The sequence below is a fragment of the Legionella sheltonii genome, assembly GCF_026191355.1.
Classification (GTDB): Bacteria; Pseudomonadota; Gammaproteobacteria; order Legionellales; family Legionellaceae; genus Legionella; species Legionella sheltonii.
Genome location: NZ_JAPHOQ010000002.1, coordinates 288,358 through 346,028, shown reverse-complemented (window position 1 = coordinate 346,028; position 57,671 = coordinate 288,358). Strand labels below are relative to the sequence as shown.

The following is a 57,671-nucleotide window of genomic DNA, read 5'->3' as shown; positions in this document are numbered from 1 at the left end:
GATCAGGTTCAACATTTAAGCGATATTTTTTACAAGCAAGCTGAAATCGAGTATTTAAAAGATTGGCATATTCTCCTTCACCTCGCATGCGGCTGCCAAACCGTGCATCATATTCTTTTCCTCCCCGCATTTGACGAATAAGGCTCATCACATGTTCGGCTCGTTGCGGAAAGTGTTGCGCAAGCCATTCTTTAAATAATTCCTTTACTTCATGAGGCAACCGGATCAACACATAATTGGCATGCTTGGCTCCAGAATCTGCTGCAGCGTGCAAGATTTTTTCCATTTCCATGTCATTGATCATCGGAATAATAGGTGCAACCAAAACACGAGTAGGTATCCCACTCTCAGTTAAGTGTTTTATGATTCTTAATCTTCCTGAGGGTGCGGTAGTTCTTGGCTCCATAATTCGCTTTAAATCGGTGGAAAGTGAGGTGATACTAATTGCAACTTTGGCCAGATTTTGTTTCCCCATATCGGACAGGATATCTAAATCACGTTCTATAAGTGCATTTTTAGTAATGATAATTACGGGGTGATGGTGGTTCGCCAATACTTTTAAAAGAGTTCGAGTAATTCCCAGTTTCGCTTCTGCGGGTTGATAAGGATCGGTATTTGCTCCTAAGACAATAGGCTTACACTTATAATTTGATTTATTAATTTCTTTTTCTAAAAGCTTTGCCGCATCTACCTTATAAAAAATTTTGGTTTCAAAATCGATTCCCGGCGACAAATTAACATAAGAATGGCTTGGTCTGGCATAACAATAAATACAACCATGCTCACAGCCTCGATAGGGATTAATGGACTGTTCAAAGCCTAGATCAGGAGATTCATTACGGCTGATTATTGATTTGGAATGTTCGGGCAATAATAATGTTTCTAGTGGAGGAAGACTGTCTTCTTCAATATCCCAACCATCAGCGAAAGACTCACGAGTTTCTGGCTCGAAGCGGCCATCTGGATTACTAAGAGCACCACGATTTTTAAGCGTCTGATTGGGTTTCATAAACAGTTATGAATAAATAAAAAACAGTTTAGTGTATCACAATCCTGAAAAAAATATTTGGCCTCTTATAGGTAATACTTATTCTCTGGGGCGATTGATTACGGATGCAGTCATTCTCGAAATACATGTTAGTTTTTGTTCTTCATTAAAAATCTTAACTTCCCAAACATGGGTGGAGCGTCCTATATGGATAGGGGAGGTGATGGCAGTAACAATGCCTTGTTTCACGGAGTGAATATGATTGGCATTAATTTCTAAACCGACACAAAAAAATTGACTTACATCAATTACTGCATTCGCTGCGGTGCTTGCTACTGTTTCCGATAAGGCGACATTAGCACCGCCGTGAAGAATGCCTATGGGTTGTCTGGTGCGCTCACTGACTGGCATAGTTGCTCTTAAAAAATTATCACCTATTTCAATGAATTGAATACCAAGAAATTCCGACATGGTATTTTTACCAAACTGATTTAGAGACTCGAGAGAAATTTTTTTAAACCATATAGCCATTTTTATCTCCTTTTTCTTAGAGCCTGCTTACCATGCTACTATTTTGGATCAATCTGGCGAACTGTAAGCAGAACTTAAATTAAGATAAACTTTATTTATTCAAAAACCAATAAGAAAATTAATATGAATCAAGCTTGTATGAAATGTTTTATCTCTGGAAAAGTTCAGGGAGTGTGGTATCGCGCTTCGGCTCAAAAAGAAGCTAAAAAGCTGGGTATTACCGGTTGGGCACGAAATCTTAATGATGGACGTGTAGAAGTTTTTGCTTGTGGTTCTGTTGAAAACCTTGAACTATTTTACGAATGGCTAAAGGAAGGGCCGCAACTTGCTGTTGTAGAAGAGTGTACTTATGAACAGCTTATTTGGGAAGAGTATGAGGGATTTGATACTTTTTAAGTGAATTTAAAGTAGTCTAGAATAGCGCAGCGCAATCAAGAATTTTTTACCGTCATCCTGAGCGTAGCGAGGGATCCCTCGGCCCTACATCCAGTAGATCCGTCACGACGCTCGGAATGAGGGGTAGGGCTAGTTTATAGACTGAGACTTGATAAAATGTTCTATAGATTGAATTAATCGAAAAACCTGGTCAGGGACAAATATTTCAAGTTGTGCAAAGACATGAATCATTCCCTTAAATTCTTCAAGTATTACAGAAACCCCCAAGTTTTCAATTTTTTTTGCAAACGCAAGTGCTTCATCAAATAAAGGATCATATTCTGCTGCTGCGATATAACAAGGTGGCAATAATTCTAAATGTTGGAAATACATTGGTGATGCTTGAATCCGATCACCTCCATTTCTAAAATAATTATCAAAATACCATTTAATTTTTTCTCGTGTGAGCAAAAAACCTTCTCCATTGCGCTGATATGAATCATAGTTCATAGAGAAATCAATAGAAGGATAGATTAACACTAATCCTTTAATCGAAGTATTGCCCTGCTTTTTCATTTGATGGCAGACCGATAGTGCTAAATTTCCTCCTGCACTATCACCTGCTAAGAAAACCTGTTCGGTATTTACTTGAAATGCTTTAAGTAATTCAGCCTTTCGCTCAAACACTGCAATACAATCCTGCAACCCAGCTGGATATGGGAATTCTGGGGCTAATCGATAACCCACAGAAAGGACTATAGTTTGGCTGCTAACCGCAATCCGACGGCAAAGAGCGTCATGGGTATCTATACTTCCTGAGAGATGTCCGCCTCCATGAAAATAAATCATTAAAGGTAATTTCTTTTGTGGGGCCGGATGATAAATTCGTGTTGGTATCACCCGATCAGCCAGTTGCAGCACTAGGTTACCGATCAAGGGTACAAATAATTTAGGTAGGGCAAAAGCTTCCGCTGTTTTTTCTGCGAGATCACGAACCTCTTCAGGCACAAAAACAGCGGGTTTGGTATTGCTCAAATTTAAAAAATTTTGCAGTGTTTGAGGTATATGGCTTTGCGACATGGATTGCCTCCTATTCCACGCAATGAGGTGTAGATATTTACTCTGAATCTCCAGATAATATCAACGAATTTTTTATCATCAAAACCTTCATTATTAATAGTCCTACAACAAGTAACCAAACAATACTTAGAATAATAATAAAACTTAATAAAGGATTTATCATTAAATAGCCCATTAAAATGACACTGAGTGTTGCAAAACACATGTTAACAAAACTCATCATGGCCGCAGCACTGGCTTTGTCCTTAAGTGCGTTAGATGCTACAAATGAACCTCCTGAAAAGAGAAAACTACTGAATAAATATAAACTGGAGGTAATCAGGAAAAACCATAACGTCGATTGACTCTCGAAATGCCACATCAACAATAAATTAAGTATCCCCAGGGCAACGCCAAGAAAACCAATCGAAATGAGCTGATTTGCTGAGAAACGAGACATTAACTGTTTGGAAAATATTCCGCCAAAGAGCATACCCACAATGTTGAGTATATTCCAATAGCCGTATTCTGCTGCTGATAGCTTCAATAACTCTTCTGCGATTTGAGGTCCTGCAGCAGAAAAGCAATAAGATATTGCAGAACAACAGCCCACTACTAATGAAAAAATCACCAGTTTTGCAGAAGATAGGGCAGCATAATAATCACGGATAATCGTTAAAACATGTATCGATTTAGGATGCATCAATGTTTCGCTAAATACACAGGTGCCCCAAAGCATTATTACACCATGCAAGAGTAAAATCCAAAAACATCCTTGCCAGTGAAGATATTCAGTAATTAATCCACCAACTACTACAGCGATCCCAATCCCCAGTGCAAAAGACAACACAGAGTAGGCCATAGCCGTTTTGCGTTGTGACTCAGGTAACCATTCATTAATTAACATGAAGGTACATGCAAGCCCACTGGCAGCACCTAAAGCGGTAATTAACCGTCCACTCACAAGCAACCAATAGCTGCCTTGTAGCAAAGCAAGCAAACAAATAACAATCCCGAATAGATTAATTACTAGCCCTGTGCGCAGTGCTTTTAAACGCCCAAATCGGTTAGCGAGCGGGCCATAGATTAATTGACCCACCACATAGCCAATCAAAAATGCGGAGACGATCCATTCAACGGATCCTGGCCCTAAAATATACTCGGCCTGGATTTTGGGCAAAGCAGGGGTGATAATCGCTGCCGAAACCGATGCAATTGAAATATAGTTGAGCAACCAAAATAGGTTAAATGATGATGTTTTTCCAAGAGCGCTCATGGCTGTCCTTAGAGTAAAAGGATTCATTGTATGAGCTTTTTTATCTTAGTCAATAATTCTTTTTTTCTTATTTAATTCGTGCAGTGGATAATTGCTAAATTTAAGTAGGGATGGGTCGCTTTATTCTATAGGTGCTTTGCGAAATGTTCTAATGGTTTTATGGGTCTTGTTATCAATAATTTCACCGCGAATGTCACCAAAATAGCCATTGACTTGAATGAGCATCCAAGCATAAAGCTGGTCGATATTAGTTCCAGTTTGGGTTGCGATTCTTTCTTCTTTGCAGTACACATTTGCGGTAAATTGCGTGTTCATTTAAGAATCCTTTGAGCCTAAACTTATATATATAAGTTTAGCGTTTTTTACTTATTTCACCACGTGATTGAGAGGTATTTTGAACTATAATTTATATAGGAGAATTGTTTTCAGGAGTTTGTTATGAATACCAATTTTCTAGCTGCTGTATTAGGTTGGTATTTGGTAATTGTGAGCCTGCTTTTACTGATAAGACGTGAAGTTGTAGTTACCGCAATGAGAGAGTTAATGGGGCAACGTGCTGTCATGTTAGTTGTTGGCATAATAACATTGATTATTGGTTTATTAATGGTTATTAGTCATAACGTGTGGTTAATGGGTTGGCCTGTTATTGTTACGATTTTTGCTTGGTTAATACTCATTGGCGGCTTATTTAGGCTCTATTGTCCAGATACTGTGTATAAAATTTGGAATAAAGTAATCGATAAATCGGGACTATTGATCACTACGGGAGTAATTTCATTAATCATCGGCCTATTTTTGTTGTATAAAGTTTATTTTCATTGATCGAAAAGCCATGTTTGGTGCATCTTGAGTGAAAATGCCTCTCAACCTGCGCTTTAATTCAACTTTTACCCAATTTTTTAAACAGCCCATGCTAGGGAAGCGTAATCCCAGTGTCTAACCTGGCTACAGATGCTAATTCCAAGGGCATTGAACAATTTATTTTGATTCCCTAATCAGCTCTTTGAATGTTACAGAGAGATTGGTATAAAAAAGTGTAGTCGTACTTTCAAATCCAGAGTCAGTACCTAAAATTAGCCATGCCTCACCTTTATTGCTGGTAATTACTGTATAGTTAGCTAGTCTGCTTTGCATTTCTTCATCAGGTAAATAAGGTAAGGTTTTTAGTCGGTAGATGGAATTTTCTGTGTCTGTGCCTACAGTACCAATGGTAATCATGTCTTTTCCATCAAATGCTTGATTTCCCTTGTCTAAATCCATTCTGTAATAATCAGAGCTATCTACATACCGTTTGGGTTCATCAGATACAGCACCAATTTTTACATAGACTGAATCACCAGGTGAGCCGCCCGTTCCTGTAGAACCCTCAGTGGCATTAGAAGCAAATTCCAAATTAAAACGCACATGGTACGTTGTATTAGGTTTTAAGCCTTTTACTTTTTTATAAGCATACATGAATAGATCATCGCTATGATTGTTACCCGATATTTTTAATCCATGCAGGGGAGTATTAATTTCATGGGGGAGTGTAACGCCATTTTTGAATTCAAGCTCAAAGAATTTTTCTTGGCCTTTAGGATAATCAGCAAAAGAAACCTTAAAATGTTCTTTTTTCGAAAAAGTAAACTTATAAGATTTTAGATCAGGCTTGCCTAAAGCAGGTGCCGAAACTGAAAACAGAGTGCATACTAAAAAAAAGCAGAACAAAATAGTGCACTTCAAGATATCATCCATCTGGTCGATAATGGCGCATTTTAAAATTAAACCGCCTGTAGAGCAATACAGCACTACCAAAAGCAGCTAATGACATGCCCCACCAGAGGCCGACGCCTCCCCATTGAAGAGGAATTGCAAATAAGTAACCGATAGGTAGAGCGATTCCCCAAAAACTGAACATGGAGATGACCAGAGTATAGCGTGTGTCTTTTAGAGCACGTAAAGCACCAAATAGTGAGATACGGGCTGATTCGAATATTTGAAAAATGGCACAAATTGCGAGAAGTTGGATGGCAAAATGAACAACGCCCTGATTGAGGGGATCGTGTGTATCAAAATCAATTCCAATAAGTAACTCAGGGAAAAACCAATAAATAAGCGCTGCAACAGACATAAAAATAACGGAAGCAAAAGTACCGGTATAACCTGCGTGCTTTGCAGAGCTTATATCACCTTCTCCCAGTAGATGTCCTATGCGAACAGTGATTGCTTGTGCTATAGAAAAAATGATAGATATCAAGATGCATAAGTATTGTAAGGTGATTTGATTCGCGGCCAACAATTGATTTCCAAGAGAACCTGCAATTAAAATCAAGACAAAGAAAAAGCCAATTTCCACACAATACATTATCCCTAGAGGAGCACCAATTTTCAGTAGTTCCATGCAGTAAAATGGTTTAAGGTAAGTAAAGAGAAGACGTGTATAGGGTTTATAATCTTTATTTATAAAAATAAACCCAGTGAAAAATAATGCAGTTATCAAGAAACCTATAGTTGATCCCCAGCCAGCACCAGCAACGCCTAAAGTGGGCAAACCAAATTTTCCAAAAATCAGTACAAAACTAAATAGGATGTTTAGGGAAACATTTAGGGTGCTAAAGAGTAATGCAAGTCGTGTCTTGCCAAGTCCTATAACAAACTCCATCAGTACCACAGTGATAAAATTAGGGAATAATCCCCAGGTCAATGCATGTAAATAAGATTCTGTCAGATTAACTAATGCTTGATTTTGTCGAAGATACAAGAGCAGCGGGGCAATATGCCAAAAAAAATAACATGCTGGAAGGGTCAGAATACATGCCAGCCAAAACCCATCTCGAAACACCAAAGAAATTCCATGTGTATTTTGCGCTCCATATTGACGAGCTACCAAGACATTAATGGAATTTAAGATACCCAAAATAATGACGTTAAATGTACCAAAAAGCCAGGCAACCAGTGAACCGGCAGCTAATGCGTCTTGGCTTACATGAGCTAAAAAAATAGTTACAAAAAAATAAATGGAAGATTGTAATAATCCAGTGAGAATTAGTGGAATAGCTAATCTGAGTAAGGGTTTAAAATTACTTCTAAATGATTTCACAACACACTCTCAATGGATACAGTTTCGCCTTCTTACTATAAAAAGACATAAAGACATATTAAATATGAAGCAGCTTAATTATAGCTCTAGTGAACTACCAGTACATCAAACTTTATTTTAATTATATTCAAACCCTATTAGGGCGTGTTGACAATTTATCCCCACCGGCTACGTGCCGCGACTTGTTCGCGGCATCCAGGAAATGGTCAAGTTAAAGATGAACTTAATTCATTGCTCTAATCTATTGATGAATAAGAGCAAACTCATAATATATCGATTTCAATATCAAGTATAAAACGAGTTTGCAATGGCTAGACTGATGCTCAGTGATGAGCTATGGTCTAAGCTAAAGGATATGATAGCGAGGAAATTCGAGATCAGATTAGGCAAAAATCATCTACTCCAATGATTCCTCGGAAGACGAACTCTAAAACTGGGAATGCTGATATTGATTGGGGTCTATACAAATATCGTCATCTAGTTGAAAACGTATTTGCGCGACTTAAACATTTTCGAGCTGTTTCCACAAGAGATGATAAATTGAAGAGAAATGATGCGTCAATGCTCGCAATGGCTTGTTCCTATATTTGGCTACCAATGTAATCAGTGAAATTTAGGTGATATCATCGCATTGAGTCCAACACTCTGATCAAAACAAGGAAGCAAAATGAAGTCATTTTATGTCTATATTATGGCAAGCAAGCGAAATGGTACACTATACGCTGGTTCAACATCAGATTTAATTAAACGAGTATGGGAACATAAAAACAGCCTGATTCCGGGATTTACAGCTAAGTACAATGTACATATATTGGTTTATTATGAGGTTCATGAAACCTATATAGAAGCTGCTCGACGTGAAAAGCGATTCAAAAATTGGCCCAGGCAGTGGAAGTTAAATTTGATTGAGAACCTAAATACAGAATGGCATGATCTTTATGAAGAAATTTGCCACTGATTAAGATCGGCTGGTTGCCGCGAACACGTCGCGGCACGTAGGCGGTGGGGATGAATTGTCAACACGCCCTATTTTTTGGGAGATATTCGTTAAAAGTATGAGCCGAACGGCACTTCGGCTCATATTGGCGCCGGTTAATTCATGTGAATTAAGGTTGATTTTAAACAGTGCTCATCATAGAAATTCTCCAAGTCTTGAAGGAGTATTTTTAATTCTTCTGTATCATAAATTCCTTCTTGGGCTTGTTCTGCAAGCTGTTCGTATGAATCTGTATAAATTTCAAAGAGACTTTCTGCATAAGCATCCTCTTGCTTTTGGTTTTTTTGAATTTCTACAATCAGATCGTCTACCTCAGTTTTCATGGTCTCATACTCCTCTTTGCTTCCTAGAACTTTCACTTTGGCTTCTGACTTATTTAGAGATTGATAGAGTAAATAAAGGACAATTAATCCAATGGGAATCATAACAATGCATGCCATATAGATTCCTGCATTATTGTTCTCATGACTCGGTACTGGACAAACAGCCGTATCTTGATTTTCTGCACAAGCAGCGAGAGCTTGAGGTTGTGCTGAAGGCAGTTGTTGGGATTTATGTGTTTCATAAAACACATTAGGTTGTTGATAATCATCAACTGCAGATATTTTTTTATTCCTATCAAAAAATGATGGGCATGATTTCGTTTGCGGAAAGGATCTTTTCTCGGGCTTCAGTTGAGGTAATAATTCCAACCTATCCGGTTTTTGAGGTGGTTCTAGACCTTTGAGTTGATACTGAAATGTGATCCAGCGATGCATCGAATCCATCAATGTATTTAATTCTTGAGCTTGTCCAGCAAGTGTTGCAAAATCAGAACCTTTTATTTTAGGCCCGTTTAAATGACCAATCACATGATTGACTTGTTGTTTGAGCGCTTGATTTGTTTTTGCAAGTTCCGCTGTTGTAGAGGGAAAATGAGCTAAAGTATCTTGATTCCCTATGAATGTATTTAATTTTTCTTGTTCCGATGTGAATAATTTTTTTACTAGAGATAAATTTTGTTCTTCTTGAATTGCTTTATGATAGGCATGTGTATTGGCACGGATTATTTCCTCAATGTGAACAGATGATTCATCAATAAAGTATTCAATTTGGCTCAGAAGGGAGGATAACTGTTCCTTAAACTGAAAAACTGTATACACTTCACCCGCTTGTCCCAATAAATCCATGGTTTGGGTAATAACTTTTTGAAACTGTTCCAGTTCATTAAGATCCGTCATCGCTTTGGCATAATGATCGAGTACTTCTTCTTGCATATTGATTAAGTGGAAATCTGGGCATTCTTTAAGTTGATTACCGGTTAATTGTAATACAGGCGTAGGATTTTCTACGATGGCAGTAGTGCTTTTACTGCACTCTTTTGCTGCTTGAGTTGGATAGGCTTTCAGATCACTGGGTTGATCAATTGCGAACCTATAAGGGTGGGGATTAACCTGATTCGTATTCAGAGCAAAATGTAATATTCTGTTGCGCTCAGTGGACAATTGTTCAATGGTTTTTGATAATTCACCAAGACGATCTCTTAATAGTTGCGATTCAATTCGATGGGTTAATTGAGGGTGAATTTCATCATCAATAGTGCTGCGGAAATTGGCTAAAAATAACCGATCAGAACCTGAAAAAGGCGAAATGTTTTTTTCTATAGTACGAACGTAACGAGTGACATGCTCCAATTGTTCCCTGGTTTGTTTGGCATTAGGGTTTTGACTAATTCCTTTCAGGATATGATTCAAATCCAGTAAGAAGAAATTAATGGGCTGATTTAAATGATCTGGTGGTAGTTCCTGATTTCTTAATAATAAATAATCTCCAGCTTTTTGCATTAATTCATACAAAGCTGGCCATTGGAGGCGTTGACTATCAATAGGCTGAACGTGAAAATCATCTCGTGTTAAGGCGTGACGCGTCTTATATGCATTAGAGTAAAACCAGGAACGCTCATACACATTAATCAAGGCTTGTGAATCATCAGCAAACCATGAACTTGGATTGCTCAAATAATCAGAATGGATCCCTGAATTAGCCCGCGTTTTAAGTATCCATTCTCTTTGGGCTAATTCTTCTTCAGTATAACAAGACTCTGAATGAATCCAAAAACGAGAACGATGATGCTGGGGTTGATATGAGGTATACTGCTCCTTCTTTTCCTTTGTCATACTTCTCACTCCTTGAGATAGAACAACTAGAGGTTATTGTGCGATTGGTAACTAAATAGAATATTTTTGATCCATTTTAATTTGATAACATGCTTTACATGAATATGCAACAGTAAGAGATCAATCAAGGGAACGGTGGTTTAACCTTCTCTTTTTTGTTAAATTATATTTTTTAACTTGAACGGGTTGCTTATGCCTTCTTTTGATATTGTCTCTGAAACCAACATGGTTGAATTACGTAATGCAGTTGATAATGCGGTACGCGAAATGGGTACTCGCTTTGATTTTCGAGGGGTAGAGTCAAGTATAGAACTTAAAGAGCTTACGGTGACATTACGCTCCGAATCAGACTTTCAAGTCAGGCAATTAGAGGATTTGTTCCGAAATCATTGCAGTAAACGTAATCTTGATGCCTCTGGTGTAGATATGGAAGAGGAGCCGGTGCATAGTGGAAAATTTTACTCCCTAAATATGACTTTTAAACAAGGAATAGATCAGCCAACAGCTAAGGATATCGTCAAACATATAAAAGATTCCAAGAGTAAGGTTCAAGCCTCTATTCAAGGGGATAAAATTCGTGTTACAGGTAAAAAACGTGATGATTTACAAGAAGTAATTGCGCTTTTAAAAAAATCAGATATTAAATTGCCATTGCAGTATGAGAATTTTCGGGATTAGTCCTCTTAGCAAAAATTTTACCTAATACCCTCATCCTCCCTTCGGGTACCTTCTCCCTGATGGGAGAAGGGAATCGTAGCTATTAAAAGTTAAGTAATCCCCTGTCCCATTAGTAGGAGAGGCTAGGGTGATGGTGTTTTTAATTCACAATTTCATCAATTTTGGCGGAAATCCTTGCTGTTAAATAAGGATCTTTTTGGGCAAGACCACGAGCAACTTTCAGTTGAGCGACCGCCGCTCTTTTTTGCCCTTCAAGAAGTAAACATTGGGCTTGTGTAAAATAAGCATAACTTTTTTGATGCGATTGCGCTTGTGCTCGGGCTAATTCACGGCATAAAAGAAGATCTTGTCTGTACTTTCTACTTCCTTTAAGCAGGATACTTGTTGCTTTTTCATTTTGATTCGCAGCCAATAAACCCTGAGCATAAGCCATCAAGGCTGCATAATTATCTGGGTAATTTTTTTGTATTTCTTCCAGTCGAGAGAGGGCTGCTTTGTGCTGGGATAATCCTGTTTCAGTCTGTGCCATAGCAATTTGAAAATAAAGATTATTATTTTGTACTAACAAAGGACTTAAAATCGCAGCGGCCTTTGCATAATTATTTGTATTAATTAAGCTAAGGGCATGGCCATATTGGCAGGCATAGGCAGGAGTTTTTTTGTTGCATTGATGTTCATAATAATCAAGTAATGTTTTTGGTTCACGGGTTACTGAAGTACGAATTAATTCTTTGACTAAAGGATAATCAGACGAGTCTGCAAATTGTTTGTGTGAAAATTGTGCAGTACGGTTTTCTGCTTCAGCTATCCTGTCTCCGTCTAGAGGATGGGTACGCAGAATAGCAGGGACATTCGCAGTATAATAATATCGTGAATTTTCCTGCATTTTTTTAAAAAAAGCAGCCATACTATGAGGATTATATCCTGCTTTAATCAGCATATCGATGCCAATTCTATCTGCTTCTTTTTCTTTAGAGCGCGTAAAGTTGATGTTATCTTGAGAAAATCCTGATAAAGATCCCATCATTCCAGCCATGCCAACTGTTGGATTGATAATCCCTAAAGCAGCCGATGCCAGTAACGAAGCGAGCATGGGAATACGCATTTGTTTTTGATGCTCGATAGCTCTGTACAGGTGATGCAAACGCACGTGTGCGATTTCATGGGCCATTACCCCCGCAAGTTCACTTTCACTATCAGTAGTTAAAATGAGTTGAGAATTGATACCTATATGCCCACCAGGACCTGCGAAGGCATTGATTTCATTTGATTTTACTATAAAGAAATCAGGTGATTTAATATGTCCCGCACGCGCAAGATTTTTTCCAATACGATTAACGTATTGGCTGGCTAGTGGATTTCGCTCCACACTTTCTGATTGATTGATCTGCTGAACGAATTCTTTCTCTAATTGTTCCAGTTCACTTGTTGAGTATGGAGACAGTCCCTCAGCGAAAGCAGGCTGGACAAGAAGACTTGCTAACAGAATCCAACAGATGTTTTTCTTAATTTTCAATTTAATCATTAGGCTACTCAAAAATTGAATAATTTGTTATCATTCACGCATCGTAACTACTCATCTCCTCTCGTTATCCCGTGGTTTGACCTTGGGAAAACGGCTATTAGATACATGAGCGGTTACCATGCATCTTTAGAAAGGTACTAAAACAATGCACAAAAAGTTTTTGCTCGCAACGCTTGAACAGGCCCGTCTTGGTCAAGGCCATTGCGCCCCCAATCCTTGTGTTGGCGCTGTTGCTGTGCAAAATGGAACTATTATAGCACAAGCATGTCATAGAGGTGCAGGGACACCTCATGCAGAACAATTATTGTTATCACAGATTCCTCCTAAAATGCCAGGGGTCAGTCTATATATTTCTCTCGAGCCTTGTAATCATTGGGGAAGAACGCCGCCTTGTGTCGATGCGATTATTCAGTATGGAGTAGAAGAGGTTGTTTTTGCCTATTTGGATCCTAACCCAGTTGTCGCAAAAAATAATTCCACAGAAAAATTACGTGCTCATGGAATAAAAGTGACGCACTATCCTGTAGATGAGATTACTGAATTTTATAAAAGTTACTCCTATTGGACTTTGACGCAAAAGCCAAGAGTAACAGTGAAAATAGCACAAACATTAAATGGTAAAATCGGTCGCGCAGTAGGAGAGCGGGTTATTTTGTCTAATACTTTGTGCGGGGAGTTCACACATCAAATGCGCGCCGCGGCTGATGTGATCCTTACAACTGCTCGAACAGTGCAACTGGATAATCCTAAGATGAATGTGCGTATAGGCCAGGAAGAGCAGGCAAAACCAGTTGCAATTATCGACAGGCAGTTAAGCCTTGATAAAAACGCACAAATTTTTTCAACAGCTGCTCATTGTTATGTATATCATAGCAATGATCGAGAAGTTTCTTATCCCAATAGTACTTTGCATTTTATTCCTCCCAAGGATGGATCTATGAATTTAAGTGCTATAATCAGCCACCTAGGAGAGTTGGGATTTCATGATGTTTGGGTAGAGGCAGGAGGGGCTCTTTTTACCGCACTCCATCAAGAAGGATTAGTTCATCGAACTTATTTATATATAGTTCCAAGTATTTTGGAGCACAAGGCAGTTTCAGCATACCAGCAGAGTGGGATTTTTAACCGAGCGCATACAATTTCTTGGCATGCTATGGGCGACAATATGATAGCATGTCTGGATTGGCAGGAAGATAAAATGAACACTGGATCAAATGAGGTCGCGTTATGAAGTATTCATTAGCTACAATAGAACATGCAGTGGAAACACTCAAAGCCGGTAAAATGGTTATTTTAATGGATGATGAGGATAGGGAAAATGAAGGAGATCTGGTCGTTGCGGCAGAATATGCAACTCCAGACGCAATTAATTTCATGTCTCGTCATGGTTGTGGGTTGATCTGCTTGTCTATGGCTGATGAACTGATTGATAAATTACAATTACCTATGATGGCGCAGAATAATAAATCGCCTTATGGTACCGCATTTACGGTATCCATAGAGGCAGCAGAAGGCGTATCAACGGGTATTTCTGCTAAAGATAGGGCTCACACTATTAAAGTCGCCATTAGTCCGGAAAGCGGGCCAATGGATGTTATTTCTCCTGGGCATGTTTTTCCTTTACGAGCTAAGAAAAAAGGCGTATTGGAACGAGCTGGACAAACAGAGGGCAGTGTTGATTTGGCCAAGCTTGCTGGCTTAACTCCTGCAGCAGTGATTTGTGAAATTATCAATGAAGATGGTACCATGAGCCGACGCGATGAATTGGTTTTGTTTTCTCAAAAACATAATATCCCTCTGGTTACAATTAAAGATTTAATAGAATACCGAATCCGTCATGAAGCGTTAATCGAAGCGGCTGCTTCAACTCGTATTCCTTTGCAAAACAAAGGTGATTTTAATATGACTGTGTTTGCAAATGAACTTGATTGTGCGGAGCATTTTGCTTTGGTGAAGCCACCTGTATTTGCCAATCGTGTGCCTTTAGTGCGTATTCATTCTGAATGCATTACTGGCGATATTTTTGGTTCTTGTAAGTGTGATTGTGGCAAACAATTAGAACAGTCTCTATCTCAGATTGCAGATGAGGGAGGTGTTTTAATCTATTTACGCCAGGAAGGGCGAGGAATTGGTTTAGCAAATAAACTAAAAGCTTATGCCTTGCAGGAGCAAGGTTTGGATACCGTTGATGCCAATCATCAACTGGGTCTTCCTGTTGACAGTAGGGATTATGCTGTTGCCTATCAAATGCTGAAATATTTTGGTATTGACGCAATAAGGTTATTGACGAATAACCCATCAAAAATTGCCGCTGTCGAACGTTATGGAATAAAGGTTATGGAAAGAGTGCCTTTAGAAATAGAACCTACTAAGGAAAGTCACAGATATTTAAAAACTAAAAAAGAGAAAATGGGACATTTATTGGCAATAAGTTAGGTCCTGATTGATTTGTAGCTTGGGTTAGGCTAAGCCTTAATCCGCCCTACATACACCAATTTTTTTCTCTATGAACAGTACTTAATTAGCAGGATACAAAGGTCAATTATGACAAATTTTATTTTTATTACAGGTGGTGTGGTCTCTTCTTTAGGAAAAGGTATTGCAGCGGCGTCTCTCGCTGCTGTTCTTGAGGCACGTGGTCTTAAAGTAACATTGATTAAACTTGATCCTTATATTAATGTGGATCCAGGAACTATGAGCCCATTCCAGCACGGTGAAGTTTTTGTAACCAATGATGGTGCAGAAACCGATCTGGATTTAGGTCATTATGAACGTTTTGTAAATACAACTATGACAAAACGTAATAATTTTACCTCTGGAAAAATTTATGAAACCGTCATTAAAAAAGAAAGAAAGGGCGATTATTTAGGGGGTACCGTTCAGGTTATTCCTCATATAACAAATGAGATCAAGCGATGCATCAAATTAGGTGCTGACGGGTTTGATGTGGCAATGGTTGAAATTGGTGGGACCGTTGGTGATATTGAATCATTACCTTTTCTCGAGGCCATTCGTCAAATGCGTATTGAATTAGGGTCGCAAAGAACCTTATTTATCCATCTGACACTAGTGCCCTATATTGCTACTTCAGGCGAAACGAAAACAAAACCAACGCAGCATTCAGTAAAGGAATTGCGTTCTATAGGTATCCAACCTGATATTTTGATTTGTCGTTCAGAAAAAGCGTTACCTATGTCGGACCGAGCTAAAATTGCATTGTTCACTAATGTGGAGAAAGAAGGAGTTATTTCTCTTGAGGATGCGCCAAGTATTTATCAAATTCCAAGAATATTACATGAGCACGGACTTGATGACATCGTTGTGAAGAAATTGGGGCTTGATGCCAAACCTGCTGATTTAAGCGAATGGGACCGCGTTGTGGCGATGAAAGCCACACAAACCATGACTGTAAAAATTGCCATGGTTGGTAAGTATATTGAATTGAATGATGCGTATAAATCAATTAATGAGGCGTTGTTGCATGCTGGGCTTCATACTCAGACTAAAGTGGATATCGTCTATTTAGATGCTGAATTGATCGAAAAGCATGGTTCTTCAATTTTGGAAGGTATTGACGCTATTCTTGTTCCTGGGGGATTTGGGGAACGTGGTGTGGAAGGTAAAATTAAAGCAATCCAATATGCTCGAGAGCACAAAGTTCCTTTCTTGGGAATTTGTTTGGGAATGCAAACCGCAGTGATTGAATTTGCCAGAAATGTTGTTGGCTTAAAAGAAGCAAACTCCACCGAATTTAATAAAAATACTGCATATCCTGTGCTTGGATTAATCAGTGAGTGGATGGATGTAGATGGTTCAAAACAACTTCGTGATGAACATGCTGACTTAGGTGGTACGATGCGTTTGGGAGCCCAATTATGTCAATTGGAAGAAGGTACCTTAGCGCGTAAGGTCTATGGAAAACCACAAATAATCGAGCGTCATCGCCATCGCTATGAAGTAAATAATAAATATGTGGAAAGTCTCGTTAATCATGGATTAATTATCTCTGGACGCTCAGCAGATAATTCTTTAGTCGAAATGGTGGAGTTATCAGACCATCCTTGGTTTTTAGCCTGTCAATTTCATCCAGAATTTACATCAACTCCGAGAGCAAGCCATCCGCTTTTTAAACAGTTTGTACTTGCTGCTCGCGAGAAACATCAAGGAAAAAATTAAAAATGAAATTATGTGGATTTGAAGTAGGTTTAGATAAGCCTTTATTTTTAATTGCTGGACCTTGTGTCATTGAGAGTGAAGAGTTAGCGCTGGAAACAGCTGGATATTTAAAAGAAATATGCAGCCAATTACAGATTCCTTTTATCTATAAGTCTTCATTTGATAAGGCAAACCGTTCTTCTATATCCAGTTATAGAGGGCCTGGTTTTGAAAAGGGATTGTCGATTTTGGAAAAGGTAAAAACGCAGGTAGGTGTTCCTGTGTTAACTGATGTTCATGAAGATACGCCATTATTGGAAGTGTCTAGTGTTGTTGACGTATTACAAACCCCAGCGTTTTTATGCAGACAAACCAATTTTATTCAAAAAGTAGCATCAATGAATAAGCCCGTGAATATCAAAAAAGGACAGTTTTTAGCTCCCTGGGAAATGAAGCATGTGATTGCTAAAGCGCAAGCATGTGGTAATGAACAGATTATGGCGTGTGAGCGCGGTGTGAGTTTTGGATATAATAATCTGGTTTCAGATATGCGTTCATTAGCGATTATGCGCGAAACAGGATGTCCTGTTGTTTATGATGCAACACATTCTGTGCAGCTACCTGGAGGAAATAATGGCGTTTCTGGCGGACAACGTGAGTTTGTTCCTGTGCTTGCGCGTGCTGCAGTAGCTGCAGGTATATCAGGGTTGTTTATGGAAACTCATCCTGATCCAGATAAGGCCTTGAGCGATGGTCCTAACAGTTGGCCTTTAGCTAAAATGAAGTCTTTGCTTGAGTCATTAAAAGCGTTGGATGCGATATATAAAAATATGGGTGAAATTGAATAATCAATTTCACTCTCAACTTTATAAGTACGCTTGAACTATAATTACCTTAGATAATTTTTTTTGAGAGTATTATGGTTAAGTCTAAGTGGCATGCAATCAAATCAAAAGCGACAAAAGAAACAGAAGCAGAGAACGAACTCAAAAATCAAACTGATTCAGTCGATAAGCCAGTGGAATTAGAGACCCTTCTGAACACTCGCGTTGGTGCAACCGATCTCCCTGAAGAACTAGATGCCCAAAAAAATAATCTAGGTCCAAAGGATACCGCATTGGAAGTTGAAGATTTAGAGCCTTCCTCCCCGAAAGCAGGTCAAAAATAATTAGAGACTGTTTTTAGTCGGTTGAAATTTTTTATAAAGTCTTTACTTGAATATATCGGATAGGCTGAACGATTTGCTTGTATCTATCGCTGGAAAACTCGATACAACGCTCTCACAACGATTTCAGAATATTTCTTAAGCATTTATTGGCAACTAAAAGTTTAGGGACTGGATTAGACTTAGTCGTAATCCAGAATTAGTCTATATAAACGCTCGTTTTACTTTATGCTAATACGGATCTACGTATAAAAGTTGAAGTGGATCTACTTGAGGGTGCGCACTATTCTAACTTCCAGACGCGAGTCACGGCGTCATTTTATTTATTAGTGTCTTTGAGATATCTAAATGGTTCGCGTATTCCGCTTCTTCTGCGGCCGTCAGTCCATTCATATCTCTAATTTCTAGTTTGACCGTTGGTTTTTTAATCAAGGTATCCACCATATTGCTATATCCTTTAGCGGCAGCCATTATTAGAGGAGTGAATCCTGTGCCTTCTGTCGTTACATTTGGATTAACGCCTGGGATCTCCAATAAATATTTTACTAAGCTATGGTGACCACCAGCCGCAGCTGCTGTTAGTGCTGTATCACCAAAACGATCGCGTTGATTTAATAGTGCGCCACGTTCATCTTCTTTGATGTTTTTAAGAATCGCCTTAACGCCCCATTTATGTCCTTTCCTGCAGCATTCGACTATTTCTGATAACATTTCTTCAGGAGTACCTAGACTCGTTTTATTTATCGCAGGCTTCATTGTTTTATCTCCTTGAGTTAGCCATATTGAACTATGGAAAGATAACTTAATTTTACCAGAGAGTTCAATATACTAACACTCATTAATGGTTACATTATAGTCCCAGCTTATCCATTGCTTTTCCTCTTAAGTCCTTTGGTCCTTCCGGTATATTTGCTTTAAATTCCTCAATCAAATCATAAAATTCCATGATCTTAAAATCAGCTACACTAGGTTTATTTCTATAATGGACTTCCTGGTCTTCCGAGTACACATCCAACTGATGTGGAGGATATTCTCTTTGCGCATGTTCCGATAAGGCGAGTAACTGAAACAGTACATCATTAAGCTTATTAATCAATGCCGGGTCTGTGCCGTCAGGTAACCCATGAAGTGAATCGACAATTTGCTTCATCAGTTCAATATCTTTTTTGGTGTCTTTAAGAAGATTTTTGATCTTTTCCTTGTGTTTCTCTTGTGAACGTAATTTGGGATGTTTTCTATCAAGGGCATCTATTTCATGCTTCAGTTTATTAGGTAGATCAACGACACATTTTAAGCCACCATTCATCACATCAAGAATATATTTCTGACGACCAGGTGTTATAGGCCTGTGCAACTCGCGTCCCTTGCCCTTCCACATCCCTACATTTCTTAGGTGTGATATCCGTTCTGTTTTGGATAATTCTTGGACTCTCTGCGCCGATTCACTTTGCACTGCTAAACCCACCGTTTGGGTTTTTAGTAATAGAAGTTGCTGTTTCGGATTATCAAGCAGATTGCGGAGTTCATCATCTGTACGTTGCGCTAATGCAGCACTTCCTCGCTCAGGGTTATGAAGCTTGCTGTGAATAATACGACGTCGTTCAGCGACATCTCCTAGTATGCATATTTTTGCGCTTTCTTTCTCTGCTTTAACGCCACATACTGCTGATCCCACACCGCATGCCAATGCTAATACGCCTAAAGTTATTCCTACTGAAAGCCCTGTTGCAGTTGTGCCTGTTTGTCCTAATTCAATTGTTTGAGGTGATTCGGGATTAAGTACATAGGGGCTAAATGTGGTGGTACTTATTGCGTAGATTCCTAACGCAGGTCCGGCTGTAACATTCATGAAATAATCTGCCCCCTCAAGTGCTTTTTCTAAGTGCGGCCTCTCCATGATTTTGGGTGGTTTCAGATGATGAAATGAAGATGATGAACTTTGTAGCGCCTCACTTCTTAGATATTTAAGCGTTGCAGCGCCTGCATTATATACCTTTTTTTCTTGCTTACTTTGATTCCCTGAAGCGGTAATTTCTTCACTTTCTACTGTTATTTTTAATCCTTTGTTTTTTATATCTGCAGATATCCCAGTTTTTAGTGCTTCGACCAGGTCCTTTTGTAAGGGTAAATTGTGTTTTGACACCAACTCATCATAAGTTTCTATTGTGTGTGCTAACGCAGCATGAACATCGGTGAGCATCTCAACTCGTATCTCTTGTTCTATATTTGTACAAATGGTAATCTGATGCGCGAGTGAAATTAAGCATTCAGCATTAGACGCTAACCCTGCGGCTGCTTTATGCATTAAATCTTTGTTGTTACCCACGGGTATATGCCCCGATGGCATTCCCTCGATTGGCGCCAGATTTGCCATAGCGCGAGCCGTTCCTATCTGAGCAGTACACATGATAGTAAATTGCGATGATATGAGTAATGCGGTATAGGGATCGAATGGGGGGGCTGGAGTAAGGCCAGCAGCGACTTGCAAGGCCGCATCTGCCGCATTCTCACGAATCATATCCTCCAACATAAGGAAATAAGCACCTCTGGTCTCTGCAAATTTGCTTTGTAGCATTAAGTCTATTGTATCTTTATCGTTTTTTTCGATTTTTTTGCCAGATTTTACGTATTTTCGATGCATTCTTTTATAGTCAGCTTCTCGAGGCCCTCCAAACAGCCAAGCAAAATTATCTTGCGATTTCAGCTGTGCTACCCCTTTATTCATTGGCGTAGAGTCATCTAGACTAGGGTACTCCGTGATTGCCCCCAAAACCCTATCCACTCTTGCTTGAAGTTTTGCTTTAGCGATCTCATAACCTCTGTAAGCTCTTATTCCCCCATAGATTCCACCTGCTATGCCTCCTATGATTCCTGCTGTGATGGTTCCCCACACAGGAACTACACTGCCTCCCGATCCAGCAATGATCATTCCTAAACCTGCTCCAGCTAAAGAAAGTCCTACTCCAGCAAGTGCTTCTTTAGCTAGGCCAAGTTTTCTTGCCTTTTCTGCTGCTGTTGTGGCTTGCATTGCTTGAATTACATGTGCTTGTACGATTTTAAGTTGCTTTTCTACCTCTGTTTCCATGATTGGATCGTACAACGAATTACCATTTTTATCTTTTTTGTGCTTCCACTCTTCTCGTTCTTGCTCCAATACCTCAAGTTTTTTATTGTATGCTTCAATGAATTCATCAGCTTTTTTCTTGTGATCAGGATCCTTAAAATAAGCGCTGAATTTTTGTTTGATCGTTTTATCTATTTTATGCTCTTTAAGTTTTGCTACAATTTGGTCATATTCTTGCATGTGTTTCACCCAACTGGATGATTTGGTGTCTAATACATGACCTGATTTTAGATTTTTACCTGCTAATATAAGTTTTTGCTCCGCGGCCTTAAACGCATCAGGCTCGAGTATATGCTTCCATTCGAGAGTTCTTTTTAATTCACCTAATTCGAATATTGCTTCATTGTATCTTTTAACGAGAGACTGTAGATTATTTCCTTGCTGTGTAGTATGACCTACTTCATCAAGCATTCTATCTAAATATTCTTTGCTGATTGGTTGCGGTGCCATAGAATGTTCCTCATAATTAATCTTGCTCAACACTGAAAAATAAAGGGCTATGTGTTTTGGTTTGCATAAGTTTATTATATCATCTAAATGAGTAACAATTAATCTGATAGATTTATAATTGGTTTAATTGAGAGTAATTTAAATATTTAGATAACTATTAATTGATAACGAATGATGCAGGCAAAAATTTATAAAGAGCTTTAGGGTAGGGGCGTGCGGGAAATATGGAGCGACTATTTTGGGGATTTACTTGATTTAATTAGCCCAAATAAATGGTAGCAATCTAGTGATCTGATCCATGATGAGTTTTTTGATTATTTGAGTAAAGAATAGCTTATAAATAGGGTTTAAAAAGAAAGTAATAATAGAGCATGTTATTTGAATAGGGCGGAGCTTATATGGACGGAGCCTAAAAATTAACTCATCTTTGGTCTTCGAGAGAATCAAGTTCTTTCGATAAACTAAAACCTCTCCCAATTGCAGGAGAGGTCAAAAAAGATTAGCTGATATCACTCATAGTTGATACTGCATGATAACCTGCATCAACATGAACTACTTCGCCTGTAATCCCAGAGGCCAAGGTAGAGCATAAAAATGCAGCGGTATTTCCAACTTCCTCGATAGTAACGTTTCTATGGAGAGGAGTAATGTTTGCATAAGCACTTTGTATTTTACGAAAATCTTTAATGCCTGCTGCAGCAAGTGTTTTGATAGGGCCTGCAGAGATGGCATTAATACGGATACCCTTTTGTCCCAAACTCGCAGCTAAATAGCGTACAGAAGCCTCAAGACTTGCTTTAGCGACACCCATAACATTATAGTTAGGCACTGCCTTTTCGGCGCCATAGTATGATAGTGTTAAAAGAGAACCTTCAGTTCCTTCCATCATGGGTAAGGCCGCTTGTGCCAGACCAATTAGACTGTATGCACTGATATCATGAGCAATTCTAAAACCTTCGCGAGTACAAGACTCTACGAAGTCGCCACTAATTTGATCTGCTGGGGCATAAGCAACTGAATGAATTAAGATATCCAGGTGATCCCATTGTTTGCGGAGATTGGAAAAAAGAGCTTGAATTTCGTCGTCGTGAGCTACATCGCAAGGAAAGGTTAGTGTGGAATTGAATTCAGCTGCCATTGACTCGACGCGTTCTTTTAGACGTTCATTTTGATAAGTAAATGCTAATTCAGCTCCTTGCTCATGAAATGCTTTGGCAATGCCGTAAGCAATAGATCTATTGCTTGCAAGACCAATAATGAGTGCTTTTTTACCCGCTAAAAATCCCACTATTTTCTCCTCAATTAATTAGTGTGTGATGCTAACAATTCACGCATTTTAGCTTGAATCATTTCAATAGCAATCCTGTTCTCTCCTCCACGAGGAACAATGATGTCAGCGTAGCGACTGGATGGTTCAATAAACTGTAAATACATGGGACGTACGGTTGTTTCGTATTGATGTACTACCGATTCAAACGTCCGATGTCGTTCAACCACATCTCTTTTTAAACGGCGGGTTAAACATACGTCTAGAGGAGTAGACATAAAAATTCGAATATCCATTATTTCTCGTAACTCTTTATCACTGAAGAGTAAAATGCCTTCTAGGATAATAATGGCATGCTGACCAATAGTTCTGGTTTCAGACAAGCGCATGTGCTTTGAGTGGGAGTAAATTGGTATTTCAACTGGTCTACCTTCCCTTAATTGCTTTAAATGCTCACAAAGCAAAGCATGATCAAAAGAATCAGGGTGGTCATAGTTTATTCTTTCTCTTTCAGTGAAAGGCAAATGACCATTATCTTTGTAGTAGGCATCTTCAGAAATAACTACTACCTGTTCTGAGCCAAGCTCATTAACAATAGTATTTGCTAAGAGACTTTTACCTGATGCAGAAGGACCTGAAATCCCAATAATTATGGCTTGTTTATTCATAATAATATCACTAGAAATTTCGCAAATACTAAAGGTTTTTTGTGTCAAATTCAATCTTTTATTAGGGTTTGCTTGTTAAACAGCCTGGTTTTTGAGGACATAAAACAATTTACTCTAAAATATAGTTTAGCTGATTTTCTATGAGTTCTCAGGTGAAAAGTAACGGAGATGCCGCCTCGCGGCATCCACAATGGCTTTAATGAAAAGCAGATACTATTTCTTGCAAAGGCTGACCAACAGCTGCAGATGGATTTTTTATCATGAGCACAGCGGATAAAGTAGGGGCAATGTCCGTTGTATAAGTCGGCCGGAAAATACGTTGGGTTTTAAAATAGGGGTGGACAAAGAGTAAAGGAACATAACTATCATATTGCCAAGGGCTACCATGACTTACTCGCTCCTTACTTTTTGCTCCATTGGATTGATTTGGAGGCTGAATGAGGTAAATATCTCCAGAGCGGTCCGGATAATACATTTTGTTTACTTTAGCGCTAAGCCAATCTTGTTCAATACCAGTAATGGGTAATGCAAATGCTTTGAATATCCCAGGCCTTAATGTTAAAGCCTGTGCAAGAGAGTGTTTCACCTCGTTCAGTTTCAACTGATGTTGATTGATTATTTTATGATCAAGATAGATATAAGGAGGTACGATAGAAATCAGTGTTTGTTCTGGAAGCTTATATTGTTTTTTTAATACAGCGCGAATGTATTGCTCCATTTTAGGGACATTAATAGGATCAATTTCATTGAAATGATGCGCTTTGAGATAGGTTGGTCCATCATTTACACCATGATCTGCGGTTAGCACAATAAGGGTGTTATTTAGTCCTACTTGTTTTTCAATGGTAGCAAAAAGATGGGCCAGGGTTTTATCTAGTTCCAATAAATTGTCTTCTGATTCGAGACTATTAGGACCAAATTGATGACCAATCGCATCAACAGCAGAAAAACTAATCGCTAAATAATCAGTTTTTCCATTAGATTGACCCAATCGTTCTTCAATTAAAAGATGCTCAGCGAAATTTGCAGTGAGCTGATCCGCCTTTGGAGTCCGAGATAGTGCTTTAAAATATTCAGGCTTGGGGGAGTGCGTTACATGGTGAGGAAAGGTTTGACCAAAAAGTTCATCTTCGTGATGGAAGACTGGTGAGTTGGCATTTTGATATTCAGCCTTGGAGCGAGCAAGAGTCCAATCGTAGTCTTTCGGATGGTATTTTTTGTTCCAATCTTTAACCCATTGAGGATATTGAGAATAGTAATAAGTACTGCTAATAAACCCCCCATTTGTCGTATCAAACCAAAATGCTTTGCCAGCATGCCCTGCAAGGGTGATTGCTGAACGATCTTTTAAGGACACTCCAAAGACACGTCCTTTTTGCGAGAGTATTATTTCATCGCTTAAAGTCGAGGCATATAGATTTTTAGGAGAACGTCCTGGAGTGACCATATGTGTATGAGGTGTTCTTAATATATTGGCTTGTAAGTCTTCCATGCAATAAACCATTTGTTGTGATTTTCGGTCATACCATTCATTATTGATGACACCATGCAAGGCTGGAAAGCTTCCTGTTGCAACTGTTGCGTGTCCAGCACACGTTGTTGTGTTGGCATGGGGATGATGCGTATTGTGATAATCAATGGCATGACTTAATAAATAACTAAATCCACCGTTACCAAATTGTTGTTGGTGCTGATAAATTAAATCGCCACGTAATTGATCGATTACCAGTTGAACGACTAATTTGGGTTGACTCATTTGCGCATAGCTATTAAGACAATTTACAACAAGAAAAACAAAGCCGATGTATTTTTTCATAACTCATCCTGACGAGGGCAAAAAGAGCTAAATTAATCAACGGTGCTTAAAAAAGCAATCCAAAAAAAAAGTTCTAGTTCTTCTTCAACTTATTAAATCGTTTTTAGCAGACTGAGTTCAAGAATCTTTTTTTGAAACAAAGTAAAAAAATTATGATATCTTATTGACTTTTAATGATAAAAATTAATTAAGTAGTAAAAACAAAATGCATGACTGGCATTATTAATTAGTTTAAACTGCTCACGTTGAAGTAAATTTTACTAATCCCGATTCATGGAGTTTAAGGAGAGCAGAAATGGGTTTTAAGTATGTGGAATATGATTTATTATCTAAATACATCAGGGAGAGTATTGCAACTGAAGTAAAAAGACATAAATTGGATGAAAAAAATTTGCCTCAGGCGTTAAGATCTCTTTCTGTTAGCCATCCTGAACGAGCAATTCAATGTAAGTACTTACTTAAAGTTCTAGCATGTCTTGATAAATCCACTAGTCATGATAAGACACTTGTTCTATATGCCGCTGCGTTCTATATTCGTGATCAAATTTTTGCCAGTTATCAAGGCACTGTAACTTCGTTTTTTTTGTCTCCCGAGAACAGCACTTTATATAATCAATTAACAACCTCCCTTAATCTTGATCGAGAGAACTTCCCTGACTCCAAAAATTTACTTGAAATGTATGAGGCTTTAAGCAGCTTTATGCATGCACATGTATATGTTGATGGAGATTCGAGTAACGGTTATTTGGACAAAAGCAAACAGCTATTCTCAAGCCAAAAAATTAAGAATTATAAGGTAGAAACAGTACTAAAAGATTTGGTTAAAAAAATAGCAGGCCTTAAATTGGAACAGATTGAGAAAGCCAAAGAACAAGATCTAAAAGCCTCTGAATTGGGCCAGATTGATAAGCCTAAAGAATCACAGTTAAAAGAATCTGATAAAAAAATCAGGCAAAACCAGGGATTTTTTACACCGAGTGAGGTTACTCTTCCTGTATCTGATGCTGCTGCTGCGAGTAAAGAGTATTTTGAAGAGGCTAGGGAACCGGTATCAGTGCAATGTAACTAGCTCATCTTCCTGTACCTGTTTTATAACCAAATTTTTGCCTAAGTCCGCGGTCTAGTGTTTTAGCGCTGCTCTCCTGGATACCGCGGATGTCCCCCCGAACAAATCGGGGTGGCAGGTCGAAAATTTAGGGACAAAAGCTAATACAGAATTATAATTGCGGTTCCGAGATTTTTTTCTGTTGCTCAATAGGATAACCTGAGACTGCCCAGTCAATAATACCACCATCTACAGAATAAACTTCTTGGTACCCCAAATCCATTAATACTTGGGCCGCGAATAAGGATCTTACTCCACCTTTGCAGTGCAAATAGATAGGATGATTTTTATTTGGGATTTTCGCAGCAATACATGATGCAATGGTATCTTTAGGGATGTGCCATGCTCCAGTTATATGAAACTCTTGCCACTCGTCTAATTCTCGAACATCAATTAAACAAAGATTGGGATTAGTTTCCATCATTTTTTTTAGTTGATGTACATCAATAGTTTTGATCTTAGGGTTGGTCATAACGAACCTCTCTTATTGTTGGTCGTGTAAATGTGGAATGATGCAGCAACCAATAAATTGTTGCTGTGAAAACACCACCTATCAAGGTGGCAAATGCCCAGGTCGCTGCAGAAACTAAAACAGTTTTTTGCCCTGTTTGATTCATATTCCCTGCATCATGGGCTACTGCACCAGCAAAAATCAAATGCAAAATGCCATTGATGAGCATCATGATAAATAAAAAAGTTTGTATCTGTGTGGAAAATTGTTGTACTAGCTCATTGATCATGAATCAGTTCCTTATGTTTTGTTAATCAATAGCACTCTTGCATAACCTGCATCACAATCTACACATGATGCAAGAGTTTAATGTTTGTTAACTTTTGAGTCTAACAACCCATTTTTTCGCAGTATCTCCCGCTATAAAGGATTGGGTCAGACATAAAGATCTAACGTACAATATAATAACAGAAAATGAATAAGATCTTTTATTTCTGTGTTAACCCCGGTAACATCGTCGAAAATATAAAAAGAGAAGAAAAAGCATGAATGTTCATGAAATCCCTGTTCCTCATTTGACCACAGCACATTCTGGACCATTGTTTCATGTGGAAAAAATTGTATTAAATCAAATAGCGGCGATTGAATCTTGGTTTAGGCATCAATGGAAAGACACTCCACCGCCTTTAACCTCATCTGTTGATTTACGACATGCAGGATTTAAACTAGCACCTGTTGATACTAATCTGTTTCCGGCAGGGTTTAATAATCTAAATCCAGAATTTCTGCCCTTGTGTGTTCAGGCTGCGCAGTCTGTGCTCATCGATTATGTTCCCGATTGCACTAGAATCTTACTTATTCCAGAGAGTCATACACGTAATAAGTTCTATTTAAAAAGTCTCAATATATTGCGAACTATTTTTGTAAAAGCTGGTTTTGTGGTACGTATAGGCAGTTTGGATCCTGAGATTAAAGAGCCTACAGAAGTTTTTCTTGAAAGTGGCGAAAGCCTCTTATTAGAGCCTATAGAACGTCAAGGAGACCGTGTGGGGTTGACTAATTTCAACCCATGTTTTCTCATGCTCAATAATGATCTGTCCCAAGGAATTCCTGAGATTTTGCAAGGAATAAAACAAAAAATAAGGCCCACAGCACAATTAGGTTGGTTTTCACGATTAAAATCGAGCCATTTTAATTTTTACGAAGAGGTTGCTAGAGACTTCGCTGAATTTGTAGGGATGGATTCCTGGTTAATTAATCCTTATTTTAGTGCTCTTGAAGGTTTGGATTTTATGGCACAGGAGGGGATAGATAGTTTAGCAATCGAAGTGGATAAAATTCTCACTTTGATGAGTGATAAATACGCAACATATGGGATAAAAGAGAAACCTTTTGTTGTGATTAAAGCAGATAATGGTACCTATGGCATGAGCGTCATGATGGTGCATGAAGCAGAAGAGGTGCGCCAATTAAATAGAAAACAACGTACTCGAATGTCGACCAGCAAAGGCGGTCGTAAAGTAGACAGAGTTATTATCCAAGAAGGGGTGTATACCTTTGAAACCATGCCCAATGGTTCTGTTGCTGAACCTGTTGTCTACATGATTGGCCAGTTTGTTGTTGGTGGATTTTACAGAGTACATAAAGAGCGTGGGATCGATGAAAACCTAAACGCACCAGGAATGCATTTTGAACCCCTAGCTTTTGCTCAAGCGTGTAATATGCCTTGTGATGACTTAACTGAGGTGGATGAGTCTAATCGTTTTTATGTTTATGGAGTAATTGCACGATTGGCCGCACTTGCTGCAGCCAGGGAAATAGCGGCTATTGGGGGTGAGTAATGAAGCTTGGCGTGCTACTGGATCCTCTAAATCAGCTAAAACCTTATAAAGATACAACTCTTGCTATGATCAAGAAAGCGCGAGAGATGGGTTGGTCCTGTGTTGTATTTACACAGGAAGATTTATTTTGCAAGGAAGGGCGTGCTTTTGCACAAGTGTATGATTTAAGTATCGGAGATGTACTCAGCAAGGATTGGGCTACGATCAAAGTATTAGATGAAATGCCTTTGAGCGAGCTTGATATCATTCTGATGCGCAAAGATCCTCCTTTTAACATAGAGTACATCTACACCACATACATCTTGGAACTCGCAGAACGTGAAGGTGTTCTTGTTGCAAACAAACCACAAAGTTTACGTGACGCGAACGAGAAGTTTTTTACCTTAAATTTTCCTCAGTGCTGCCCAACGACACTGGTATCGCGAAATATGAAACGATTGAAAGCTTTTTGGGAGGAGCACAAACAAGTTATTTTCAAACCCTTGGAAGGGATGGGAGGGAACTCTGTATTCCATGTCGATGAACAAGGGAAAAATTTGGCGGTTATTTTAGAAGTCTTAACTAAAAATCAAACTCAAACCATTATCGCCCAACGTTACATTCATGAAATAAAAAGCTTAGGTGATAAACGCATTTTATTAATTAATGGTGAACCTGTTCCTTATGCATTGGCACGAATTCCTGCGGAAGGTGATTTGCGAGGTAATTTGGCTGCAGGCGCTCGTGGTGAGGTAGTACCTATTACCCCAAGGGATAGATGGATTTGCGAGCAAATAGGATCCACTCTTAGGGCCAAAGGTTTATATTTTGTTGGCATTGATGTGATTGGTGATTATTTAACGGAAATTAATGTTACTAGCCCAACTTGCTTGCGTGAAATAGAAGCTGAAACAAAACTCGATATTGCTGGTGATTTCCTAAAGTGCCTGCAGAAAATATGCCGTGCTTAGATCGGATACACAACTTACCGATAAGCCTATAGCACAGCACCGGTCATCCCAAGGGAGCTCCGCACATTAGCTCGGTGCTCTGATTGGCATCCTTCGCTATGCTCGCGATGCGGGCAAAAAATTTCGAACCTTTACTTATGAACCCCGGGTTATGCTGCCGCTTCACCCAGGCTACATATTATTCATCGACGTAGTCACTGCCAACTCCAGCAGCCGCATCTTGATCTGCTTTTTTATCATCAACATACAGCGTGCCGGTATCTAGATGAGCACCTGCAATGAGATGATTACGGTATTGGAGGTATGCATCCCTCATGAAGGCATATTTATCCAATGCTTCATCCATTATACGATCGGTATCTAACAGTTGAGAGCGTAAATCGATATAGCGCAGTGCTAATAAACTATAGACTACCGTATCATCATGAATGTAAACATAGGGACTGTACAAGGCAAACTGGAATAACCATCCAGCACCATCTCTAAGAGTACTTGGACCCAGTAAAGGAATGACTAGGTAGGGCGAATTCTTATCTCCCCATTTAGCTAAGGTAAGACCTAAATCATTTGAATGGGGGGGTAAACCAAAAGTTTTCGCCACATCAAATAAACCACCCACACCCAAAGAGGAGTTGATAATAAAGCGCCATGAGTCTCTGATTGCCCATTTTCCTTCAGCTTGGAGAAGATCATTACCTACAGTAGGAATAAGATCCAGGTTGTTGTAAAAATTATTGACACTTTTACGTACTGGTGCAGGTAACACTGCTCGATATACTTTGGCTGGAGGTTTTAAAAATACATTGTCAAATACTGTATTAAACTTATATACCTTTCGGTTAAAAGGTTCGAAAGGATCAGCGGGGTTAGTCCCCTTACAGGCACAACCAGTTAAAACGAGGCTACCGGTCAAACTGATAACTAGTGAATTTAAGCGCATGATTTTTTTTATTATTCAACTTATTGGAAGATGTTACACGAGTTTGATGTTCTTGCAAACAATCTATAGTGACTCCGACTAACGCTGATATTTTATTTATAATTAGAGCGTATCCCGTCATCCCGAGGAAGGAATCTCCATGTGTGGCACAAGATCCTGACTACGCTGGGGATCTCGCGATTCTTCCGGGCGAATTATATAAAAATCCTGGTGATCAGAACTTTAACAAAAAAGTAACAGGGCCATCATTGCATAAATGAACCTGCATGTCGGCACCAAAACATCCGCTTTGTGTATGAGGGTATAATTGAGAGGCTCGAGTCAATAGGTTATCAAACAGTTGTCGGCCAAGCTCAGGAGATGCTGCATTAGAAAAACTTGGGCGCAATCCTTTTTGAGTTTCAGCCATTAAAGTGAATTGTGGCACTAATAATAAACCACCTTGAACTTCTTTAAGACTTAAATTCATCTTACCCTGGCTGTCACTAAAAATACGGTAGTTGATGCATTTATCTAACATTTTATTAATATTATGCTCCGAATCTTCAGGTTCAAAACCACATAGAATCAAAAGACCATGGTCGATTTTGCCGACAGTTTCTCCCTCTATATCGACTCGGGCGTGTGTCACTCTTTGAATTACAATCAACATGCATCAAGCCCTTGTTTGGAAATTTCTTTACTTGCATAAATCAAGGCATCAATTATACCTGATTCTCTATCGGAATGTCCTGCATCACGAACTATTCTTAAATTGGATGCTGGTATGGCCTGATGAAGTTCGAAGGCACCAGCCAATGGAGAAATTAAATCAAAACGGCCGTGTACGATATACGTTGGAATATGTCTTATTTTATGAACATTCGCTATGACCTGATTTTCTTCAATGAAAAAATGATTGTTGATGTAATGGGACTCCAATGTTGCAAGAGCAAGGGCGAAATGCGGATCGCTAAATTGATCAATAACATATAAATGAGGTTGCAAACTGCTGCAACGTGCTTCCCATAAGGCCCAAGCTTTTGCAGCACTCATACGTGCCAGTTCGTTGGGGCCTTGCAAACAGTTGGCATAATACTTGGGAATTTGCTCCAGCATGTTTTCAGGAACGCTACTAATAAATTCTTCCCAATAATCAGGATAAACCAGGTTCGCTCCATGTTTATAAAACCAATCAAAATCTTGTTGCCTTCCTAAAAAAATTTGATGAAGTTGCAACGCTTTAATTTGTTGAGGGAATTTTTGCGCATAAAGCAAAGCCAGCAAAGAACCCCATCCTCCACCAGACAATACAAATTCGGATAAGCCTAAGAAATCGCGGATGGCATCGATGTCATCCAGTAATAAACTGGTTGTATTTTCACGAACTTCCAAATGTGGTGTAGAGCGTCCACAGCCGCGTTGATCAAAAATTATGATTCGATAATGCTGGGGATCAAAAAAGCGTCTCAGATAACCATCACCAGAGGAAGCACCAGGGCCTGGATGCAATACGACAACAGGCAATCCTTCAGGATTTCCTGTTTCTTCAATGTAAAGAGTGTGTAGTGCACTAACTTTTAATTCATGTTGCGCATAAGGTTTAATTGATGGATAGAGTGAGTGCATTATAGTCCTTTAGGAAGTTTGTTTTACCTTATTGCCTTATTTTGCGCTGTGGCGCGCTTGAAAGCAATAAGTATTCACTTTAACCTGGAAAAACAGATTACAACAGCCTCTACTATCAATAAGTTCAGCGATAATCGTTATAACTACGTCCCGCAGACAAGCTGCGGGGCGTAGGCAGGAACTTAATGGCAGTGACCACAACCACAACTGCTTTTTCTAGGTTTACCTATAAAACAAGTTTATACTTAAAGTTAGTATAGCTTCTATTTTCTTTCGCTTGCGAGATAGTAGGATCTCTTAATAGAATACACCATATTTTTTCCTGGGATTTATTTATGACTCTTGCTGCAATTCTTAAAGGACTGAATGAGCGACAACGCGAAGCAGTTGCCTCCCCACTTGGTAATACGCTGGTCCTTGCTGGAGCAGGAAGTGGCAAAACGAAAGTTTTAGTTAGTCGTATTGCCTGGCTTATTGAAGAAGAGCATATCTCGCCTCATGGAATTTTGGCGGTAACTTTTACCAATAAAGCTGCGGGCGAAATGAAAGCGAGGTTAAATAGTATCTTGAGTACTCCAGTACTGGGGCTATGGGTAGGAACTTTTCATGGGTTGTGCCATCGTTTACTTCGTCGACACTATAAAGAGGCAAATTTACCTGAATTATTTCATATTCTTGATTCCGAAGATCAAGCGCGGGTTATAAAGCGAGTTATTGCCTCATTGAACCTTGCTCCCGAACAATGGCCAGTGAAACAGGCCCAATCTTTTATCAATGGGCGCAAAGATGAAGGAATACGACCTCAACACGTACATACTTTGCCTTACGGCCCTGGTAAAACCTTGCTCAATATTTATAGTGCCTACGAACAAGCATGTCAGACTGCAGGAGTGATTGATTTTGCAGAATTATTATTGCGGACTCATGAGCTATTACGCGATAACCCCGAGATTCTTAATCATTACCGTCAACGTTTTCAAGCCATATTAGTAGATGAATTTCAAGATACGAATACGATTCAGTATGCATGGATACGTCTTCTCGCAGGCGAGCATACGGCTGTTATGGCAGTGGGTGATGATGATCAATCCATTTATGGTTGGCGTGGAGCTAAAGTTGAAAATATTCAGCAATTTTCTCAGGACTTTAAAAATACACAAATTATCCGTTTGGAGCAGAACTATCGTTCCACAGCAACCATACTTAACGCCGCAAATGCACTCATTACGCACAATAATTCGAGGATGGGGAAAGACTTGTGGACGGATGGGGCAACTGGAGAAAAAATTCTAGTTTACGGAGCATTTAATGAGCTTGAAGAAGCGCGCTTTGTCTGCGAACGAATTATGATGGAAATCAATCAGGGGGGAAGTGCTGATGAAATTGCTATTTTATATCGTTCCAATGCCCAATCCAGGGTTTTAGAGGAGGCATTGTTGCGTGCAGGGATTGCCTATCGTATTTATGGTGGGGTGCGTTTCTTTGATCGAGCAGAGGTCAAAGATGTTTTAGCTTATTTACGCTTATTGGTTAACCCTCACGATGATAGCGCTTTTGATCGCGTTGTGAATTTCCCAACCCGAGGTATTGGTGAAAAGACGCTTGATGATTTGCGTCAGTATGCAAAAGCAGAACAATGCTCTTTATGGCATGCGGCTAAAGCCTTATTACAATCGGGTGAGATGGCTCAGCGTGCGGGTTCTGCATTGTCGAAATTTATCGAATTAATTGAACAATTGCACCAAAATACCCAATCAATGGAGTTGGATGAGCAGTTATCTGTAGTGATTCAGCTGAGTGGATTGTATGCTCATTTCAGCAAAATCAAAGGGGATAAATCAGAGTCCCGTCTTGATAACATCCAAGAATTAATCAATGCAGCAAAACAATTTCGCTATGAACAAGAGGACGATGAGGAAATTCCTTTAATCAATGCATTCTTAGCACATGCTTCTTTGGAGGCTGGAGAAATGCAGGCGGAAGAACATGAGCGTTATGTTCATTTAATGACCCTACATGCTGCTAAGGGTCTTGAATTCCCTATAGTATTTTTAGTCGGAATGGAAGAAGGGGTGTTCCCAGGAAAACAGTCTTTGGAAGAACCTGGACGTTTAGAAGAAGAACGCCGTTTATGTTATGTGGGTATGACGCGTGCTATGCGAAAATTGGTTTTGTCTTATGCTGAAATAAGACGGCAATATGGGCGAGAGGAGTATCATCGGTCTTCACGTTTTTTAAGGGAGCTGCCTCAAGAATTACTTAATGAAGTTCGTGTCAAAGCGAAATTTCAATCTCCTGTTATTTCTCGAAATAAACCCACAGTGATGCAAGAAGCAGAAACCTCGGGATTGTCTTTGGGACAAAGTGTAACCCATGCTAAGTTTGGCCAGGGTGTGGTCTTGGCAGTTGAGGGAAGTGGTGCGCATACCCGCGTCCAAGTAAAATTTAGAGAGCATGGAGTTAAATGGTTAGTTTTAGCCTATGCAAATTTGGCAGTCGAGATGTAAGGCCTCGTTGTCACGTCATCTCTAGCGCAGCGAGGGATCTCCATGCGGTAGCACAATGCTATTCAATGGGAGATTCCTTGCTGCACTCGGGATGACAATTGGAGTAGTACTTAATAGGGTTCCGATGTAGGACTAATAATCAATGCCCCTGTAATATCTCCTGCCAGGAAACGAAAGGCATTATAATCAGATGAGACACTGCCAAAGGAAAGAGTAAATGGATAATCAACAACTTCTGTTGTTGGTGTTAGTCGCCAAGTTGAATTGACTTGTGCATAACTGCGGATACGGAAGGAACTGTCTGGATTTAAAGGAGCGACTTTACCCGCAGTATTACTGCTACCAATAGCAGTTTGAAAACCCACCACCACAAATTGATTTTGCTGATTTAGTAAGACATTAAGATATCCATCCGTACCACCATTTCCCTGAATCTGTGTAACAGGAATTAAAAAGTTGGTTTCACCGGGATTAGTTGGTGTTGCATCATCTGGAATAAACAATACAGGTACTCCATTAAGTAACGGCCAACTATTTAGGTAAGCAGTTTTAGGAAAACTAATATTCCAATCGGTTCCCACTTGTGTTGCCTCAATTCCCTGGTATTGAATACTGGAGTAACAAGGGTTGGTGGGTAGAGGGTTATTATTTAAATCGAGCAAATTGGTACAACCGTCATTACCTACTGCGGCATAAAGTTCATTATAATCATTGCTCAACGTCGCAGTATAATTTGTTCCATCAAATGTCAAATTCGAGAGCATTGCTGTTAATGAGCTTAGATTATTTTGGTAGAACGTATAATAATTACCTACCAAATTAACGTAAGCTTGTGAGAAAAAATAATTCCCATTGATAGCGGTTACTTGGGGATATTGAGTTTCATATTGCGCTAAAATTGATGGAAAATAAACAGTTAATCCAAAAGAGTCGGCGCGATCGAAACTATTTTTATAATATAAAACGGCATTACTCACTGCGGTAATTAATGCTTGTGACGCAGCACTAAGGTTAATATCAGCAGGAAATTGATTACTGACTCGTTGCGCAAACTCAGTGAGATCAACTAAATCAGTACTACGGTTATCCCAAACAGAAGTAGAATAATCAGCAGCTTTAAAACGGCTTTTTGCAATTAATTTCCAGTCCGGAGTATTCGTTGCATAAGGGCTAAGAGCAGTAGCAAAATTCGTCATTGCTGTATTTAAATTAGGTAATTGACTCGCATTCATTAATGACAAAGTAGTTGCCTCTCCCTCATTTTGCTGCGTATAACCATCAATAATAATTGGCCCAATCTCATTTCCAGTGGCATCCGGATGCGCATTTAAATAGGCTAGAAAAGTATCATATTGCCATCCCTTGCCTGGTTCTAAGTCTTCTGAGGCAATAAAATAATTCATATTGTTGGCAAAACCAGATGCTGTTTCGGCACTAGCCATCAGGCAAGCATCAAACCCAATGATTTCAAAACGAGTACCTGTTTTGGTTGTTACATTATTAATGACGGACGCCAAGTCATTGATGGCTATTGCTCGCGGAACATTATTTTCATCCCCGCCAAAGCCTCCGTTGGGCCCACCGCCATGGTTCCAAAAAATAGTGATGTATCGATGGGCTGGGTAATTGGTCACACCCCATTCTAAAAAGTCTTGGATAGTATTAGGCGCAGCCATTGGCACGCTGCCTAAGTCCGCTAATTCCATTAGAGAACCAGGATATACAATTTGTCGTTTTACCGTTAAATAACCAGGAGAATTTGCTCCTCCTGTTTGCAAAACAATATTCATATTTTCAGTGGAACCAACTTTCTTCATTTGATCAATGTTGAATGTTGCCAGCTGATATTTGCTCTGTAAATCTGACCCAATTATGTAAACAAAAACCGTATACTTGGCTTTATTTACATTTAGTTTTATTGGGCTGGTCAACGGACTACGGCCGCCATAATTGATGCTTAGTTGACGATTTAAATTGGCGGTAGCATTCTGAATCGTAACGCTAATTTCACAACTACCATTAGGGGGTAAATTATTTCCACAGGTTGTAGTCCATTGAGTGACAGCGGTGGGTTGATCATCTCCTTTATTGATTACCTGAATACTGCGAATCGGTAAACTGCGTCGCACTACATTATTATGAATCACATAATTTAATACTTGTTGTTGACCAATCGCAATATTATGGATGGTGGGTAGAGAAGTAAATGAAACAGGCAGTTCAGCCCAACTTGCAGCAGAATAAAATAAGAATAGACTTAGAGAACTATAAATTCGCATCATGCACCTTTATATGAAATTAAGTTAAATTAAATAATGGATACCCACCAGCAAGGCATGGGAGTCAATGGAAAAAGTGGGTGGGCTTATAGTGACAGGTTGTTTGTTTAAATGACCATGATTGCTTGCAGCGATATGTCCATAATTGGTATAAAGATAACTCAATGAATAAGACAGACGCTCTGTATAATGATAATTGATACCCGTGCCAACATCAGCAACAAAATGTGAGGAATTCTTTGGGTATAAAGATAAACCGCCACCAAGGTCTTCTTCATTAGGACAATCGTGATAACGTAAACGTGACCATCCCTCGCCAATTCCTCCTTTTAAGTACAACGAGACCTGCTTATAAGTAATGACATCTACTGACAACTGGGCTAAAAGTCGTGTATTTTCAAAATAGAGTTGATAACGGTAATTATCGAGGTTGCTCTGTTCAAATTGATAGACATCCCCCTCGAGAATGTTGTCTGAAAATCCACTGTAACGAATGGCTAATCCAATTGCAAAGGCATTAAACCAGACGGAATCATTAACCAAAAAGGGTCGCTTATAATAAACCTCTAAACCTAATTCACCGGTAGTGTTTGCATGTCCTTGGCTCAAATTATCCGTTTCTATATCAGTAGGACTGATTGTTGTCTTAGGAAGATTAAACCAGCTCGGTCCTGCTTCAATTATCCATTCAATGCCTGGTTTTGAATGACTTGCGCTTGTACACACGATAAGGCATGCCAGAATTGTTTTTTTAGGAAATGAATACGTCCTTTTCATGTTCGTCCCTGGAGCTCGATAAATAAAAAGCAACACTGTATTTCATTTTTTTGATAATTAAAACTTTTTTATCATTTCAGACTCTTATCTTTAATCTTATTTTTTGAACTGTTGCTAAAAGAAATGCTGGATGAATCCCAAGTTAAACTAGAGTATAATTTCTTGGCTAAGCTACTAAATCCAGGTTACTGTAAGGCCATTATGAATCAGGTCGTTTCTATTGATACAAAAATTAAATGCGATAATACTCTAACTATTGAATTTTCTTGAAGCGGATGCTAGGGTGCCGGTTGGAAAGTTGTTGGTATTATGTTAACTATTAAATAAGGGGAACTGTGTGAAATTTACAAATTTATTGACAGTAGGAGCGCTGACAGCATCTTTAGTATCACCTGCAATTATGGCAGCAGATACCAATAATACAACTCCTATGTCTGATGCACAAAAAAAAGAAATTGAAAAAGTGGTGCATGACTATTTAGTAGCTAATCCAGAAGTTCTTTTGGAAGCTTCGCAAGCGCTGCAACAAAAACAACAACAAAATATGCAGCAGCAAGCACAATCTGCAATTAAAGAAAATACTGATCAATTGTTTTTAGGTAAAACGACCATTGTAGGTAATCCAAAAGGTAATGTGACTATTGTTGAATTCTTTGATTACCAATGCATCCATTGCAAAAAAATGTCACCTATTATTGACAGCTTAATTAAGAAAGACAGTGATCTACGCGTTGTTTATAAAGAGTTCCCAATTTTTGGTAAGAGCTCCGAGTTGGCTTCCAGAGCTGCTTTAGCTGCTGGTATGCAAGGTAAATATCAAGAAATGCATAACGCATTGATTGGTATTGACAAGCGCTTAAATGATCAAATTGTTATGGCTACTGCAAAGTCTTTAGGTTTGGATATGAAGAAATTAAAGACTGATATGCAAAGCAAAGAAGTGACTGCTATTTTAGATGCAAACCGTGAATTAGCAGAAAAATTACACTTGATGGGAACACCTGCATTTATAATTGCCTCAACACCAAATGGACAATTTAAAACAGGTTCTGAACCTTCATTTATACCTGGTGCTGCGAGTGAAGAGTCACTGCAAGAGTTAATTAAGAAAGCAGCAGGTAATTCATAATTAATTGTAGGTAGCTACTGAAGTAGGGGCTGTTTACATTTTACTAGATTGAGCTAAAATGGTCCATTTTAGACCATAGAAATGCCTCCCTTCATCCCGAGCACCGCGAGGGATCTCCGATTGTAACATTGTGCTACAGTCTGGAGGCCTCTCGCTAGGCTCCGATGAAGGGGCGTTGTGTGAGTATCGGATGGCATAAATCAAGCCATTGTGGCACAAGATAGAATTTTAAAAAGACCCTAGCCTGGGTTTTGCATACCAATTTCCCAGGTTCCAATTCGCTCCACCCAGTTTACATTGAGATTTTCATGACAAAACCATCTACATTTCAGGATATTATTCTCACTTTGCAGCAATATTGGGCTGCGCAAGGATGTGTCATTTTACAACCCTTTGATATGGAAGTTGGCGCGGGTACTTTTCATCCGGCTACTTTCTTACGAGCAATAGGCCCTGAGCCTTGGTCGGCAGCTTATGTACAGCCTTCTCGGAGACCCACTGATGGCCGTTATGGAGACAATCCAAACCGGGTACAACATTATTATCAATTTCAGGTGGTCCTTAAGCCATCACCTTTAGACATACAGGATAAATATTTAGACTCATTACGTGCTCTAGGTGTGGATCCTTTGACTGATGACATTCGTTTTGTTGAGGACAACTGGGAATCACCAACTTTAGGTGCTTGGGGCCTAGGTTGGGAGGTTTGGCAAAATGGAATGGAAGTATCCCAATTTACTTATTTTCAACAAGCAGGCGGTCTGGCGTGTAAGCCTGTAACCGGTGAGTTGACTTACGGTTTAGAACGTTTGGCGATGTATATCTTAGGCGTAGATAATCTATTCGATCTTCCCTGGAGTAATACAGCAAATGGCATAATAACTTACGGTAATGTATTTCATCAAAATGAAGTAGAGATGTCCGCCTATAACTTTGAGCATGCCAATGTGGACGAATTATTTCAACAATTTGATTATTATGAGGCTGAGGCACAAAAGTTAATTGCGTTACAATTACCACTTCCCGCTTATGAAATGGTAATTAAAGCATCCCATTCGTTTAATTTACTTGATGCACGCAAAGCGATTTCCGTTACTGAACGTCAACGCTATATTTTACGCGTAAGACATTTATCAAGAGCTGTAGCGCAAGCATATTATCAAGCGCGTGAGGCTTTGGGCTTTCCTATGCTTAACCAAAAGGTGTGTGATGGTCAATGATTTTATTTTTGAATTAGGTTGTGAAGAGTTACCTTCTGGTTCGGTTTGGCCTTTAGCTGATGAGTTTGCGAATCAGTTATTAGCTGCATTGGATAAAGCCCAATTAGAGTATGGCGAGGTAAAACGTTTTGCCACACCGAGACGTATCGCAATCGCAATTTTTGATTTGCAAGAAGAACAAAAAAGCCAAAGCGTTACTCGCCGAGGACCGGCATTCAATGCGGCTTATGACAAGGATGGAAAACCTACAGCAGCCTTACTTGGTTTTGCGAAGTCTTGTGGTGTGGACGTAGACAAACTTTCTCGAATCGAAACGGATAAAGGGGATTGGATTGTTTATGAAACCTTAAGCCAGGGTAATAAAACCAAAGATTTATTACCTGTTTTAGTAGGTCAATCTTTAGCTGCTTTGCCGATTGCTAAACCCATGCGCTGGGGAACCGGGGATGAAGAATTCGCCCGACCTGTTCATTGGGCAGTGATGCTTTATGGCGATACAGTAATCGAACATTCTATTTTGGGCATTAAGAGTGATCGCAACAGTAGGGGGCACCGCTTTCACCACCCGCAACCCATTGTAATTAATTCAGCACAAAGCTATGAATCACAGATGAGAGAAGCCTTTGTTATTGCTGATTTTGCAATCAGAAAACAAATGATTAGAAAACAGGTAGAGGAATTGGCTGCATCTGTTCAAGCGACAGCGATCATGCCAGAGGATTTACTTGAAGAGGTGGCTTCAATTGTTGAATGGCCCCAAGCTTTGATGGCTAATTTTGAAAAAGAGTTCCTCGAAGTTCCTGCCGAATCATTAATTGCTTCGATGCAATCGCATCAAAAATGTTTTGCACTTAAAGATAAAGAGGGGAAGTTACTGCCTCATTTTATTACCGTGTCTAATATTGCCAGCTCCAATCCAAAACAAGTTATTTTAGGAAACGAAAAAGTGATGCGTGCTCGCTTAAGTGATGCCGCGTTCTTTTTTAGACAAGATAAAAAACTGCCTTTAAGTCAGCATATTGCAGGTACAGAGCAGGTTGTTTTCCAAGCAAAATTGGGGAGCTTACGGGACAAAGCGTTACGAATTGAAGCTCTGATGACCTATTTAAGTTCGGCTTTACACTTAAATATCAATCAAGCGCAACGTGCCGCACAACTGAGTAAATGTGATTTGTTGACCGGAATGGTTGGTGAGTTTCCCGAGTTGCAGGGGTTAATGGGATATTATTACGCTCTGAATGATGGTGAAGATCAGTTTGTTGCACATGCTTTAAATGAACAATACATGCCTCGTTTCGCTGCAGATAACTTGCCTGAATCTGATTTGGGTCTCGCTTTATCTTTAGCAGATCGAATCGATACTTTAGTTGGTATTTTTGCCATAGGCCAAAGACCTTCAGGGGTAAAAGATCCATTCAAATTGCGTCGTCATGCTTTGGCTGTTGTCCGTTTATTGATTGCAACACCAGCACAGCTCAATTTAAGTACATTAATTGAGCAAGCGATTGTTCATTACGGAAAACGTTTATCCGTTGAACCCAATTTACTGGATGAATTGAAATCTTTTATCCTGGAACGGTTGCAATCCTATTACCAAAGTCAAGGCTTAAGTGTTGATTTGGTCCATGCAGTACGCGCTCGTCAGGATGATTGGTTGTACGATTTGGATAAACGTCTGGCTGCTTTACAGTTATTTGTCAAATTGCCCGAAGCCGCTTCTCTTTCTGCTGCATGCAAACGGGTGAATAATTTACTTTCGCAAGCAGGAAGACAAACATTGTCGCCTGTAGACGAACTCCTTCTTGAGGAGGGGCCCGAAAAGTTTTTATATATTCACATCAATCAAGTGGCACGCGCGGTAGAACCTTTATACCGTTCTGCTGACTACAGTCCATTGCTGAAATTGCTTGCCAGTCTTAAGGAACCGGTCGATCTGTTTTTTGATAAAGTAATGGTCATGGTTGAGGATCAAACAATAAAAGCCAACCGTTTAGCACTTTTGGCATGTTTACAGGATTTATTGCAAGGAGTTGCTGATATTTCATTACTGCAGATTGGATGATATAAGTAGCCTCGATTATTTAGTCGTGCATTGTAGCCGGATTACGCTGCGTTAATCCGGCTACAATGCACTCAGAGCTAAAGTTCTGTAATTCTTACAGGTTATCTATATGATTAATATCTCAGCGGTAGGTTATGAGCACGAAGGTCTGCACAATAAAGCAAAAGCTCTTGCAGAACAATTGAATTTTTATTTAGAGAAAGATGCCAATCTTTGTCTCTATGTCAGTGAAACAGGGCTTTCATTGAAAATGCCAGGTTTCTCTCCAATTTTTGCTGAATTCAGTGCTGCTTTTTGGAGTAAAAGAAAATCTGAGGGAAAAAAACAAGGATTAGTACGCGCCTGTAAACCCACTGCAGGGCTTAAAATTATTGATGCAACTGCGGGTTGGGGGCGTGACTCTGCTATTTTAGCCAGTTTTGGTGCAGAAGTATTGATGCTCGAACGTCATCCGGTTATGGCTTCCCTAGTATTGGATGGATTGTTGCGCCGGAGTGATGAAGATCAACAACAGTTGAATTTGAAATTTCTTGACGAAGATGCTTATTCGTACTTAAGCTCATTAGATGAGCAAAACTATCCTGATGTTATTTACATTGATCCTATGCATCCTGAACGTAATAAATCAGCATTAGTAAAAAAAGAAATGCAGGCACTACAACAATTAATTGGCCCAGATGAAGATGCGCAGAGACTTATTCAATTGGCGCTACAACGCACGAAACAAAAGGTGGTTGTAAAATGGCCACAAAAAACAAAACCTTTATTACCTGCACATGCTGCTGTAGAAGGAAAAACGGTGCGGTTTGATATTTATTTTGCTAATTTAGGATGATCAATAGTCAGTTACTTGCAAACAGGAATGTGATCCATCCATCCTGACCGCAAACAGTCAAACTACGCTGAGCGGTGCCATCAAGTAAAAATTTCCTTTATTTCCGCCTCGCCATCCTTCGCTAAGTACGGATGGCGGGAAGAGGACAAGGTGAGCGTACTGATAGCTTAAAGAAACCTCACTCCTACCATTCTCCTCCAAGTGGGGGAGGGGAATTACGGTAGGCAGAGGTATCTGTTACACTACTAACCGAAGTCAGAAAGTTCTTCGCGCAGGCGTTTTTCTTCAAACAAATCTTCTATGCGTCGTCTTCGTTCCAATTTTGTTGATGGGCTTGTTTCTGGGGTCAAGACGGTATCGACGCCAAACTCTTCCATTTCGTTTACATCTTCATCAAATTCACGAGTATTCATAGCTATCTCCTTAGCCTAACCCGTAGTCAATCTAATAAAATAACAGAAATTATGTTTGAGGAGTAGTGGAATTTTTTGAACATTAATTAGGAAGATGACAAAAACTAAATACCTGGTTTTTAAAACAAGTAAAACCAGGTTGTTTTCTATCTACGAGCTGAGAGTCGTTTTTACATTTTGTTCCAGTTGTTCTTCTTCAACGCTATCAATAGCAGCTTTTCTAGCTTCAGCTCGAGCTTCATTTCTACCTTTATCAATTTCGCCACGATATTGCTTAGCAACTTCTGTTGAAGGTTGTTTTGGAGGCTCTTCTGCGATAGATTTAAGTCTTTCACGGCGTTGAGCAGCCTCTTGATGAAGAAGCTCCAGCTCGGTAGGGGTGAACAGTGTTCTAGGATCAATCTCTTTGCCTGATCCATCCTTTAATACAATACCTTTTAATCCTTTATCACCTTTTGATTCTTCTCCAGGGAGTAAGCCTGGATTGAAACCACTTTCAAGAGCTGCTTCATAGGCTTGTCTGGCTCTTTGCTTTTGAGTTTTAGGATCATCAAAATTAATGGTCATTGTGATTGAGTCAAATCCAGATGCTCTTACGGCCTGAGCCATGGTCAACATCTCTACTTTGGGATTTTGCTTATTACTTAAATAGTAAAAGGGAGAGAGTATTCGTGCAGACATATGCACTTGCCAGGTTCCTGGATCGCCTTCTTTTGCTGCTTTCTTTTGTACGATCTGTGTTCCAGTTAAGGAAATGATAAAATCCAAGTCTGCTGGATTTACGGCAGATATCGTATTTTCACCAACATTGATGTCAGCGCGTGTAAGTGCGTCTGTGTCAGATATGCCTCGTTTTTTACGATTTTCTGCTCTAACCCGTTCCATTTCATCCAGCATTTTATTCTTTTGGCTCGTACTGAGTTGATAAGCCCAGCTTTCCAATTGGCCAGAGAAGATGATTCTTTTTCGTTCAAGAGCGGAAGCTTTATCGAGAGTGGTTAGGTTTTCTTGAGCAGTTTTATTGAATTCATCAAGTTGTGTTTTATGGGAACTTTCTAAGTCCTTAATAAGGTTTTCTTTTATTTTTTTTATTTGCTCAGGATCATTAGTATTTGCAACAGTCCCTATTTTCTGTGCTAAATTTTCAGCTTTATCTTGCAAATCTTTCAGTTCTTTTTTTTGCTGAGCTTTTAATGCATCTCGAGCTCTCGTAGTAATTTGTTCATGATAGCCCCGAAGTTGCTCCACTGAAAGTTCAGGAACTTGTTTCATTCGTTGTTGAAAAAAATCCATTGATTCTTTATAGACTTCTTGAGCCTTAGTATAAAATGGTTGAGGGGTTAGTATACTTTTTAGTTCGTCTTTGATTTCTTTTTTAGTATTGGGAAGATCATCTTTGAGTAATTTCTCTAGAGTATCTTCTTTATTTGACCCAATTTGTGTTTTAAAACCTGTGTGGTCTTTAATTCGCTTTTCGGCATGTTGCGCGAAGGCTTCAGACCCAAAAGTAAGGTCTTGAGTTAACCCCACTGAGTCTCGATATTTTTGATAAATCTTTTCTTGCTCATCAGGAGTAAACTGTCTTACCCTTTTTTGAGAATTAAATAAGTTAAAAAACGCTTTTCTAAATGAAGGCATAGAGAAGTACCTCAAGAGCTATCTTTTTTAAAAGTATAACACTTTTTCATTAAGAGAGAATTAAAAGCCTTGAATCTAAAATGTGAACGATCATCTTTTAAGATAAATATTAATAAAAAATCGTGACTCTAAGCCTGGGTTAGCGCTTGCGCCATCACCCAGGACATAAAAGAATTCGGTTACAACAGCTTAAATAGGTTCTTACCAAGCAGGAATAGCCGAATCTCCAAATAAAGTTTTAGCCTTTTCTTTAACTTCTTCGGAGTTTAATGCTTTAACAAAGAGCTCCAATTGTGCTTTTTTGGGAGAATTGCTACGAATAACAATAATATTGGCATACGGTGAGGTTTTATCTTCAGTAAATAAAGCATCATGTGAAGGATTTAAACCTGCTGGTAGGGCAAATGTTGTATTGATTACGGCTGCATCCACATCAGGCAATACTCTTGGTAGTTGTGCTGCATCCATTTCTTTGAATTGCAGATCATGTGGATTGGTCGCAATATCTTTTAAGCCAGTGTTATCATGAGTCGTTTTCAATGTAATCAACTGCGCTTTTTCCAACAGTTGCAAGGCACGCATTTCATTGCTGGGATCATTAGGTAGGGCAATGACCGCTTTTTCAGGTAATTGTTTTAATGAAGTATGTTTTTTGGAATAAATTCCCATAGGGTAAACAAAAGTTCTGCCTATCGCTTCTAACGTATAGCCATGGGCTTTAACAGCGGCATTGAGGTAAGGTAAATGTTGGTAGACATTAGCGTCTAAACTTCCATCCTGTAACGCTTCATTGGGGAGGTTATAGTCATTGAATGTTACAATTTTTATATTTAAGTCATATTTATTCTTAGCTAATTCTTTTGCTGTTTCAACCAATTCAGTTTCTGGTCCAGCAATAGTTCCTATCACCAACGTATTTGGTGAGGGCTTGTTGCATGCAACAAGACTTAATAATAAAACACAATAAGCTAAAATTCGCATTGAACACTCCAAAAATGATTTAAATCAGTTATGTAAAAAACGCTTTGCTAGATAATCTCCAAGCATTTGAGTTAGTTGAACCATCACAATTAAAATGATTACAGTTGAAATCATGACCCCCGCATCAAAACGTTGATAACCATAATTAATTGCCAGAGTACCCAAACCTCCAGCACCAACGGTTCCTGCCATTGCAGAATAATTCACTAAAGTAATGGCAGTAACCGTAACCGCATGGATTAAAGCAGGTTTTGCCTCGGGCAATAAAATATGCAAAATAATTTGTCGGGTGTTAGCTCCCATCGCATAACCGGTTTCAATAAGTCCAGAAGGTAAACTACGATAAACGTTATCAACTAATCTGGCAAAAAAGGGTGTTGCACCGAGAGTAAGCGGTACTATAGCGGCATTCATTCCTATTGAGGTTCCTACAATAAGTCGAGTAAATGGGATAATTGCCACCAATAAAATAATGAAAGGTATGGACCGCGCCATATTAATGAAGGTGGATAATGTCTTATGAACCCTAGGCATTGGTTTGATTTGGCTCGACGAATAAAGCCAAGTTCCTAAAGGTAAACCAAGTATCACCGCAAATACAGTGCTGGTGACGACCATATACAATGTTTCGCCTGTAGCGATGAATAAATCATATGCCATCGGGAAGGACATAACCTAAAACCTCCACAGTTAATTTGGCTTGTTCACAGCGTTCAATGAATGCTTCGAGTAAAAATGGATGTGCCGTTAATTCAACCACTAATACACCACAGGTTACTGTGTCATAACGGTCTATATTGGCGAGTAAGATGTTGATATCCAGATTTAATTCGCGGCTTGTTTGACTAATAAAGGGTACTGTTGCTTCTTCACCCTGGAAAAACAGACGTAGTAATGGTTTATCCGTCACGTAGTCTGCGAGTTTGTTAGTGAGGCATTCCGGCAACTGAGGACTAAGTTGAGCATAGAGCATGCTTCGAGCCAGGCTGTCCTTTTTATTAAATACATTCGCCAAAGCGGTGGTTTCGGCCAGCTCACCATCAACCATCACTGCCAATCGGTTACAAATACGCTTCACTACATCCATTTCATGAGTAATAAGAACTATAGTGATGCCATACAGTGAATTAATTTTTTTGAGCAATGCCAGAATAGAATCGGTTGTTTCTGGATCCAAAGCAGAAGTTGCTTCGTCGCAAAGCAGAATTTTAGGAGAACAACTTAAAGCCCGAGCTATGGCGACTCTTTGTTTTTGGCCGCCACTAAGTTGTGCTGGATAGGCCAGTTTCTTATCCGTCAATTCGACTATGGGTAGTAATTCTTCAATTTTATTACGGATAGACTCTTCATCTATCCCTTGAATGCGCATGGGGAGTGCAATATTGTCGTACACATTTTTTGAATTGAGTAAATTGAATTGTTGGAAAATCATAGCCATTTTATGACGAGCTAAAGCTAGGTTTTTTCTCGAAAGAGTTGTCAGATCCTGCCCATCAATCAAAACATCGCCTTTATCAGGCCGTTCCAGAAGATTAATGCATCTTAATAAGGTAGATTTGCCTGCACCACTTCTGCCAATAATTCCAAAAATTTCACCTTCTTGAATAAATAAATTAATGTCACGCAGGACAGATTTTCCCGAAAAGGATTTAGATAATCCAATTAATTCAATCATTATTTATAACCTGAGATTATGCGTGCGGGCGGAAGACTTAGAGGAAATGCTATTCATATCCGCTTTAGCCGTATTTTCAAAAAAGAGAGCTTTTTTGAGCGTCCGCAAGCTGAATTTCAAATCGACGCCATTGCAACATTATACACAAATTGCCGGCCTAAAAAAAGTATAACCTTACTTATTTTAATCATATTTTGCGGGTGGAAGTGAATTGTCAATTTATAGTGGCCTCATGATTTAGGTTATTCTTGAAAGAGCGCTGGAAAATGTTGTTTATGAGTTTATTGCATTGTAATATGTTGATCTTTAACAAACATTAACTTGCTGCAACATCATAACACGCTGAGACATCTACTATGTTTTAGTTTGAGTGGATGCAAATTGATATGGGGCAGTTATAGAGAAATACAAGGATGTCTGATGCTTTTTAATAAATCCACCTACAGAGGATTAGCACTCATATTTTTGGCCTCTGTGAGCTCAACTGCTTCTTTTGCAGCCGGCCAACCAGCAAATAACTTCTTTTTTGATTACACTAAAGGTCATTTGCTTCTTGAAATCGGGGGTTTTTATGCAACTCAAGGAAAAGCCCAAGATATTGATGTAAAAACCTTAGTTGGAAACCGATATACCGTTAAAAGTCATGCTCAAGGCAATGGTCTTGTGGGATTGGGTTACTTTTTGGATGGACCAGAACGTGATCGATTTAAATTTTCTTACGGAGCGAATGTTTTTTTCTTAGGCACAACGGCAACTAAGGGTTACATTATTGAAGAACACTTAGATACCAATCTTTCTTATACCTATAAGACACAAAATATTCCATTATTTTTTATGGCAAAAAGTTTAGTGCAAACCAATAGCGATAAAATCAATCTCGCTATTGATGTAGGCATTGGCCCCAATTTCATTGAAACCAGCCATTACAAAGAAGTCGCTCTGACCACATTTACCGTTCCGGATAACGGCTTTTCTGATAATAATACTACCGCATTCGCAGCTACAGTAGGTGCAGGCCTTCGATTTAACCAGGTTGCAAATAAAATTCCTCTAGAATGCGGTTATCGCTTTTTTTATTTGGGGCAAGGGAAATTGGCCAAAAATAATGATCTCATTATTAATACCCTTAAAACAGGTAATAACTATGCGAATGCTCTTATTTGTTCCGTCACAATTTAAACAAGGAATTTCGGTATGATAAAAAGGATACTACTTGTTGGTATGACATTATTTTTCTTTTCAGAGCAAGTAGCTTTTGCCAAAAGCAATGCTTATATTCCTGGTTCAGGACAACATTTTATCGCTGTAATTCCTCCTGCCTCATCAACGCTATCCATTACCACCACAACTCCGAGAAAGACCTATCCTACAGCCGGAATCAAAATTCTTACCCCAGGATATCGTATTGTGGGTAAAGCACCATCTCCTAATGGGTTTGTCTTATTTTCAGTCAGTGATACCACGCCTGCAAAAATTACTTTAGATGGACCAATAGGATCTATAAATATCAGATTATGTTTAAATGGTACGGGTAAAACGTATTCCTGTGAAGAATATACTGTCTCCGTATTTTCATCGCATGTTATTTTTCTAACCAGCCGTTTTCAGCAGACTACTGGTGCTTTAGGTGGGATTGCAGGGGCTGATGCTTTTTGCCAAAATGCTGCATTAACTTCAGGAAATCCAGCACTTCAAGGCTTGTCATTCAAAGCATTGTTAGTTACTTCGACTCGATCTCCTTGTTCTATTGTTAATGGGAGAACAGCTTGTGGAGGTGCTTATGCAAACGATTGGCCGCTTGTACCTGGTTCACAGTATGTTTATGCCGATGGAAAAACGCTCTTTAATACAGTAAATCAAAATGGTGTTTTTGATGGTAGCAATTCAAATCTCAGAGATGACAATAATGAAGTGGTATTTGGTTTGTTTTGGACAGGTATCCAAAGTATTTTGTCAAACACAGCGGCCACTGATATCGTTGCTTGGGCCTTTGCAGATATGAACAATGCTGAAGATGGCAATGAATACACTACGAATTTAGCTTCATGCAACGAGTTTACTGATGGAACAGCGGCTACTAACGGTTCCTTGGGTTTAGCGGGTGAGACTTCATTGACTTTTGGAGTTGTTCCAGGAGCGACTTGGGGAAATTATCTTCATTTTAATGATGCCCAGACAGGGCAATTGTTCAATTTATTTTCAGTGGGGCTTTCTTTACCCTGTAATGAAAATTTTAGTATTGTCTGTGTATCATAATACACTGCCTTGCCATCCCGGGTTCAGCGAGGGATCTCCACTGAGTAGCACTATGTAACGATGGGAGATCCTTCACTGCACCCGGGATGAGGGCAAAGAGCCCTCAGATAACGCTGTGCTAGTTCGGGCTTCAGGCTATTTTATTCCTGTAGCTCTTCACGATTTTTAAAATAATCCAAAGCTTGGGGGTTCGCGAGAGACTGTAGATTGTTTACTGGTAATCCATGAACCACTTGTCGAACAGCTAATTCAACGATTTTGCCACTAATCGTACGAGGAATATCTGCAACTTGCACTATTTTTGCTGGGACATGTCTTGGGGAGGCATTTTGACGAATTGTTAAACGGATTTTGTTGATTAATTCCTCTGTAAGCTCCATGCCATCACGCAATTTAACAAACAAAATAATGCGTACATCGTCTTGCCAGTCCTGGCCAATTACAACACTATCAAGTACTTCATCAATTTTTTCTACCTGCCTGTATATTTCAGCGGTACCAATACGTACCCCTCCAGGATTTAAAACAGCGTCTGATCGCCCATAGATAATCAGTCCATTGTGCGCAGTTATCTCTGCAAAATCACCATGTGCCCATACTCCGGCGAACCGTTCAAAATAAGCTCGTTGATAAGCAATTTTTTCGGGATCATTCCAAAAGCCAACCGGCATGGAGGGGAAGGGCGCGGTACAGACTAACTCTCCACGCTCTTCACGAACAGAATGCCCTTGTTCATCAAAAACATCAACGGCCATACCAAGGCCGAGACACTGTAACTCACCTCTATAAATAGGCAGTATGGGGTTACCTAAGGCAAAACAAGAAATAATATCTGTTCCACCTGAGATGGAGCAGAGTTGCACATCGTCTTTGATGTGATGATAAACGTAATCATAATTTCTAGGTAAAAGAGGGGAGCCTGTAGAAAGGATGCATCGCAAATGAGTTAAATCAAACTCATCTTGAGGTTTAACTCCTGCTTTTTCTACAGAAGAGATGAATTTAGCACTGGTGCCAAAAACAGTAACTTGCTCTTCTTCAATCAGTTTGAATAAACGATTGCTTTCAGGATAAGTAGGAGAGCCCTCATATAAAGTGAGTGTAGCTCCTAAGGCCAGTGCGGAAACAGTCCAATTCCACATCATCCAACCACACGTAGTATAAAAAAATAAGTTGTCCTTATCCCTAAGATCAGTATGTAATCCTAATTCTTTAAGATGCTGCAGAAGCGTTCCACCGGCTCCGTGAACAATACATTTGGGTTTACCAGTAGTTCCTGACGAGAACATAATGTAAATCGGGTGTTCAAATGGCAAAGAAACAAATTCACAATGACTTGCGGGACGAAGAAAATCATTCCAATATTGTGCTTTAGGTAACGTAGAAACATCTACGGGTTCATTTATATTAGGACAAATGACAATTTGTTTGAGCGAGCTAAACGCATCGTTAAGTTGTTTGATTTTTTCGGCCCCATGGTGTTTCTTACCTTGATACTGGTGCCCGTCGCAAATAAAGAGTACTTTGGGGTCGATTTGGCCCAGTCGATCGATTGCCGCTTGAGCGCCAAAATCGGGTGAGCAAGAGGACCAGATCGCACCTAAAGAGGTGGCAGCAAGCATAGCAATAATTGTATATGAGGTATTTGGCATGAGCGCAGCGACTCGATCCCCGGCAGTAACTCCTACCGCTTTTAAACCTGCGGCACATTGCGCTACCAAATGATACAATTGCTCATAGCTAATTACGTGTCTGGTATTGTCTTCATTAAGACTAATTAGGGCCGGATGTTTATCTTTGCGTGATAAAAGTTTTTCAGCAAAATTAAATTGAGCTCCAGCAAACCAACGTGCGTTTATCATTTCACTTTTATGGCTTAGAATCTGATAGGGTTCGGTATCAAATTGTACATGAAAGAAAGCGCAAAGCGTTGGCCAAAAAGAGTCAGGATGTTTGATAGACCAGGTATGCAAGTCTTGATAATTTGCAAAAATTTGGCTGTTCTTTTTTGCAGCGAATTCCATAAACTGCCACATCTTGCTTTCTTTCGGATGTTTGGGCTTCCATACGGTTTCATTCATGTTTCATTCTCTCTTCTTTATTGAAACGATTGTTCTACTGGGTGTGCCTCGGGTCACAATCCATCTGAATCTGATACACAGTCACCACTCAAATTTGTCTTTTCCCAGATTCTTTAAGAGTTTAACTACAGGGATTGGCTAACATGGCATTTGCAACTTTTGATTGATTTTTACGTCCTAAAATCTTACAGATGGCGTCGCCTGCAGTTACAATTTTAAAGATATCCACACCGGTATTTATTCCTAGACCATGCATTAAATACAGAACATCTTCGGTGGCTACATTACCGCTTGCCCCACGAGCATAGGGACAGCCCCCGAGTCCGGCAACGGAGCTGTCAAAACGATGTACTCCGTGCTGTAATGAAGTATAGATATTAGCTATGGCCTGACCATAAGTATCATGAAAATGCATTGCTAATTGATCTAGTGGTAATAACTTAAGTACTTGCTCGAGTAATAAGTGAGTTTGATGAGGTGTTCCTACACCTATAGTATCCCCTAATGAGATTTCATCTACACCCAAATCTATTAGTTTTTGAGTGACTTCCGCTACTTTTTCCGGTGCTACATTGCCTTCATAAGGACAACCTAGGACACAGGAAATATAACCTCGCACCCTGATATTGTTTTCTTTTGCTAAAGCAAGGACCGGTTTAAACCGTGAAATACTTTCAGCAATAGAACAATTAATATTTCGCTGGTTAAATTGTTCGCTTGCTGCAGTAAATACTGCGATTTCTTTCACACCGGCTTCCAATGCTTTGAGCATGCCCTGCTCATTAGGCACTAGGGCGGAATAGTGTATGAATGGGGTTTTATTTATGGCACGAAATACTTCATTATGGTCCGCTAATTGTGGAATTGCTTTTGCAGAGACAAAACTCGTTACCTCAATATATTGCAAGCCAGATTCACTTAACAAATTGATTAATTCAATCTTGTGCTTACTGGATACAAAAGATGACTCATTTTGCAGGCCATCACGTGGCCCTACTTCTATAATGGTTACGTTTTGCGGATAGTCCATAATTATCTCTAGTTAAGAATCCTCTTCACTTAATGACAGTAACTCCTCTCCTTCATTCACTTGGGCACCTACATCATAGAATATATCCAATAAAATGCCATCAGTAGGGGCATGAATGGTATGTTCCATTTTCATTGCCTCGAGGACGATCAAACGTTCACCGGCTTTCACTCGTTCACCAATATTTTTTAAAACGGCGACTACAGTAGCTGGCATTGGTGCCGTCAGCTGTCCTTTGTGAGCAGTAACTTCTGCACCTAGAGTTCCCCAATTAAACCGATCAATAGTAATTTGCCACTGACTCGTATACAAGGTCAAAGATTGATTTTTATTTTCAATGATTACCTGATAATTTTGTCCGTTAGTTTCAATACGGAGCTGATTGCCAGTTAAATGGCCATGAATCAGATACTCTTGTGCTTTTAAACGTACTTTAAATTGATTTTTATTGATTGGAGTAATAAATGTTTCAAGCAAGTCATCCTTATCTTTATAGTGCCATACCCAGTGACTTAAGATTTGTGATTGCCAAGCGAAGGTTTCCTGTAATAAAGGATCTTGGATTGTGTTTATCGTGTTTAAATAATCAAAACTTACGGCCATGAGTAACGCCATTTCTTGATCTGCTGTTGGCAGTTTAATTTCTTCTTTACTTAAAAAGTCAGTACTCAGTTCAACCTTTCTGAATTTAGGGTGGTGACAAATTGTTTGTAAAAAGGGGATGTTTGTTTTCACACCACCAATAAAATAATGGGATAAAGCTTGCTCTAATCGATGTAATGCTTGATCACGGTTGGCTCCCCATGCAATCAATTTGGCGATCATCGGATCATAGTACATGGTAATTTGCGATGACATTTGCACCCCTGTATCAATACGAATGCCATCTCCGGAAGGTTCTTGCAAAAAGTGGATTTGTCCTATTGATGGAATAAAATCATGGTGCGGGTCTTCAGCATATATGCGACATTCTATTGCATGACCATGTGCCTCAATTTTATCTTGCGGCAAAGGGAGTGGTTCATTAGCGGCAATTTTCAATTGCCAAGCGACCAAATCAAGTCCGGTAATTAGCTCAGTGACTGGATGTTCTACCTGTAATCGCGTATTCATTTCCATAAAATAGAAATGTCCTGAACTATCAACTAAAAATTCAACAGTACCTGCGCCACTGTATTTTATTGATCGTGCCACTTCGCAAGCTGCTTCAGCGAGTTTTTGTCGTAGAGAAGCGGGTAAATTAGGTGCAGGTGCTTCTTCAATAATCTTCTGATGTCTGCGTTGAATGGAGCAATCACGTTCAAACAAATGAACCACATTGCCATGATTGTCTGCCATGATTTGTAATTCAACATGACGTGGATGAAGAACCAGCTTTTCAATGATCATGGTATCATCGGCAAAACTTGCCATAGATTCACGCTTTGCACCGGCTAAGGCTGCACTAAATTCTGATTCGTGATGGACCGCGCGCATCCCTTTACCGCCACCACCATTCGCTGCTTTGATTAAGACAGGAAATCCTATTTTTTTAGCTTCAGCAAGCAGTGTATCTTCTGCTTGTGCACTGCCATGATAACCAGGTGTTAGAGGAACATTAGTGTTTTCCAGTAATTGTTTGGCCAATTGCTTGGAAGCCATTGCTTCCATAGCTTCTACTGACGGACCAATAAAAACGATATCTGCCTCTTTACATGCTTGAGCAAATTCAGGGTTTTCGGATAAAAAACCGTAACCCGGATGAATGGCCTGTGCTCCACATTCCTTAGCAACATGGATAATATTAGGTATATTCAGGTAACTTTCTTTAGCAGGTGCATCGCCAACACAATATGCACTGTCAGCACTACGTACATGCAGACTGTCTTTATCAACCGAGGAATAAATAGCTACCGTGTGGATCCCCATAGAACGGGCCGTTTTGATGATTCTGCAGGCAATTTCACCGCGGTTGGCAATAAGAATTTTATTAAACATTAGTGCCTCATTAATTTTTTACTTTTAGTCCAAGTATTTTGTAACTTGGGTGCTTTGTACATTGTAACCCGGATTATCACAGCCTAATCCAGGATCTTCCTTCGTTACACGGTGCTACACCGTGGATATCCCTCCTTACACTCGGGATGACGGTGTTTTACTACAAGGGGTATGGCATCTAGCCCCAATTTGGTGTTTCTTTTTTTAAAAATGCATTGAGTCCTTGTTGTCCTTCAGCAGATACTCTTTTTTGAGCTATCAATGAAGCAGTGTAATTAACAAGTTCTTCATTTATTTTTTTATTTGCTACGTAACGTGCCAGCTGTTTTGAAGCCCGTACCGCTTCGGGTGCATTGTTACTGATTTGATTTGCATAGCTGATTGTGAACTCCAACAAATTTTCTTCGGGAACACAGTGTTGTACTAGATTTAATGACAATGCTTTAGCCGCATCAAATACTTCCGCACTTATAAACAATGCTTGTGCACTGCGCTCGCCTATGGCTTGAACAACATAGGGGCTAATGACTGCAGGTATAAGGCCTAATTTAACTTCGGAAAAGCAAAAACGTGCCGATTGAGATGCTATAGTTATGTCACATGCTGCGGCAAGACCCGCTCCTCCACCAAAAGCGGAGCCATGTACCATCGCTAAAGTAGGTTTAGGGCACCTATTTAAAGTGTACATTAGATTCCCAAGAACCATGGCATCCCTTTGATTTTCTTCTTCGCTGTAAAGAGCCATGTTTTGCATCCACGCTAAATCAGCGCCTGCAGAAAAGTGCTTGCCATTGGCTTTGAGTACTATAACGCGGACATTAGAATCAGTAATGGCAGCATTGAGCTGATGTTGCATTTCACTTAAAAGCAGATTATCAAATGCATTATGTTTACTTACTCGATTTAGCGTAATTAAACCCAAGTGTTCCTGTATTTCATACAACAAATCGCTCACGTGGTGCCCTCCTTACATACGAAATACGCCAAAGCGTGTTGGTCCAATAGGGGCATTTAATGCTGCTGATAGACCCAGTCCTAATATTTTACGTGTATCTTGCGGAGCGATGACCCCGTCATCCCATAATCGAGCGCTGGCATAATAAGGATTTCCCTGGGTTTCATATTGAGAACGCAACTGCTCTTTAAAACGCTCTTCCTCTTCCACAGGCCAGTTAGTTCCTTGTTTTGCCAATTTATCTCGATTTACTTGTGCTAAAACATTAGCAGCCTGTTCGCCACCCATTACCGAAATGCGTGAGTTAGGCCACGACCATAAAAAATTAGGGTTATAAGCGCGTCCGCACATGGCATAGTTTCCTGCGCCAAAGCTTCCACCAACAATGACGGTAAATTTAGGAACATTAGCATTAGCAACCGCAGTTACCATCTTAGCGCCATGCTTGGCAATACCAGATGCTTCATATTTTGAACCCACCATAAAGCCAGTGATGTTTTGTAGGAATATCAATGGGATTTTGCGTTGGCAACACAGTTCAATAAAGTGAGTCCCTTTGAGCGCACTTTCACTAAATAGAATACCGTTATTGGCAATAATTCCTACGGGATAGCCATATAAGTGGGCGAAGCCACAAACTAATGTGGTACCAAAAAGTGCTTTAAATTCATCAAATTCAGAGCCATCAACAATACGTGCAATGATCTCACGAATATCAAAAGGTTTTCTGGGATCAGCAGGTACTATACCGTTAAGTTCTTTACTGTCATAGAGGGGCTCTATCGTTTCTATCCGTTTTAATTGCTGCGGTTTTTTACGGTTTAAATTGCCTATGGCAATTCGTGCTAAATGGAGTGCATGGGCATCATGCTCCGCATAGTGATCGGCTACCCCTGAATGCCTGCAATGGACTTCTGCACCACCTAGTTCTTCGGCACTAATGACTTCACCTGTTGCTGCTTTGACAAGAGGTGGGCCACCAAGAAAAATTGTGGCTTGATTTTTGACCATAATGGACTCATCAGCCATGGCAGGAACATAAGCTCCTCCAGCAGTACAAGAGCCCATAACTACTGCAATTTGTGGAATGTTTTGTGCCGACATTTGTGCTTGATTAAAGAATATCCGACCAAAATGATCCCGGTCAGGAAAAACTTCATCCTGATGCGGTAAGTAAGCGCCTCCTGAATCAACCAGATAAATGCAGGGTAAATGATTGATTTGTGCGATTTCTTGTGCCCTGAGGTGTTTTTTGACGGTTAATGGATAGTAAGTACCACCTTTTACCGTGGCATCATTCACAACAATAATGCATTCAGTACCTGCAATCCATCCAATTCCGGTGATAATTCCTGCGGCAGGAACCACATCATCATACACTTGGTAGGCTGCAAGTTGGGAGAGTTCAAGAAAAGGACTCCCAGGATCAAGTAATTGTTGTAGTCGTTCTCTTGGGAGTAATTTACCATGTTTTAAATGTCGGGCCCGCGCTTTTTCATCACCACCTAAAGCAATTTGCTGAATTCGATTGTGTAGCTCATCCACCAAAATTTGCATGGCTGTTTGGTTTGCTTTGAACTCTTGACTGCCTGTATTAATTTGACTGATTAATTTTGCCATGCTGGATTCCTTATCGTACCAAAATATCACTT

General features: G+C 39.5%; 51 protein-coding genes and 1 pseudogene (2 of these 52 only partly in view). 20 read left to right on the top strand and 32 right to left on the bottom strand.

The features are described from left to right. Both OQJ26_RS03520 and OQJ26_RS03515 read right to left on the bottom strand, forming a co-directional pair. Positions 1-1,009 carry the 5' portion of a PA0069 family radical SAM protein gene (locus OQJ26_RS03520; protein ID WP_265702553.1) on the bottom strand. The gene continues 80 nt to the left of window position 1, outside the view, so the window shows 1,009 of its 1,089 coding nt (coding positions 1-1,009); it begins with the start codon at positions 1,007-1,009; the stop codon falls past the left edge of the window. A gap of 78 nt (positions 1,010-1,087) precedes the next feature. After that, a complete protein-coding gene (locus OQJ26_RS03515) occupies positions 1,088-1,519 on the bottom strand; it encodes a hotdog fold thioesterase (RefSeq protein WP_265702552.1) in 432 nt (143 codons plus the stop codon). A gap of 123 nt (positions 1,520-1,642) precedes the next feature. Between OQJ26_RS03515 and OQJ26_RS03510 the strand changes: the two genes are divergently transcribed. Further along, positions 1,643-1,915 carry an acylphosphatase gene (locus OQJ26_RS03510; RefSeq protein ID WP_265702551.1) on the top strand — a complete coding sequence of 91 codons (273 nt, stop codon included), beginning with the start codon at positions 1,643-1,645 and terminating at the stop codon, positions 1,913-1,915. A gap of 129 nt (positions 1,916-2,044) precedes the next feature. On the opposite strand, the gene OQJ26_RS03505 is transcribed toward OQJ26_RS03510, so the two are convergent. The 3 genes from OQJ26_RS03505 to OQJ26_RS03495 form a co-directional block, all read right to left on the bottom strand. Beyond that, positions 2,045-2,974 carry an alpha/beta hydrolase gene (locus OQJ26_RS03505; protein WP_265702549.1) on the bottom strand — a complete coding sequence of 310 codons (930 nt, stop codon included), beginning with the start codon at positions 2,972-2,974 and terminating at the stop codon, positions 2,045-2,047. A 37-nt stretch (positions 2,975-3,011) separates the two neighbouring features. After that, positions 3,012-4,229 (bottom strand): MFS transporter, encoded by a 1,218-nt coding sequence (locus tag OQJ26_RS03500; RefSeq protein ID WP_265702547.1) that lies wholly within the window; start codon positions 4,227-4,229, stop codon positions 3,012-3,014. 120 nt (positions 4,230-4,349) lie between these two features. Then, positions 4,350-4,544: a hypothetical protein gene (locus tag OQJ26_RS03495; RefSeq protein ID WP_265702546.1), complete on the bottom strand. Its 195-nt coding sequence runs from the start codon at positions 4,542-4,544 to the stop codon at positions 4,350-4,352. A gap of 123 nt (positions 4,545-4,667) precedes the next feature. On the opposite strand from OQJ26_RS03495, the gene OQJ26_RS03490 reads away from it, so the two are divergent. Next, positions 4,668-5,051, top strand: coding sequence for a DUF308 domain-containing protein (locus OQJ26_RS03490; RefSeq protein ID WP_265702545.1), 384 nt, complete (start codon positions 4,668-4,670; stop codon positions 5,049-5,051). 156 nt (positions 5,052-5,207) lie between these two features. On the opposite strand, the gene OQJ26_RS03485 is transcribed toward OQJ26_RS03490, so the two are convergent. Further along, positions 5,208-5,951: a hypothetical protein gene (locus OQJ26_RS03485; protein WP_265702543.1), complete on the bottom strand. Its 744-nt coding sequence runs from the start codon at positions 5,949-5,951 to the stop codon at positions 5,208-5,210. A 4-nt stretch (positions 5,952-5,955) separates the two neighbouring features. Beyond that, entirely contained in the window at positions 5,956-7,308 is a 1,353-nt protein-coding gene (locus OQJ26_RS03480; RefSeq protein ID WP_265702541.1) for an MATE family efflux transporter, read from the bottom strand. A gap of 348 nt (positions 7,309-7,656) precedes the next feature. Here OQJ26_RS03480 and OQJ26_RS03475 point away from each other — a divergent pair. Then, positions 7,657-7,911: pseudogene (locus OQJ26_RS03475) on the top strand (transposase); the annotation flags it as partial. Between the two features lie 64 nt (positions 7,912-7,975). Beyond that, a complete protein-coding gene (locus OQJ26_RS03470) occupies positions 7,976-8,266 on the top strand; it encodes a GIY-YIG nuclease family protein (protein WP_265684141.1) in 291 nt (96 codons plus the stop codon). 134 nt (positions 8,267-8,400) lie between these two features. Here OQJ26_RS03470 and OQJ26_RS03465 read toward each other — a convergent pair whose 3' ends face one another. Next, a complete protein-coding gene (locus OQJ26_RS03465; protein ID WP_265702538.1) occupies positions 8,401-10,461 on the bottom strand; it encodes a hypothetical protein in 2,061 nt (686 codons plus the stop codon). 192 nt (positions 10,462-10,653) lie between these two features. On the opposite strand from OQJ26_RS03465, the gene OQJ26_RS03460 reads away from it, so the two are divergent. Then, complete coding sequence (locus OQJ26_RS03460; protein ID WP_265702537.1) at positions 10,654-11,139, top strand: YajQ family cyclic di-GMP-binding protein; 486 nt, start codon at positions 10,654-10,656, stop codon at positions 11,137-11,139. A 139-nt stretch (positions 11,140-11,278) separates the two neighbouring features. Here OQJ26_RS03460 and OQJ26_RS03455 read toward each other — a convergent pair whose 3' ends face one another. Beyond that, complete coding sequence (locus OQJ26_RS03455) at positions 11,279-12,664, bottom strand: M48 family metalloprotease (RefSeq protein WP_265702535.1); 1,386 nt, start codon at positions 12,662-12,664, stop codon at positions 11,279-11,281. Between the two features lie 145 nt (positions 12,665-12,809). Here OQJ26_RS03455 and ribD point away from each other — a divergent pair, with 145 nt between their 5' ends. The 5 genes from ribD to OQJ26_RS03430 all read left to right on the top strand — a co-directional run bounded on the left by ribD (position 12,810) and on the right by OQJ26_RS03430 (position 17,987). Beyond that, positions 12,810-13,895, top strand: a complete 1,086-nt coding sequence (gene ribD / locus OQJ26_RS03450; RefSeq protein WP_265702533.1) for a bifunctional diaminohydroxyphosphoribosylaminopyrimidine deaminase/5-amino-6-(5-phosphoribosylamino)uracil reductase RibD — start codon at positions 12,810-12,812, stop codon at positions 13,893-13,895. Then, positions 13,892-15,100 (top strand): 3,4-dihydroxy-2-butanone-4-phosphate synthase, encoded by a 1,209-nt coding sequence (ribB, locus tag OQJ26_RS03445; RefSeq protein ID WP_265702532.1) that lies wholly within the window; start codon positions 13,892-13,894, stop codon positions 15,098-15,100. The genes ribD and ribB overlap by 4 nt, the downstream gene beginning before the upstream one ends. A 108-nt stretch (positions 15,101-15,208) precedes the next feature. After that, positions 15,209-16,840, top strand: a complete 1,632-nt coding sequence (locus OQJ26_RS03440) for a CTP synthase (protein WP_265702531.1) — start codon at positions 15,209-15,211, stop codon at positions 16,838-16,840. A gap of 2 nt (positions 16,841-16,842) precedes the next feature. Next, positions 16,843-17,667 (top strand): 3-deoxy-8-phosphooctulonate synthase, encoded by an 825-nt coding sequence (gene kdsA, locus OQJ26_RS03435; protein ID WP_265702530.1) that lies wholly within the window; start codon positions 16,843-16,845, stop codon positions 17,665-17,667. A 71-nt stretch (positions 17,668-17,738) separates the two neighbouring features. Beyond that, entirely contained in the window at positions 17,739-17,987 is a 249-nt protein-coding gene (locus OQJ26_RS03430) for a hypothetical protein (RefSeq protein ID WP_265702528.1), read from the top strand. Positions 17,988-18,290: 303 nt separating this feature from the next. Here the strand turns inward: OQJ26_RS03430 and OQJ26_RS03425 are convergent, their stop codons facing one another. The 5 genes from OQJ26_RS03425 to OQJ26_RS03405 form a co-directional block, all read right to left on the bottom strand. Continuing rightward, on the bottom strand, positions 18,291-18,740 hold the full coding sequence (locus OQJ26_RS03425; RefSeq protein WP_265702527.1) for an ankyrin repeat domain-containing protein: 450 nt from the start codon (positions 18,738-18,740) through the stop codon (positions 18,291-18,293). A gap of 94 nt (positions 18,741-18,834) precedes the next feature. Further along, positions 18,835-21,558 carry a hypothetical protein gene (locus OQJ26_RS03420; protein ID WP_265702526.1) on the bottom strand — a complete coding sequence of 908 codons (2,724 nt, stop codon included), beginning with the start codon at positions 21,556-21,558 and terminating at the stop codon, positions 18,835-18,837. Positions 21,559-22,057: 499 nt separating this feature from the next. Then, positions 22,058-22,846, bottom strand: a complete 789-nt coding sequence (locus OQJ26_RS03415; RefSeq protein ID WP_265702524.1) for an enoyl-ACP reductase FabI — start codon at positions 22,844-22,846, stop codon at positions 22,058-22,060. A 14-nt stretch (positions 22,847-22,860) separates the two neighbouring features. Beyond that, positions 22,861-23,493 (bottom strand): uridine kinase, encoded by a 633-nt coding sequence (gene udk, locus OQJ26_RS03410; RefSeq protein ID WP_265702523.1) that lies wholly within the window; start codon positions 23,491-23,493, stop codon positions 22,861-22,863. A 196-nt stretch (positions 23,494-23,689) separates the two neighbouring features. Next, on the bottom strand, positions 23,690-25,309 hold the full coding sequence (locus OQJ26_RS03405; RefSeq protein WP_265702521.1) for an alkaline phosphatase family protein: 1,620 nt from the start codon (positions 25,307-25,309) through the stop codon (positions 23,690-23,692). Positions 25,310-25,604: 295 nt separating this feature from the next. Here OQJ26_RS03405 and OQJ26_RS03400 point away from each other — a divergent pair, with 295 nt between their 5' ends. Beyond that, on the top strand, positions 25,605-26,378 hold the full coding sequence (locus OQJ26_RS03400; RefSeq protein WP_265702520.1) for a hypothetical protein: 774 nt from the start codon (positions 25,605-25,607) through the stop codon (positions 26,376-26,378). A gap of 148 nt (positions 26,379-26,526) precedes the next feature. Here the strand turns inward: OQJ26_RS03400 and OQJ26_RS03395 are convergent, their stop codons facing one another. After that, complete coding sequence (locus tag OQJ26_RS03395) at positions 26,527-26,886, bottom strand: rhodanese-like domain-containing protein (RefSeq protein ID WP_265702518.1); 360 nt, start codon at positions 26,884-26,886, stop codon at positions 26,527-26,529. Continuing rightward, the gene (locus OQJ26_RS03390) at positions 26,873-27,154 is read right to left on the bottom strand and encodes a hypothetical protein (RefSeq protein ID WP_265702517.1); all 282 of its coding nucleotides are present in this window, start codon (positions 27,152-27,154) and stop codon (positions 26,873-26,875) included. The genes OQJ26_RS03395 and OQJ26_RS03390 overlap by 14 nt, the downstream gene beginning before the upstream one ends. A 256-nt stretch (positions 27,155-27,410) precedes the next feature. Here OQJ26_RS03390 and gshA point away from each other — a divergent pair, with 256 nt between their 5' ends. Together gshA and gshB are read left to right on the top strand one after the other, a co-directional pair. Continuing rightward, on the top strand, positions 27,411-28,706 hold the full coding sequence (gene gshA, locus OQJ26_RS03385; protein WP_265702516.1) for a glutamate--cysteine ligase: 1,296 nt from the start codon (positions 27,411-27,413) through the stop codon (positions 28,704-28,706). Beyond that, positions 28,706-29,656, top strand: a complete 951-nt coding sequence (gene gshB, locus OQJ26_RS03380; protein WP_265702515.1) for a glutathione synthase — start codon at positions 28,706-28,708, stop codon at positions 29,654-29,656. Before gshA ends, gshB begins: the two co-directional genes overlap by 1 nt. Before the next feature lie 178 nt (positions 29,657-29,834). Here gshB and OQJ26_RS03375 read toward each other — a convergent pair whose 3' ends face one another. The 3 genes from OQJ26_RS03375 to pip form a co-directional block, all read right to left on the bottom strand. After that, positions 29,835-30,596, bottom strand: coding sequence for an MlaA family lipoprotein (locus OQJ26_RS03375; RefSeq protein ID WP_265702514.1), 762 nt, complete (start codon positions 30,594-30,596; stop codon positions 29,835-29,837). Between the two features lie 214 nt (positions 30,597-30,810). Next, positions 30,811-31,248: a D-aminoacyl-tRNA deacylase gene (gene dtd, locus OQJ26_RS03370; protein ID WP_265702513.1), complete on the bottom strand. Its 438-nt coding sequence runs from the start codon at positions 31,246-31,248 to the stop codon at positions 30,811-30,813. Next, entirely contained in the window at positions 31,242-32,204 is a 963-nt protein-coding gene (pip, locus tag OQJ26_RS03365) for a prolyl aminopeptidase (protein WP_265702510.1), read from the bottom strand. The genes dtd and pip overlap by 7 nt, the downstream gene beginning before the upstream one ends. A gap of 335 nt (positions 32,205-32,539) precedes the next feature. On the opposite strand from pip, the gene uvrD reads away from it, so the two are divergent. Then, positions 32,540-34,711, top strand: coding sequence for a DNA helicase II (gene uvrD / locus OQJ26_RS03360; protein ID WP_265702509.1), 2,172 nt, complete (start codon positions 32,540-32,542; stop codon positions 34,709-34,711). Between the two features lie 110 nt (positions 34,712-34,821). Here uvrD and OQJ26_RS03355 read toward each other — a convergent pair whose 3' ends face one another. Both OQJ26_RS03355 and OQJ26_RS03350 read right to left on the bottom strand, forming a co-directional pair. Beyond that, a complete protein-coding gene (locus OQJ26_RS03355; protein ID WP_265702508.1) occupies positions 34,822-36,993 on the bottom strand; it encodes a clostripain-related cysteine peptidase in 2,172 nt (723 codons plus the stop codon). A gap of 21 nt (positions 36,994-37,014) precedes the next feature. After that, positions 37,015-37,767, bottom strand: a complete 753-nt coding sequence (locus OQJ26_RS03350) for an outer membrane protein (RefSeq protein ID WP_265702507.1) — start codon at positions 37,765-37,767, stop codon at positions 37,015-37,017. A 337-nt stretch (positions 37,768-38,104) separates the two neighbouring features. Here OQJ26_RS03350 and OQJ26_RS03345 point away from each other — a divergent pair, with 337 nt between their 5' ends. From OQJ26_RS03345 to OQJ26_RS03330, 4 genes are all read left to right on the top strand, one after another. Continuing rightward, positions 38,105-38,896, top strand: coding sequence for a DsbA family protein (locus OQJ26_RS03345; protein ID WP_265702506.1), 792 nt, complete (start codon positions 38,105-38,107; stop codon positions 38,894-38,896). 308 nt (positions 38,897-39,204) lie between these two features. Next, entirely contained in the window at positions 39,205-40,116 is a 912-nt protein-coding gene (gene glyQ / locus OQJ26_RS03340; protein ID WP_265702505.1) for a glycine--tRNA ligase subunit alpha, read from the top strand. Further along, positions 40,106-42,178, top strand: a complete 2,073-nt coding sequence (gene glyS, locus OQJ26_RS03335; RefSeq protein ID WP_265702504.1) for a glycine--tRNA ligase subunit beta — start codon at positions 40,106-40,108, stop codon at positions 42,176-42,178. Before glyQ ends, glyS begins: the two co-directional genes overlap by 11 nt. Before the next feature lie 109 nt (positions 42,179-42,287). Beyond that, positions 42,288-43,013 (top strand): class I SAM-dependent methyltransferase, encoded by a 726-nt coding sequence (locus tag OQJ26_RS03330; RefSeq protein ID WP_265702503.1) that lies wholly within the window; start codon positions 42,288-42,290, stop codon positions 43,011-43,013. A gap of 245 nt (positions 43,014-43,258) precedes the next feature. On the opposite strand, the gene OQJ26_RS03325 is transcribed toward OQJ26_RS03330, so the two are convergent. The 5 genes from OQJ26_RS03325 to OQJ26_RS03305 form a co-directional block, all read right to left on the bottom strand. Then, positions 43,259-43,426 (bottom strand): PA3496 family putative envelope integrity protein, encoded by a 168-nt coding sequence (locus OQJ26_RS03325; protein ID WP_164715640.1) that lies wholly within the window; start codon positions 43,424-43,426, stop codon positions 43,259-43,261. 150 nt (positions 43,427-43,576) lie between these two features. Continuing rightward, positions 43,577-45,064, bottom strand: a complete 1,488-nt coding sequence (locus OQJ26_RS03320; protein ID WP_265702502.1) for a BAR domain-containing protein — start codon at positions 45,062-45,064, stop codon at positions 43,577-43,579. A gap of 201 nt (positions 45,065-45,265) precedes the next feature. Continuing rightward, positions 45,266-46,045, bottom strand: coding sequence for a MetQ/NlpA family ABC transporter substrate-binding protein (locus OQJ26_RS03315; protein WP_265702501.1), 780 nt, complete (start codon positions 46,043-46,045; stop codon positions 45,266-45,268). A 24-nt stretch (positions 46,046-46,069) separates the two neighbouring features. Then, entirely contained in the window at positions 46,070-46,717 is a 648-nt protein-coding gene (locus tag OQJ26_RS03310; protein ID WP_265702500.1) for a methionine ABC transporter permease, read from the bottom strand. Further along, a complete protein-coding gene (locus tag OQJ26_RS03305; RefSeq protein WP_265702499.1) occupies positions 46,695-47,720 on the bottom strand; it encodes a methionine ABC transporter ATP-binding protein in 1,026 nt (341 codons plus the stop codon). Before OQJ26_RS03305 ends, OQJ26_RS03310 begins: the two co-directional genes overlap by 23 nt. 420 nt (positions 47,721-48,140) lie before the next feature. On the opposite strand from OQJ26_RS03305, the gene OQJ26_RS03300 reads away from it, so the two are divergent. Then, a complete protein-coding gene (locus OQJ26_RS03300; protein WP_265702497.1) occupies positions 48,141-48,899 on the top strand; it encodes a hypothetical protein in 759 nt (252 codons plus the stop codon). Between the two features lie 15 nt (positions 48,900-48,914). Then, positions 48,915-49,976 (top strand): DUF1554 domain-containing protein, encoded by a 1,062-nt coding sequence (locus tag OQJ26_RS03295; protein WP_265702496.1) that lies wholly within the window; start codon positions 48,915-48,917, stop codon positions 49,974-49,976. Between the two features lie 140 nt (positions 49,977-50,116). Here OQJ26_RS03295 and OQJ26_RS03290 read toward each other — a convergent pair whose 3' ends face one another. The 6 genes from OQJ26_RS03290 to OQJ26_RS03265 form a co-directional block, all read right to left on the bottom strand. Continuing rightward, positions 50,117-52,057, bottom strand: coding sequence for an acetoacetate--CoA ligase (locus OQJ26_RS03290; RefSeq protein WP_265702495.1), 1,941 nt, complete (start codon positions 52,055-52,057; stop codon positions 50,117-50,119). A gap of 121 nt (positions 52,058-52,178) precedes the next feature. Beyond that, a complete protein-coding gene (locus OQJ26_RS03285; RefSeq protein ID WP_265702494.1) occupies positions 52,179-53,087 on the bottom strand; it encodes a hydroxymethylglutaryl-CoA lyase in 909 nt (302 codons plus the stop codon). A gap of 12 nt (positions 53,088-53,099) precedes the next feature. Beyond that, on the bottom strand, positions 53,100-55,064 hold the full coding sequence (locus OQJ26_RS03280; protein WP_265702492.1) for an acetyl/propionyl/methylcrotonyl-CoA carboxylase subunit alpha: 1,965 nt from the start codon (positions 55,062-55,064) through the stop codon (positions 53,100-53,102). A 178-nt stretch (positions 55,065-55,242) separates the two neighbouring features. Beyond that, positions 55,243-56,019 carry an enoyl-CoA hydratase-related protein gene (locus OQJ26_RS03275; RefSeq protein ID WP_265702491.1) on the bottom strand — a complete coding sequence of 259 codons (777 nt, stop codon included), beginning with the start codon at positions 56,017-56,019 and terminating at the stop codon, positions 55,243-55,245. 12 nt (positions 56,020-56,031) lie between these two features. Beyond that, entirely contained in the window at positions 56,032-57,639 is a 1,608-nt protein-coding gene (locus tag OQJ26_RS03270) for a carboxyl transferase domain-containing protein (RefSeq protein ID WP_265702490.1), read from the bottom strand. Positions 57,640-57,649: 10 nt separating this feature from the next. Next, positions 57,650-57,671, bottom strand: the 3' portion of a protein-coding gene (locus tag OQJ26_RS03265; RefSeq protein WP_028381993.1) for a hypothetical protein. Its footprint extends 293 nt past the window's final position; only the last 22 of its 315 coding nucleotides appear in the window; its start codon lies beyond the right edge, outside the window; the stop codon is at positions 57,650-57,652.

Excerpts from the sequence above, each read along its gene's own strand:
- udk (WP_265702523.1), bottom strand. The coding sequence starts at position 23,493 with ATGAATAAACAAGCCATAATTATTGGGATTTCAGGTCCTTCTGCATCA.
- OQJ26_RS03460 (WP_265702537.1), top strand. The coding sequence starts at position 10,654 with ATGCCTTCTTTTGATATTGTCTCTGAAACCAACATGGTTGAATTACGT.
- OQJ26_RS03355 (WP_265702508.1), bottom strand. The coding sequence starts at position 36,993 with ATGATGCGAATTTATAGTTCTCTAAGTCTATTCTTATTTTATTCTGCT.
- OQJ26_RS03290 (WP_265702495.1), bottom strand. The coding sequence starts at position 52,057 with ATGAATGAAACCGTATGGAAGCCCAAACATCCGAAAGAAAGCAAGATG.
- OQJ26_RS03295 (WP_265702496.1), top strand. The coding sequence starts at position 48,915 with ATGATAAAAAGGATACTACTTGTTGGTATGACATTATTTTTCTTTTCA.
- OQJ26_RS03430 (WP_265702528.1), top strand. The coding sequence starts at position 17,739 with ATGGTTAAGTCTAAGTGGCATGCAATCAAATCAAAAGCGACAAAAGAA.
- kdsA (WP_265702530.1), top strand. The coding sequence starts at position 16,843 with ATGAAATTATGTGGATTTGAAGTAGGTTTAGATAAGCCTTTATTTTTA.
- OQJ26_RS03510 (WP_265702551.1), top strand. The coding sequence starts at position 1,643 with ATGAATCAAGCTTGTATGAAATGTTTTATCTCTGGAAAAGTTCAGGGA.
- OQJ26_RS03465 (WP_265702538.1), bottom strand. The coding sequence starts at position 10,461 with ATGACAAAGGAAAAGAAGGAGCAGTATACCTCATATCAACCCCAGCAT.
- ribB (WP_265702532.1), top strand. The coding sequence starts at position 13,892 with ATGAAGTATTCATTAGCTACAATAGAACATGCAGTGGAAACACTCAAA.
- uvrD (WP_265702509.1), top strand. The coding sequence starts at position 32,540 with ATGACTCTTGCTGCAATTCTTAAAGGACTGAATGAGCGACAACGCGAA.
- OQJ26_RS03330 (WP_265702503.1), top strand. The coding sequence starts at position 42,288 with ATGATTAATATCTCAGCGGTAGGTTATGAGCACGAAGGTCTGCACAAT.
- OQJ26_RS03270 (WP_265702490.1), bottom strand. The coding sequence starts at position 57,639 with ATGGCAAAATTAATCAGTCAAATTAATACAGGCAGTCAAGAGTTCAAA.
- gshB (WP_265702515.1), top strand. The coding sequence starts at position 28,706 with ATGAAGCTTGGCGTGCTACTGGATCCTCTAAATCAGCTAAAACCTTAT.
- OQJ26_RS03490 (WP_265702545.1), top strand. The coding sequence starts at position 4,668 with ATGAATACCAATTTTCTAGCTGCTGTATTAGGTTGGTATTTGGTAATT.
- OQJ26_RS03405 (WP_265702521.1), bottom strand. The coding sequence starts at position 25,309 with ATGAAAAAATACATCGGCTTTGTTTTTCTTGTTGTAAATTGTCTTAAT.
- OQJ26_RS03425 (WP_265702527.1), bottom strand. The coding sequence starts at position 18,740 with ATGAAGCCTGCGATAAATAAAACGAGTCTAGGTACTCCTGAAGAAATG.
- OQJ26_RS03505 (WP_265702549.1), bottom strand. The coding sequence starts at position 2,974 with ATGTCGCAAAGCCATATACCTCAAACACTGCAAAATTTTTTAAATTTG.
- glyQ (WP_265702505.1), top strand. The coding sequence starts at position 39,205 with ATGACAAAACCATCTACATTTCAGGATATTATTCTCACTTTGCAGCAA.
- pip (WP_265702510.1), bottom strand. The coding sequence starts at position 32,204 with ATGCACTCACTCTATCCATCAATTAAACCTTATGCGCAACATGAATTA.
- OQJ26_RS03320 (WP_265702502.1), bottom strand. The coding sequence starts at position 45,064 with ATGCCTTCATTTAGAAAAGCGTTTTTTAACTTATTTAATTCTCAAAAA.
- OQJ26_RS03300 (WP_265702497.1), top strand. The coding sequence starts at position 48,141 with ATGCTTTTTAATAAATCCACCTACAGAGGATTAGCACTCATATTTTTG.
- gshA (WP_265702516.1), top strand. The coding sequence starts at position 27,411 with ATGAATGTTCATGAAATCCCTGTTCCTCATTTGACCACAGCACATTCT.
- OQJ26_RS03420 (WP_265702526.1), bottom strand. The coding sequence starts at position 21,558 with ATGGCACCGCAACCAATCAGCAAAGAATATTTAGATAGAATGCTTGAT.
- OQJ26_RS03470 (WP_265684141.1), top strand. The coding sequence starts at position 7,976 with ATGAAGTCATTTTATGTCTATATTATGGCAAGCAAGCGAAATGGTACA.
- ribD (WP_265702533.1), top strand. The coding sequence starts at position 12,810 with ATGCACAAAAAGTTTTTGCTCGCAACGCTTGAACAGGCCCGTCTTGGT.
- OQJ26_RS03285 (WP_265702494.1), bottom strand. The coding sequence starts at position 53,087 with ATGGACTATCCGCAAAACGTAACCATTATAGAAGTAGGGCCACGTGAT.
- OQJ26_RS03455 (WP_265702535.1), bottom strand. The coding sequence starts at position 12,664 with ATGATTAAATTGAAAATTAAGAAAAACATCTGTTGGATTCTGTTAGCA.
- OQJ26_RS03390 (WP_265702517.1), bottom strand. The coding sequence starts at position 27,154 with ATGATCAATGAGCTAGTACAACAATTTTCCACACAGATACAAACTTTT.
- OQJ26_RS03315 (WP_265702501.1), bottom strand. The coding sequence starts at position 46,045 with ATGCGAATTTTAGCTTATTGTGTTTTATTATTAAGTCTTGTTGCATGC.
- glyS (WP_265702504.1), top strand. The coding sequence starts at position 40,106 with ATGGTCAATGATTTTATTTTTGAATTAGGTTGTGAAGAGTTACCTTCT.
- OQJ26_RS03350 (WP_265702507.1), bottom strand. The coding sequence starts at position 37,767 with ATGAAAAGGACGTATTCATTTCCTAAAAAAACAATTCTGGCATGCCTT.
- OQJ26_RS03515 (WP_265702552.1), bottom strand. The coding sequence starts at position 1,519 with ATGGCTATATGGTTTAAAAAAATTTCTCTCGAGTCTCTAAATCAGTTT.
- OQJ26_RS03395 (WP_265702518.1), bottom strand. The coding sequence starts at position 26,886 with ATGACCAACCCTAAGATCAAAACTATTGATGTACATCAACTAAAAAAA.
- OQJ26_RS03325 (WP_164715640.1), bottom strand. The coding sequence starts at position 43,426 with ATGAATACTCGTGAATTTGATGAAGATGTAAACGAAATGGAAGAGTTT.
- OQJ26_RS03375 (WP_265702514.1), bottom strand. The coding sequence starts at position 30,596 with ATGCGCTTAAATTCACTAGTTATCAGTTTGACCGGTAGCCTCGTTTTA.
- OQJ26_RS03280 (WP_265702492.1), bottom strand. The coding sequence starts at position 55,064 with ATGTTTAATAAAATTCTTATTGCCAACCGCGGTGAAATTGCCTGCAGA.
- OQJ26_RS03400 (WP_265702520.1), top strand. The coding sequence starts at position 25,605 with ATGGGTTTTAAGTATGTGGAATATGATTTATTATCTAAATACATCAGG.
- dtd (WP_265702513.1), bottom strand. The coding sequence starts at position 31,248 with ATGTTGATTGTAATTCAAAGAGTGACACACGCCCGAGTCGATATAGAG.
- OQJ26_RS03310 (WP_265702500.1), bottom strand. The coding sequence starts at position 46,717 with ATGTCCTTCCCGATGGCATATGATTTATTCATCGCTACAGGCGAAACA.
- OQJ26_RS03305 (WP_265702499.1), bottom strand. The coding sequence starts at position 47,720 with ATGATTGAATTAATTGGATTATCTAAATCCTTTTCGGGAAAATCTGTC.
- OQJ26_RS03440 (WP_265702531.1), top strand. The coding sequence starts at position 15,209 with ATGACAAATTTTATTTTTATTACAGGTGGTGTGGTCTCTTCTTTAGGA.
- OQJ26_RS03500 (WP_265702547.1), bottom strand. The coding sequence starts at position 4,229 with ATGAGCGCTCTTGGAAAAACATCATCATTTAACCTATTTTGGTTGCTC.
- OQJ26_RS03495 (WP_265702546.1), bottom strand. The coding sequence starts at position 4,544 with ATGAACACGCAATTTACCGCAAATGTGTACTGCAAAGAAGAAAGAATC.